The sequence below is a fragment of the Streptomyces sp. A18 genome, from assembly GCF_059026065.1.
The window spans coordinates 1-55,054 of record NZ_JBWLKL010000040.1; the positions used below are offsets into that span (position 1 = coordinate 1).

At 68.0% G+C, this 55,054-nt stretch carries 58 protein-coding genes, 4 tRNA genes and 1 pseudogene (1 of these 63 cut by a window edge); 51 read left to right on the forward strand and 12 right to left on the reverse strand.

Annotated features, from left to right (window positions below; all coding sequences use genetic code 11):
- From AC5P1C_RS36265 to AC5P1C_RS36280, 4 genes are all read right to left on the reverse strand, one after another.
- Positions 1-416 (reverse strand): 2-oxoacid:acceptor oxidoreductase family protein (locus AC5P1C_RS36265; protein WP_493870258.1); only part of this gene is annotated, 416 nt, incomplete at its 3' end.
- A 285-nt stretch (positions 417-701) separates the two neighbouring features.
- Positions 702-1,361 carry a response regulator transcription factor gene (locus AC5P1C_RS36270; protein ID WP_308429567.1) on the reverse strand — a complete coding sequence of 220 codons (660 nt, stop codon included), beginning with the start codon at positions 1,359-1,361 and terminating at the stop codon, positions 702-704.
- A gap of 240 nt (positions 1,362-1,601) precedes the next feature.
- On the reverse strand, positions 1,602-2,972 hold the full coding sequence (locus tag AC5P1C_RS36275; RefSeq protein ID WP_493870259.1) for a sensor histidine kinase: 1,371 nt from the start codon (positions 2,970-2,972) through the stop codon (positions 1,602-1,604).
- Between the two features lie 134 nt (positions 2,973-3,106).
- The gene (locus AC5P1C_RS36280; RefSeq protein ID WP_493870260.1) at positions 3,107-4,324 is read right to left on the reverse strand and encodes a sensor histidine kinase; all 1,218 of its coding nucleotides are present in this window, start codon (positions 4,322-4,324) and stop codon (positions 3,107-3,109) included.
- 220 nt (positions 4,325-4,544) lie between these two features.
- On the opposite strand from AC5P1C_RS36280, the gene AC5P1C_RS36285 reads away from it, so the two are divergent.
- From AC5P1C_RS36285 to AC5P1C_RS36345, 13 genes are all read left to right on the forward strand, one after another.
- A complete protein-coding gene (locus AC5P1C_RS36285) occupies positions 4,545-4,934 on the forward strand; it encodes an NADH-quinone oxidoreductase subunit A (RefSeq protein WP_266863289.1) in 390 nt (129 codons plus the stop codon).
- The gene (locus AC5P1C_RS36290) at positions 4,925-5,605 is read left to right on the forward strand and encodes an NADH-quinone oxidoreductase subunit B (protein ID WP_493870261.1); all 681 of its coding nucleotides are present in this window, start codon (positions 4,925-4,927) and stop codon (positions 5,603-5,605) included. Before AC5P1C_RS36285 ends, AC5P1C_RS36290 begins: the two co-directional genes overlap by 10 nt.
- Positions 5,602-6,825 carry an NADH-quinone oxidoreductase subunit C gene (locus tag AC5P1C_RS36295; protein ID WP_493870262.1) on the forward strand — a complete coding sequence of 408 codons (1,224 nt, stop codon included), beginning with the start codon at positions 5,602-5,604 and terminating at the stop codon, positions 6,823-6,825. The genes AC5P1C_RS36290 and AC5P1C_RS36295 overlap by 4 nt, the downstream gene beginning before the upstream one ends.
- Positions 6,822-7,790: a complex I subunit 1/NuoH family protein gene (locus AC5P1C_RS36300; protein WP_493870263.1), complete on the forward strand. Its 969-nt coding sequence runs from the start codon at positions 6,822-6,824 to the stop codon at positions 7,788-7,790. The genes AC5P1C_RS36295 and AC5P1C_RS36300 overlap by 4 nt, the downstream gene beginning before the upstream one ends.
- Entirely contained in the window at positions 7,791-8,366 is a 576-nt protein-coding gene (locus AC5P1C_RS36305) for a NuoI/complex I 23 kDa subunit family protein (RefSeq protein WP_493870264.1), read from the forward strand. It begins immediately after the preceding gene.
- Positions 8,363-8,962 carry an NADH-quinone oxidoreductase subunit J family protein gene (locus tag AC5P1C_RS36310; RefSeq protein ID WP_493870265.1) on the forward strand — a complete coding sequence of 200 codons (600 nt, stop codon included), beginning with the start codon at positions 8,363-8,365 and terminating at the stop codon, positions 8,960-8,962. Before AC5P1C_RS36305 ends, AC5P1C_RS36310 begins: the two co-directional genes overlap by 4 nt.
- Positions 8,962-9,366 (forward strand): NADH-quinone oxidoreductase subunit NuoK, encoded by a 405-nt coding sequence (gene nuoK / locus AC5P1C_RS36315; RefSeq protein WP_493870266.1) that lies wholly within the window; start codon positions 8,962-8,964, stop codon positions 9,364-9,366. The genes AC5P1C_RS36310 and nuoK overlap by 1 nt, the downstream gene beginning before the upstream one ends.
- Entirely contained in the window at positions 9,363-11,357 is a 1,995-nt protein-coding gene (locus tag AC5P1C_RS36320) for an NADH-quinone oxidoreductase subunit 5 family protein (RefSeq protein WP_493870267.1), read from the forward strand. The genes nuoK and AC5P1C_RS36320 overlap by 4 nt, the downstream gene beginning before the upstream one ends.
- 6 nt (positions 11,358-11,363) lie before the next feature.
- Entirely contained in the window at positions 11,364-12,971 is a 1,608-nt protein-coding gene (locus AC5P1C_RS36325) for an NADH-quinone oxidoreductase subunit M (RefSeq protein WP_493870268.1), read from the forward strand.
- Positions 12,968-14,506: an NADH-quinone oxidoreductase subunit N gene (locus AC5P1C_RS36330; protein WP_493870269.1), complete on the forward strand. Its 1,539-nt coding sequence runs from the start codon at positions 12,968-12,970 to the stop codon at positions 14,504-14,506. Before AC5P1C_RS36325 ends, AC5P1C_RS36330 begins: the two co-directional genes overlap by 4 nt.
- Positions 14,507-14,693: 187 nt before the next feature.
- Complete coding sequence (gene htpX / locus AC5P1C_RS36335; protein WP_249588360.1) at positions 14,694-15,557, forward strand: zinc metalloprotease HtpX; 864 nt, start codon at positions 14,694-14,696, stop codon at positions 15,555-15,557.
- Positions 15,554-15,946, forward strand: a complete 393-nt coding sequence (locus AC5P1C_RS36340) for a YccF domain-containing protein (RefSeq protein WP_493870270.1) — start codon at positions 15,554-15,556, stop codon at positions 15,944-15,946. Before htpX ends, AC5P1C_RS36340 begins: the two co-directional genes overlap by 4 nt.
- A 125-nt stretch (positions 15,947-16,071) precedes the next feature.
- Complete coding sequence (locus AC5P1C_RS36345) at positions 16,072-16,338, forward strand: GlsB/YeaQ/YmgE family stress response membrane protein (protein ID WP_493870271.1); 267 nt, start codon at positions 16,072-16,074, stop codon at positions 16,336-16,338.
- A gap of 143 nt (positions 16,339-16,481) precedes the next feature.
- On the opposite strand, the gene AC5P1C_RS36350 is transcribed toward AC5P1C_RS36345, so the two are convergent.
- Positions 16,482-16,970 (reverse strand): YajQ family cyclic di-GMP-binding protein, encoded by a 489-nt coding sequence (locus AC5P1C_RS36350; protein WP_393473025.1) that lies wholly within the window; start codon positions 16,968-16,970, stop codon positions 16,482-16,484.
- A gap of 202 nt (positions 16,971-17,172) precedes the next feature.
- Here AC5P1C_RS36350 and AC5P1C_RS36355 point away from each other — a divergent pair.
- Both AC5P1C_RS36355 and AC5P1C_RS36360 read left to right on the forward strand, forming a co-directional pair.
- A tRNA-Tyr gene (locus tag AC5P1C_RS36355) sits at positions 17,173-17,254 on the forward strand.
- A 68-nt stretch (positions 17,255-17,322) separates the two neighbouring features.
- Entirely contained in the window at positions 17,323-17,562 is a 240-nt protein-coding gene (locus AC5P1C_RS36360) for a hypothetical protein (protein ID WP_493870272.1), read from the forward strand.
- Positions 17,563-17,608: 46 nt separating this feature from the next.
- Here AC5P1C_RS36360 and AC5P1C_RS36365 read toward each other — a convergent pair whose 3' ends face one another.
- From AC5P1C_RS36365 to AC5P1C_RS36375, 3 genes are all read right to left on the reverse strand, one after another.
- Positions 17,609-17,986 (reverse strand): nuclear transport factor 2 family protein, encoded by a 378-nt coding sequence (locus AC5P1C_RS36365; protein WP_493870273.1) that lies wholly within the window; start codon positions 17,984-17,986, stop codon positions 17,609-17,611.
- Between the two features lie 143 nt (positions 17,987-18,129).
- Complete coding sequence (locus AC5P1C_RS36370; RefSeq protein ID WP_493870274.1) at positions 18,130-18,786, reverse strand: SDR family oxidoreductase; 657 nt, start codon at positions 18,784-18,786, stop codon at positions 18,130-18,132.
- A gap of 87 nt (positions 18,787-18,873) precedes the next feature.
- Positions 18,874-20,160 (reverse strand): amidohydrolase family protein, encoded by a 1,287-nt coding sequence (locus tag AC5P1C_RS36375; protein ID WP_493870275.1) that lies wholly within the window; start codon positions 20,158-20,160, stop codon positions 18,874-18,876.
- Between the two features lie 408 nt (positions 20,161-20,568).
- On the opposite strand from AC5P1C_RS36375, the gene AC5P1C_RS36380 reads away from it, so the two are divergent.
- The 8 genes from AC5P1C_RS36380 (at position 20,569) to AC5P1C_RS36415 (ending at position 25,389) form a co-directional block, all read left to right on the forward strand.
- Positions 20,569-20,641 (forward strand) — tRNA-Thr (locus tag AC5P1C_RS36380).
- Between the two features lie 48 nt (positions 20,642-20,689).
- Positions 20,690-20,762, forward strand: a tRNA-Met gene (locus AC5P1C_RS36385).
- A gap of 91 nt (positions 20,763-20,853) precedes the next feature.
- Positions 20,854-21,018 (forward strand): 50S ribosomal protein L33, encoded by a 165-nt coding sequence (gene rpmG / locus AC5P1C_RS36390; RefSeq protein WP_004571794.1) that lies wholly within the window; start codon positions 20,854-20,856, stop codon positions 21,016-21,018.
- A gap of 84 nt (positions 21,019-21,102) precedes the next feature.
- Positions 21,103-21,567 carry an FAS1-like dehydratase domain-containing protein gene (locus AC5P1C_RS36395; protein WP_493870276.1) on the forward strand — a complete coding sequence of 155 codons (465 nt, stop codon included), beginning with the start codon at positions 21,103-21,105 and terminating at the stop codon, positions 21,565-21,567.
- A 4-nt stretch (positions 21,568-21,571) separates the two neighbouring features.
- A complete protein-coding gene (locus AC5P1C_RS36400; RefSeq protein ID WP_493870277.1) occupies positions 21,572-22,000 on the forward strand; it encodes a MaoC family dehydratase in 429 nt (142 codons plus the stop codon).
- Between the two features lie 179 nt (positions 22,001-22,179).
- Positions 22,180-22,737 carry a TetR/AcrR family transcriptional regulator gene (locus tag AC5P1C_RS36405; RefSeq protein ID WP_493870278.1) on the forward strand — a complete coding sequence of 186 codons (558 nt, stop codon included), beginning with the start codon at positions 22,180-22,182 and terminating at the stop codon, positions 22,735-22,737.
- A gap of 76 nt (positions 22,738-22,813) precedes the next feature.
- The gene (locus AC5P1C_RS36410) at positions 22,814-24,256 is read left to right on the forward strand and encodes a DHA2 family efflux MFS transporter permease subunit (RefSeq protein WP_493870279.1); all 1,443 of its coding nucleotides are present in this window, start codon (positions 22,814-22,816) and stop codon (positions 24,254-24,256) included.
- 77 nt (positions 24,257-24,333) lie between these two features.
- Positions 24,334-25,389 carry a UDP-N-acetylmuramate dehydrogenase gene (locus AC5P1C_RS36415; RefSeq protein WP_493870280.1) on the forward strand — a complete coding sequence of 352 codons (1,056 nt, stop codon included), beginning with the start codon at positions 24,334-24,336 and terminating at the stop codon, positions 25,387-25,389.
- A 27-nt stretch (positions 25,390-25,416) separates the two neighbouring features.
- Here the strand turns inward: AC5P1C_RS36415 and AC5P1C_RS36420 are convergent, their stop codons facing one another.
- Entirely contained in the window at positions 25,417-26,049 is a 633-nt protein-coding gene (locus AC5P1C_RS36420) for an NAD(P)-dependent oxidoreductase (RefSeq protein ID WP_493870281.1), read from the reverse strand.
- An 87-nt stretch (positions 26,050-26,136) separates the two neighbouring features.
- On the opposite strand from AC5P1C_RS36420, the gene AC5P1C_RS36425 reads away from it, so the two are divergent.
- Positions 26,137-26,736 (forward strand): TetR/AcrR family transcriptional regulator, encoded by a 600-nt coding sequence (locus tag AC5P1C_RS36425; RefSeq protein WP_493870282.1) that lies wholly within the window; start codon positions 26,137-26,139, stop codon positions 26,734-26,736.
- Here AC5P1C_RS36425 and AC5P1C_RS36430 read toward each other — a convergent pair.
- Both AC5P1C_RS36430 and AC5P1C_RS36435 read right to left on the reverse strand, forming a co-directional pair.
- Positions 26,726-27,745 (reverse strand): adenosine deaminase, encoded by a 1,020-nt coding sequence (locus AC5P1C_RS36430; RefSeq protein WP_493870283.1) that lies wholly within the window; start codon positions 27,743-27,745, stop codon positions 26,726-26,728. The genes AC5P1C_RS36425 and AC5P1C_RS36430 overlap by 11 nt on opposite strands.
- A gap of 128 nt (positions 27,746-27,873) precedes the next feature.
- Complete coding sequence (locus AC5P1C_RS36435) at positions 27,874-29,100, reverse strand: pyridoxal phosphate-dependent aminotransferase (RefSeq protein WP_493870284.1); 1,227 nt, start codon at positions 29,098-29,100, stop codon at positions 27,874-27,876.
- Positions 29,101-29,292: 192 nt separating this feature from the next.
- Between AC5P1C_RS36435 and AC5P1C_RS36440 the strand changes: the two genes are divergently transcribed.
- From AC5P1C_RS36440 to tuf, 15 genes are all read left to right on the forward strand, one after another.
- Positions 29,293-29,365 (forward strand) — tRNA-Trp (locus AC5P1C_RS36440).
- 108 nt (positions 29,366-29,473) lie between these two features.
- Complete coding sequence (secE, locus tag AC5P1C_RS36445; RefSeq protein ID WP_493870285.1) at positions 29,474-29,761, forward strand: preprotein translocase subunit SecE; 288 nt, start codon at positions 29,474-29,476, stop codon at positions 29,759-29,761.
- A gap of 89 nt (positions 29,762-29,850) precedes the next feature.
- Complete coding sequence (nusG, locus tag AC5P1C_RS36450; RefSeq protein ID WP_493870286.1) at positions 29,851-30,783, forward strand: transcription termination/antitermination protein NusG; 933 nt, start codon at positions 29,851-29,853, stop codon at positions 30,781-30,783.
- A gap of 175 nt (positions 30,784-30,958) precedes the next feature.
- Positions 30,959-31,393, forward strand: coding sequence for a 50S ribosomal protein L11 (gene rplK / locus AC5P1C_RS36455; RefSeq protein ID WP_160506641.1), 435 nt, complete (start codon positions 30,959-30,961; stop codon positions 31,391-31,393).
- An 86-nt stretch (positions 31,394-31,479) separates the two neighbouring features.
- Positions 31,480-32,202, forward strand: a complete 723-nt coding sequence (rplA, locus tag AC5P1C_RS36460; protein WP_160506642.1) for a 50S ribosomal protein L1 — start codon at positions 31,480-31,482, stop codon at positions 32,200-32,202.
- 154 nt (positions 32,203-32,356) lie between these two features.
- Complete coding sequence (locus tag AC5P1C_RS36465) at positions 32,357-33,256, forward strand: SCO4651 family lipoprotein (protein WP_493870287.1); 900 nt, start codon at positions 32,357-32,359, stop codon at positions 33,254-33,256.
- Positions 33,257-33,321: 65 nt separating this feature from the next.
- Complete coding sequence (locus tag AC5P1C_RS36470; protein ID WP_493870288.1) at positions 33,322-34,260, forward strand: SCO4651 family lipoprotein; 939 nt, start codon at positions 33,322-33,324, stop codon at positions 34,258-34,260.
- Between the two features lie 272 nt (positions 34,261-34,532).
- Positions 34,533-35,063 carry a 50S ribosomal protein L10 gene (gene rplJ, locus AC5P1C_RS36475; protein WP_361182382.1) on the forward strand — a complete coding sequence of 177 codons (531 nt, stop codon included), beginning with the start codon at positions 34,533-34,535 and terminating at the stop codon, positions 35,061-35,063.
- Between the two features lie 113 nt (positions 35,064-35,176).
- A complete protein-coding gene (gene rplL, locus AC5P1C_RS36480; RefSeq protein WP_389904371.1) occupies positions 35,177-35,557 on the forward strand; it encodes a 50S ribosomal protein L7/L12 in 381 nt (126 codons plus the stop codon).
- Positions 35,558-36,117: 560 nt separating this feature from the next.
- Complete coding sequence (rpoB, locus tag AC5P1C_RS36485) at positions 36,118-39,603, forward strand: DNA-directed RNA polymerase subunit beta (RefSeq protein ID WP_493870289.1); 3,486 nt, start codon at positions 36,118-36,120, stop codon at positions 39,601-39,603.
- 98 nt (positions 39,604-39,701) lie between these two features.
- The gene (locus tag AC5P1C_RS36490; RefSeq protein WP_361837202.1) at positions 39,702-43,601 is read left to right on the forward strand and encodes a DNA-directed RNA polymerase subunit beta'; all 3,900 of its coding nucleotides are present in this window, start codon (positions 39,702-39,704) and stop codon (positions 43,599-43,601) included.
- Positions 43,602-44,103: 502 nt separating this feature from the next.
- Positions 44,104-44,475: a 30S ribosomal protein S12 gene (rpsL, locus tag AC5P1C_RS36495; protein WP_003948652.1), complete on the forward strand. Its 372-nt coding sequence runs from the start codon at positions 44,104-44,106 to the stop codon at positions 44,473-44,475.
- Between the two features lie 2 nt (positions 44,476-44,477).
- Entirely contained in the window at positions 44,478-44,948 is a 471-nt protein-coding gene (gene rpsG / locus AC5P1C_RS36500; RefSeq protein WP_003974303.1) for a 30S ribosomal protein S7, read from the forward strand.
- Between the two features lie 39 nt (positions 44,949-44,987).
- Positions 44,988-47,114: an elongation factor G gene (gene fusA / locus AC5P1C_RS36505; RefSeq protein WP_493870290.1), complete on the forward strand. Its 2,127-nt coding sequence runs from the start codon at positions 44,988-44,990 to the stop codon at positions 47,112-47,114.
- Between the two features lie 152 nt (positions 47,115-47,266).
- A complete protein-coding gene (tuf, locus tag AC5P1C_RS36510; protein ID WP_160506655.1) occupies positions 47,267-48,460 on the forward strand; it encodes an elongation factor Tu in 1,194 nt (397 codons plus the stop codon).
- Between the two features lie 247 nt (positions 48,461-48,707).
- On the opposite strand, the pseudogene AC5P1C_RS36515 reads toward tuf, so the two are convergent.
- Positions 48,708-48,928: pseudogene (locus AC5P1C_RS36515) on the reverse strand (hypothetical protein); the annotation flags it as partial.
- Positions 48,929-49,451: 523 nt separating this feature from the next.
- Between AC5P1C_RS36515 and rpsJ the strand changes: the two are divergent.
- From rpsJ to rplN, 12 genes are all read left to right on the forward strand, one after another.
- Positions 49,452-49,760 (forward strand): 30S ribosomal protein S10, encoded by a 309-nt coding sequence (gene rpsJ, locus AC5P1C_RS36520; protein WP_003948644.1) that lies wholly within the window; start codon positions 49,452-49,454, stop codon positions 49,758-49,760.
- Positions 49,761-49,773: 13 nt separating this feature from the next.
- Entirely contained in the window at positions 49,774-50,418 is a 645-nt protein-coding gene (rplC, locus tag AC5P1C_RS36525; RefSeq protein ID WP_160506658.1) for a 50S ribosomal protein L3, read from the forward strand.
- Between the two features lie 7 nt (positions 50,419-50,425).
- Positions 50,426-51,079, forward strand: coding sequence for a 50S ribosomal protein L4 (gene rplD, locus AC5P1C_RS36530; RefSeq protein ID WP_493870291.1), 654 nt, complete (start codon positions 50,426-50,428; stop codon positions 51,077-51,079).
- On the forward strand, positions 51,079-51,495 hold the full coding sequence (gene rplW / locus AC5P1C_RS36535) for a 50S ribosomal protein L23 (RefSeq protein WP_190084419.1): 417 nt from the start codon (positions 51,079-51,081) through the stop codon (positions 51,493-51,495). Before rplD ends, rplW begins: the two co-directional genes overlap by 1 nt.
- 39 nt (positions 51,496-51,534) lie before the next feature.
- The gene (rplB, locus tag AC5P1C_RS36540) at positions 51,535-52,371 is read left to right on the forward strand and encodes a 50S ribosomal protein L2 (RefSeq protein ID WP_493870292.1); all 837 of its coding nucleotides are present in this window, start codon (positions 51,535-51,537) and stop codon (positions 52,369-52,371) included.
- Positions 52,372-52,383: 12 nt separating this feature from the next.
- Positions 52,384-52,665: a 30S ribosomal protein S19 gene (gene rpsS, locus AC5P1C_RS36545; RefSeq protein WP_160506662.1), complete on the forward strand. Its 282-nt coding sequence runs from the start codon at positions 52,384-52,386 to the stop codon at positions 52,663-52,665.
- A 41-nt stretch (positions 52,666-52,706) separates the two neighbouring features.
- Positions 52,707-53,054, forward strand: coding sequence for a 50S ribosomal protein L22 (rplV, locus tag AC5P1C_RS36550; RefSeq protein WP_016645177.1), 348 nt, complete (start codon positions 52,707-52,709; stop codon positions 53,052-53,054).
- Positions 53,054-53,896 (forward strand): 30S ribosomal protein S3, encoded by an 843-nt coding sequence (gene rpsC / locus AC5P1C_RS36555; RefSeq protein WP_160506663.1) that lies wholly within the window; start codon positions 53,054-53,056, stop codon positions 53,894-53,896. The genes rplV and rpsC overlap by 1 nt, the downstream gene beginning before the upstream one ends.
- Before the next feature lie 5 nt (positions 53,897-53,901).
- Entirely contained in the window at positions 53,902-54,321 is a 420-nt protein-coding gene (gene rplP / locus AC5P1C_RS36560; protein WP_135332557.1) for a 50S ribosomal protein L16, read from the forward strand.
- A complete protein-coding gene (gene rpmC / locus AC5P1C_RS36565) occupies positions 54,321-54,545 on the forward strand; it encodes a 50S ribosomal protein L29 (RefSeq protein WP_003998824.1) in 225 nt (74 codons plus the stop codon). The genes rplP and rpmC overlap by 1 nt, the downstream gene beginning before the upstream one ends.
- Positions 54,545-54,829, forward strand: coding sequence for a 30S ribosomal protein S17 (gene rpsQ, locus AC5P1C_RS36570; RefSeq protein WP_055564830.1), 285 nt, complete (start codon positions 54,545-54,547; stop codon positions 54,827-54,829). The genes rpmC and rpsQ overlap by 1 nt, the downstream gene beginning before the upstream one ends.
- Positions 54,830-54,935: 106 nt before the next feature.
- On the forward strand, positions 54,936-55,054 hold the 5' portion of the coding sequence (rplN, locus tag AC5P1C_RS36575) for a 50S ribosomal protein L14 (RefSeq protein WP_073768975.1). Its footprint extends 250 nt past the window's final position; the window shows 119 of its 369 coding nt (coding positions 1-119); its start codon is at positions 54,936-54,938; its stop codon lies off the right edge, out of view.

The following is a 55,054-nucleotide window of genomic DNA, read 5'->3' on the forward strand; positions in this document are numbered from 1 at the left end:
GCCCGCTTGGAGAACTCATCCGTGTTCACGATGATCTCCGCACCCCGCGGCACATCGGCGATGTTCGCCTTCAACGCGGCCGGGTTCATTGCGACGAGGACGTTCGGCGCGTCCCCCGGCGTCAGGATGTCGTGATCCGCGAAATGCAGCTGAAAGGAGGAGACGCCCGGCAGCGTCCCGGCAGGCGCCCGGATCTCGGCGGGGAAGTTCGGCAGTGTCGAGAGGTCGTTCCCGAAGGACGCCGTCTCTGATGTGAATCGGTCACCGGTGAGTTGCATACCGTCACCGGAGTCACCCGCGAAACGGATGATCACCCGATCCAGACGGCGTACATCCTTCTCACCAGCAGGCTTGCGCTGCTCTCCGACGACTGCCCCATCGGCCTGCTCGGCTGGGCTACTGACCTGGCTGGTCACGGAACTGGACCTCCCTCGGGCGGCTGAGCGGGAAGGGCTGGGCGACCGGCCTTCCCAAGGCCCACCCTACGTCTGTAAGGGTCGCCTTCCTGGGGTAGATCGCATGACGGACGCGCTTTTGAGACGCGACAATGCCCCGTTTTGTCGAGATGTGCCCGGCCCCCCGGCCCGTCATGGAAGACGCCCCCACTCATCCTTTGGTTCTAGGACTGTTCTCCGTACTCATGCTGTTGCCGTTGCTCTTGACCATCGCGGACAACAGATAGCTGACGCAGTGTCAGATTGCTAGGAGTTGAGATAGGTGAGAACCGCCAGTACACGCCGGTGGTCCCCGTCGCTCTGGGAGAGCCCCAGCTTCAGGAAGATGTTGCTGACGTGCTTCTCGACGGCACCGTCGCTCACCACCAGCTGCCGGGCGACCGCTGAGTTCGTGCGCCCCTCGGCCATGAGACCGAGTACCTCGCGCTCGCGCGGTGTAAGCCCCGCGAGCACGTCCTGCTTGCGGCTGCGGCCGAGCAGCTGTGCCACGACCTCCGGGTCGAGCGCGGTGCCGCCCTGCGCGACGCGCACCACCGCGTCCACGAACTCGCGCACCTCGGCGACGCGGTCCTTGAGCAGGTAGCCGACGCCACGGCTGGACCCGGCGAGCAGCTCGGTGGCGTACTGCTCCTCGACGTACTGGGAGAGGACGAGGACCCCGAGCCCGGGAAACTGGTGGCGCAGATGCACCGCGGCCCGCACCCCCTCGTCGGTGTGCGTCGGCGGCATCCGCACGTCGGCGACGACCACATCGGGCAGCTCGCCCGCCGAGGAGAGCTCACCGATCGTCTTGATCAGGGCGTCCGCGTCGCCCACTCCCGCGACGACGTCGTGTCCGCGGTCGGTCAGCAAGCGGGTCAGGCCCTCCCTGAGAAGCACTGAATCCTCGGCGATGACGACCCGCACTTTGTCCTCCACGTCCACGGCCCCCCGGCATATTTGATTCTGGTGGTCGGTTGTCCCCCGGCACCTCAGTATCGCGCGTACGAAGGGGCGTTACGGCATTCGAGGACAGACCGGTTGTCCGTGTTCGCTCCTGGCGGGGTTCGCTTCTGGCGGGCACGGCACGGCACGACCCACCCGGTCGCCCCCTGCTGGGGGCGACCGGGTGGGTGAGCGGGTGGGCGCGCGGCGAGCGCTCCGCCGCTAGGCCCGCCAGGGCAACTCGGCCGTCACGGTCGTGGGCCCGCCCACCGGCGAGTCCACGACCAAGATCCCGTCGACCGCGTCGAGCCGCTCGGCGAGCCCGGCCAGACCGGAGCCCGCGGTCACATCCGCGCCCCCCGCCCCGTTGTCGGAGACCTGCAGCATCAGCCGGTCCTCGACCTGCCAGACGTCGACCGCGCCTCGGGTCGCCCGCGCGTGCTTGCTGATGTTCTGCAGGAGCTCGGAGACCGTGAAGTACGCGATGCCCTCGATCGCGGCGGCGGGACGCGCGGGCAGGTCCACCTCGACGTTCACCGGGACCGTGCACCGGGCGGCGAGCGCGGAGAGCGCCGCGTCCAGACCGCGGTCGGTCAGGACGGCCGGGTGGATGCCGCGGGCCAGGTCGCGCAGCTCCTGGAGGGCGACCTTCACCTCGCCGTGCGCCTCGCCCACCATGCGTGCGGCGGCCTCCGGGTCGTCCGTCAGCTTCTCCTTGGCCAGACCCAGGTCCATGGCGAGCGCCACCAGGCGGGCCTGCGCTCCGTCGTGCAGGTCGCGCTCGATGCGGCGCAGGTCGGCCGCCGCCGTGTCGACGACGACTCCGCGGTCCGACTCCAGCTCGACGACGCGCGTCGCCAGGCTGGAGGGGCCGAGCAGGCCGACGACCATGACGCGGTCGACGGTGGTCAGGGCCCGGATGATCCAGGGGGCGGCGAGCGTGATCAGCAGGCCGGTGAGGGCGGTGACGCCGATCTCGAAGGGGTTGTCCAGGTAGACGCGGTGGTTGTCGTCGCCGTAGAGCTGGATGCCGCCCTGGCCGCCGTAGAGCGGGTAGAGCCACTGCCACAGGGGGTACGTGAGCATCGCCCAGCCGTACGTCCAGAAGACCACCGACACGGTGAAGGAGAAGACCGCCCACGGCATGTGGAGGACGGAGTAGAGGACGTGCCGCCAGGAGACACCGCTCTTGAGTGCGGCGCCCATCCACGCCATCGGGCCGCCGCCGTTCTTGGGCCGCAGCGGCTCGGGGTTCGCCACCTCCACGTCGAGCAGCGCCCGCGCCCGCACCCGCTCCAGCGAGCCGAAGCCGCGGCAGGCCGCGAGCCCGGCGGCGAGCACCGGGATGCCGATGAACGTGACAAGGAGGCCGACGCCCAGCGACAGCATCGTGACGGCGAACGTGAACGTGACGATGCTGATCGGCAGGCTCAGGAGCACATAGCCGAACTCCTTCCAGGCACGGGCCTCGATCGGCGCGCGCAGCCCGGCGGGGAGGCGGCGCCGCCGCTCATCGAGGTCGGATCCCCGGAACTCCGAACGGTCCATGCGTCCGTACTCCTGTCCGTACTCCGGTCCGTACTCCGTGGCCATCGGTGTCGTCCGTTTCTGCTCGGTCGTGCGCTGCCTCTTGGGTCACGCGCTGGTTCGGCGCCGTATCTCAAGAGTGCTGGCCGCAGGTGATCCGGACCATGTGGTGCGTAGGTGTCTTCGATCGGGGGTTTTCCCTACCCCCGGGCATCGCGGTCCCAGTCGTGGCCCCGGTCGCGGTCCCGGTCCCGCCACGGCAGCTCCGCCGTGATCGTCGTGGGGCCGCCCTCCGGCGACTCGATCACGAACAGGCCGTCGACCGCGCCGAGCCGGTCCGCGAGCCCCGCCATCCCCGTGCCACCTTCCAGGCTCGCGCCGCCCCGCCCGTCGTCCCCCACCTGGATGAGAAGCCGCTGGTCGGCGCGCCACACGTCCACGGAGGCCGAGCGCGCCCCGCTGTGCTTGCTGACGTTCTGCAGGAGCTCGGAGACCGTGAAGTACGCGATGCCCTCGATCGCGGCGGCCGGGCGCGTCGGCAGATCGGCCGTCACCTTCACCGGCACCGTGCAGCGCGACGCCACCGAGGAGAGCGCCGCGTCCAGGCCGCGGTCGGTCAGGACCGCGGGGTGGATGCCGCGGGCGAGATCGCGCAGTTCCTGGAGGGCGAGCTTCACCTCGCCGTGCGCCTCGTCGACCATCGCCGCCGCGGTGTCGGGGTCCTCCAGGAGCTTCTCCTTGGCCAGGCCGAGCCCCATGGCGAGCGCCACCAGGCGGGCCTGCGCGCCGTCGTGCAGGTCGCGCTCGATGCGGCGCAGGTCGGCCGCCGCCGTGTCGACGACCACACCGCGGTCCGACTCCAACTCCACGATGCGCCGCTCCAGTTCGTCGGAGGGCGAGAGCAGCCCGCGCACCATCACGCGGTCGGCGTTGGTCAGGCCGCGCACGATGTAAGGAAGCACGGGCCAGAGCACGAAGAGCCCGAGCGTGGTGACGGTGAACGTCACCACGCCCCACGGCAGCCGCATGAACGCGTACAGCATCGTGCGCCAGCCGACCGGATCCTTCAGGCTCGACCACAGCCAGCTGAAGAAGCCGTACCCCTGCTGCTTCGGCATCGGGCTCGGCTCGTCGATCCGCAGCCCGAGCAGTCCCCGCGCCCGCGCCCGCTCAGCCCTGCCGATCAGCCGGGCGCCGAGCAGCGCGGCGGCGAGCAGCGGCAGGCCGATGACCGTCACGGCGAGAGCGCCGCCGGCGGCGAGCGTCACGACGACATAGACGAAACCGGCCACTCCCAGCGGGAGGTTGGCGAGGAGGTGCGCGATCTCCTTCCAGGTCTGCCGGTCGTACGCCGCGAAGCGAGCGGGGGGCGGCGAGGACGTGGCTGACGTGGCTGAGGACATGGCGCGTGCGGTCATAAGCGCTAGGGTGCACGGCTCGCCGCGGCGATGCCATGAGGAGGACCGCCCGGACACTCGGGGGATAACCCCACCTGTGGAGGGAACGCCATGGGGGGATCAGTCCTTGCCGATGCGTGACGCTCTGCTTACCTCGCCTTTAGCAGGCCCTAGACTCCCGTGCGTACAGATCGTCGAACAGTGATGAGTGTCAGAGGCGGTCAGGGAGTGAGGGGCTGACGTGCACGTGACGAATGTCGCGGCGAGCTACTACCAGTCGTACTCCGTCGTCGGACTGCTCGCCGTCGTCGGCGTGCTGTTCGTCGCCGTCGCCTTCGGCGCGGGGCGGTTGTTGCGTCCCGTCGTGCCGACACCCGAAAAGCTCCTGACGTACGAGTGCGGCGTCGACCCGGTCGGCGAAGGCTGGGCCCACACCCAGGTCCGCTACTACGTCTACGCGTTCCTCTACGTCATCTTCGCCGTCGACTCGATCTTCCTCTTTCCATGGGCGACGGTCTTCGCCGCGCCCGGCTACGGTGCGACGACGCTGGTGGAGATGTTCATCTTCCTCGGCTTCCTGACCGTGGGCCTGCTGTACGCATACAAGAAGGGCGTCCTCACATGGACGTGACCCCGGAGCGTCCTCGCACGGACGTCACCCCGGAGCCCGTGCTCCTGCCCGAGCCGACCGTGCTCCCCACGCCCGAACCGCAGAAGCTGGGCGTGCTGTCGCGCCTGGCCCCCGAGCCGATGAAGGTGGTCCTCAACTGGGGCCGCCGGTACTCGTTGTGGGTCTTCAACTTCGGCCTCGCCTGTTGCGCGATCGAGTTCATCGCCGCCTCCATGGCCCGGCACGACTTCATCCGGCTCGGCGTGATCCCGTTCGCGCCGGGCCCGCGCCAGGCCGACCTGATGGTGGTGTCGGGCACGGTCACGGACAAGATGGCCCCGGCAGTGAAGCGCCTGTACGAGCAGATGCCCGAGCCCAAGTACGTCATCTCCTTCGGCGCCTGCTCCAACTGCGGTGGCCCGTACTGGGATTCGTACGCGGTGACCAAGGGCGTCGACCAGATCATTCCGGTCGACGTGTACGTACCCGGCTGCCCTCCCCGCCCCGAAGCGCTGCTCCAGGGCATCCTCAAGCTCCAGGAGAAGATCGCGGCGGAGTCGCTGGGCGAGCGGTACGGCAACGGCAAGGGGAGTGGCAACCGGCCTTCTACGGCGGCTCTGCAGAGCGGACTGGTGAAGCCGCCGGAGGCAACGGGACCCTCAACCTCGGCTCCGGGGGAGGAGAAGGCATGACCGGCTGGCTGCCGAGCCCCGTCGAGGAGCTCTTCGGAGCGGAGGCCACGGCGGACGAGTCGTACGACCTCTTGACGGTCGACGTCCCGCCGGGCTCGTGGATCGCGGCGCTCGAAACCGCGCGCACGACCCTGACCTGCACCTACTTCGACTGGCTGAGCGCCGTCGACGAACCGGGCACGGGCTTTCACGTCTCGGCCCACGTCGTCGCGCTCTCTCCGGTACGTCGTCTCCTCATCCGTACGACCGTCCCGCACGACGCCCCGGTCCTGCCGACCGCGGTCGACGTCTACGCGGGCGCGGCGTGGCACGAGCGCGAGACGCACGAGATGTTCGGCGTAGTTTTCGAAGGCCACCCGCACCTGGTGCCGCTGCTCCTGCCGGACACCTTCGAAGGCCACCCCCTGCGCAAGGACTTCGTCCTGGCCGCCCGCGTCGCGAAGGCGTGGCCTGGCGCGAAGGAGCCGGGGGAGTCGGAGCACGGCGGTCCCAAGCGACGCCAGATGCTGCCCCCCGGCGTACCCGACCCGAACGAATGGGGCCCCCTGAAGGGCCAACTCCCCGCGGCCCCGGCCCGCCCGGCCCGCGGCGCCGCCCGCGCGGCAGGCGACCGCCCGGTCCGCCGGACACGCACAGCGGGGGAGGGCTCGGCGAGCCAGGCGCCTGGAACCGCTGGTCAGACAGCCGCCGACCAGCCCGAGGCTCCGGCAGCCCCGCGCCGGGCGCGCAGCGTGAGCCAGGGATCGGCGTCCCAGCGCTCGGCGCGGGAGACCCCACCGGCCGCCCCGGCCGCCCCGGCCACCCCGGCGGCACCGGCGGCACCGGCGGCCCCGGAGGCACCGGCCGCACCGGAGGCTCCCGCCGCTGTGAGCCCGGAGTCACCAGCGGCACCGGAGACCCCGGCGGCCCCGGAGTCACCAGCAGCCCCGGAGGCCCCGGAGGCCCCGGCGGCTCCTGCGGCCCCCGCCGCTCCTGCGGCCCCCGAGGCTCCTGCACCCGAAGCTGCCGCGTCCGGCCCCGAGCCGCAGCGCGAGAAGCCCGCGGCCAGTTCCGATGCGCCGTGGCACCGGGCCCGCCCGGCGTTCGAAGACACCGAGGCGCCCGAGCCCGCTCCCGCTGAGCCCCAGGCGCCCGAGCCCGCTCCCGCCGAGCCCGAGCAGTCCACCGACAGCGCCGACACCCCCCAGACCGACGACGAGCGCCCAGGAGGCTCGGAGTGACCGACGCGCTCGACGTCGCCCTGCGTCTCCTCATCGTCTTCGCCGTCTTCCTCGTCCTGCCCCTGGTCATCGGCCAGACCGAGCACAAGGTGATGGCCCACATGCAGGGCCGCCTCGGCCCCATGCACGCGGGCGGCTTCCACGGCTGGGCCCAGCTCGTCGCCGACGGAGTCAAGTTCGCGCAGAAGGAAGACGTCGTACCGGCCCAGGCCGACCGCCGCATCTTCCAGCTCGCCCCTGCCGTCGCCCTGCTGCCCTACCTCCTCGTCCTGGTGGCCATCCCCATCGGCCCGAGCGAAGGCGCCGTCGGTCAACTCGTCGACGCGGGCATCTTCTTCGTCCTCGCGGTCATGGGCATCGGCGTACTCGGCTCGCTCATGGCGGGCTGGGCGAGCGCCAACAAGTTCTCCCTCCTCGGCGGCCTGCGCACCGCCGCCCAGCTCCTCGCGTACGAACTCCCGATGCTGCTCGCCGCGGCCTCGGTCGCGATGGCCGCAGGGACGGTGTCACTCCCCGGCATCCTCAACGCCTTCGAGTGGTGGTGGCTGCCCTGGCAGATCGTCGGCGCCCTCGTCTTCTTCATCGCGGGCCTCGCCGAACTCCAGCGCCCGCCCTTCGACATGCCGGTCGCCGACTCGGAGATCATCTTCGGTGCGTACACCGAGTACACGGGCTTGCGTTTCGCCCTCTTCCTCCTCGCCGAGTACGCCGGAATCGTCGTCCTCTGCGGCCTCACCACAGTCCTCTTCCTCGGTGGCTGGCACGGTCCTTGGGGCGCCGACGGCCTCGGCTGGGTCTGGACCCTCCTGAAGACGGGTGTGCTCGCCTTTTTGGTGATCTGGCTGCGCGTCAGCTACCCCCGTCTCCGCGAGGACCAGCTCCAGAAGCTCTCCTGGACCTTCCTCGTCCCGCTCGCCCTCGCGCAGATCGCGCTCACCGGAATCGTGAAGGTGGCGATCAACTAAATGCCTCCGATCCCTGGCAGCGGCCTGGCCAAGGGCCTCGCCGTCACCCTCCGCACGATGACGAAGAAGACCGTCACCGAGCAGTACCCGGAGCACCAGCCCGAACTCCCGCCCCGCACTCGAGGCGTCATCGGGCTCTTCGAGGAGAACTGCACGGTCTGCATGCTCTGCGCCCGCGAGTGCCCGGACTGGTGCATCTACATCGACTCCCACAAGGAGACGGTCCCGGCGGCCGTCGAGGGCGGCCGGGAGCGCAGCCGCAATGTCCTCGACCGCTTCGCCATCGACTTCTCCCTCTGCATGTACTGCGGCATCTGCATCGAGGTCTGCCCCTTCGACGCACTGTTCTGGTCCCCGGAGTTCGAGTACGCCGAGACCGACATCCACGAACTCACCCACGAGCGCGACAAGCTCCGCGACTGGATGTGGACGGTCCCCGCCCCGCCGGCCCTTGACCCCGCGGCCGAGGACCCCAAGGAGATCGTCACCGCCCGCAAGGCGGCGGAGAAGCTGGCCGCCGCACAGGAAGCGGAAGCAGCCGCCTCGGAAGCAGCCGCCCCGGAGGGAGACGCGTGACCCTCGCAGCCGCCGCCACTTCTCTGGCGGCCGACGCCCCCCAAGGCTTCCTCTCCCCGACGGGAGTGGAGATCGCCTTCCTCCTGGTCGGCCTCGTCACCCTCGGCTCGGCCATCGTCACCGTCACCACCAAGCAGCTGGTGCACGCCGCCCTGTGGCTCGTGGCGACACTCGGCGGCCTGGCCGTCGAGTACCTCCTGCTCACCGCCGAGTTCATCGCGTGGGTGCAGGTCCTGATCTACGTCGGCTCCGTCGTCGTACTCCTCCTCTTCGGTCTGATGCTGACGCGCGCCCCCATCGGCCGCTCCCCGGACGCCGATTCGGGCAACCGCCCGGTCGCGCTCGCGGTGGCCGTCCTCGCCGCGGCCTCCCTGGTCTGGGTGGTCGTCGACGCCTTCCGCACCAAGTGGATCGACCTCGACCGCGCCGCCGACGAGGCGCAGGGCTCCACCGCAGTGACCGGCGAGTTCCTCTTCAAGCACTGGGTGCTGCCCTTCGAGGCCCTTTCGGTCCTGCTCCTCGCCGCCCTGGTCGGCGCGATCGTCCTCTCCCGCAGGAACGCCAAGAACGCCACCACCCCGGAGGGAGACCGCTGATGCACCTCGCCTATCCCGCCGTCCTGGCCGTCCTCCTCTTCTGCGTAGGCCTGTACGGAGTGCTCGCCCGCCGCAACGCGATCCTGGTCCTGATGTCCGTCGAGCTGATGCTCAACGCCGTCAACCTCAACCTGGTCGCCTTCGACGTCTGGCTCCGCGACGCCCTCCACTCCGGCCAGGCCCTGACCCTCTTCACCATCGCCATCGCCGCCGCGGAGATCGGCATCGGCCTCGCGATCGTCCTCGCGGTCTACCGCAACCGCGGCTCCTCCGCGGTCGACGACCTCCGTGACACCGCCGAGGGCCCTGAGGACGACCCCGGGGACGCCGGGGACGCCGCCGGTGAAGAGCCCGCCCCGGCCAAGTCCTCGCAGAAGTCGCAGAAGGCTGAGGCCACCGCGTGACCACGACCACCCTCGCCGTACTCGTCCCCCTCCTGCCGTTCCTCGGCGCGGTCGCCGGCCTGCTGCTCGGCCGCACCGTCCCGGGTCTCGTACGCCCCCTCGCGGTGCTGCCCACCCTGGCGGCGCTGGTCCTCGCCGTCGTGGTCGCGGCCCGCCACGGAGGCGGCGCCGACATCGACTCCGCCACCGAGCTCACCCCGACCGGCTCGGTCCCCATCGAACTCGCCCTGCACGTCGACGGCTTCGCCGCCCTGGTCGCCGTCCTGGTCGGCGTCGTCGCCTCCTGCGTGCAGATCTACTCGACGGGCTACCTGCGCGACGACCCGCGCTACCCCTCGTACGCCGCTCTCGTCTCCCTCTTCACCTCCGCGATGCTGCTCGTCGTCTACTCCGGCGACCTGATGGTGCTCCTGGTCGGCTGGGAGATCATGGGCATCTGCTCGTACTTCCTCGTCGGCCACTACTGGGAGACGCCCGAAGCCCGCGCCGCCTCCCTCAAGGCCTTCCTGGTCACCAAGCTCGGCGACGTCCCCTTCCTGATCGGCCTGTTCGCGCTCGCCGTCGACGCCGGTTCGTTCCGCATCACGACCGTCCTCGGAACGGTCGCGGGCGGCGGCCTCGACCACCCGACGCTGATCGCCCTGCTGCTCCTCGCCGGTGTGGCGGGCAAGTCCGCGCAGTTCCCGCTGCACACCTGGCTGCCCGACGCGATGGCGGGCCCCACGCCAGTCTCCGCGCTCATCCACGCCGCGACGATGGTCGCCGCCGGTGTCTACTTCGTGGCCCGGCTCCTCCCCGTCTTCGCCGAATCGGCAGCAGCCCTGGTCGTCCTCGCCGTCATGGCCGCCGTCACGATGGCAGGCTCGGCCCTCGCGGCGCTCGCCCAGGACGACATCAAGCGCGTCCTCGCCTACTCGACGATCGGCCAGCTCGGCTATCTGACCGGGGCCCTCGCCGTCGGCGACCGCGGCGCCGCCGTCTTCCACCTCCTCTCGCACGGCGCCTTCAAGGCGCTCCTCTTCCTTGGCGCCGGCGTGATCATCCACGCTGCCGGCACCAACTCCCTCGCCGCGATGTCCCGCATGAAGGGCCTGCGTGACCGGGTCCCCGACGCCTTCTGGACGATGACCGTGGCGCTCCTCGCGCTCGCCGCGATCCCGCCCTTCAGCGGCTTCTTCTCCAAGGAAGCCGTCCTGGGCGCCGCCGAGCACGCGGCCACAGGCCACTCCGAGATCGCGCCCACCGCGGCGGGCTGGATCGTGCTCGTCGCCGGTCTCGTCACCGCCCTCCTCACCGCCGCCTACGCGACTCGCTTGTGGCTGCTCGCCTTCAACGGCAGGGGCCCCGAAGCCCCGGATCACGGTCGCCAGCCCGTCACGATGACCGCCGTGCTGTGGGTGCTCGCCGTCCCCTCGCTCGCCTTCGGTCTCACCGTCGGTGTCCTGCCGGACTGGTTCGACGGCCACTCGCTCAACCCGACGCTCACCACGTCCGTCCTCGGCACCGGACTCGCCCTCGTCGGCGGGCTCGTCACGTACGGGGCGTGGCGCCACACCACGGCGCTGGCCGTCCGCCACCCGATGGGCGCGGTCGCCGCCGACACCGGGGCCGACGGAGGCCTGGTCGAAGCAGAGGCCATCGCCACGCACGCCCCCGCCTACGGAGACGTGGCCCAGGCCCACGACCCGGCCGACCCCGGCCGCCTCCTGCTCGGCCCGCTGCACCGGCACGCCGCCGTCGGTTTCCACCTCGACGCCGTCTACGCCGCCCTGTTCGTGCGCCCCGTCCAGGCAGCCGCGCGCCTCGTCCGGTTCCTCGACCGCGAGGTCGTCGACACGTACGTACGCGGTGCGGGCACCGCACCCCGCTGGCTCGGCGCGGCCGTCCGCCGCGCACAGACCGGCAATGTGCAGACCTACCTGAGCGCGCTGCTCGCAGGCACCGTCGTCCTGGCTGTCGCCGCCGTCCTCGTCGCCACCGCCGGAGCGTGAGCAGCCGTGATCGATATCAGTGAATCCGTGATGCAGCTTCTTCTGGCGTTGATCGTGGTCGGCCCGCTCATCGGCGCCGTGGCCGCCCTGCTCCCGGCCCCGCCCGGACTGAAGGGGAAGTCGCCCGACCAGGCCGTACTCCGCCACGGCGTGGTCGTGACCGGCGCGATCCTCATCGCCGCGATCGTCCTGGCACTCGGCTTCAACCATGACCAGCCGTCAAAAATGCAGGCCACGACCGATATCAGCTGGATCCCCGCACTCGACGTGCGTATCCACCTCGGCATCGACGGCATCTCGCTCCCCCTCCTGGTCCTGACCGCGCTCCTGACCTTCCTCTGCGCGCTGTACTCCTACTTCAAAATGCCTGCGGGCCCGTCTCCCAAGGCATTCGTCGCGCTGATCCTCGTACTCGAGTCCGGCACCCTCGCGACCTTCGCCGTCCTCGATCTGCTGCTGTTCTTCCTGGCGTTCGAGATGGTCCTCATCCCGATGTACTTCCTCATCGCACGCTGGGGCGGCGCCCAACGCACGCAGGCCGCCTGGAAGTTCATCCTCTACACACTGCTCGGCTCCGTCGTGATGCTGCTCGGCCTCCTCCTCATCGGCCTCGATTCCGGCACATTCGACATGGTGGCACTCGCCACTGACAACGGCCGGGGCCTGACCACATCCGTGCAGGTCATCGCCGTTCTGGCGGTCGGGATCGGCCTCGCGGTCAAGACGCCGATGTGGCCGCTGCACAGCTGGCTGCCGGACGCGCACACGGCCGCGCCCACCGTCGGCTCGGTCCTGCTGGCCGGGGTGTTGCTGAAGATGGGCACGTACGGCTTCGTGCGGATCCTGCTGCCGATCACGCCCGACGGAATGCAGACCTTCGCGCCGTACCTCGCGGCCTTCGCGGTCGTCGGGATCATCTACGGATCGCTGGCCTGCCTCGCGCTCGCCAAGCAGGGCGCGAAGGGTGACCTCAAACGCCTCATCGCGTACTCGTCCGTGGGCCACATGGGCTTCGTCCTGCTCGGTATCTCGACGATGAGCCCGACCGGCGTGAACGGCGCGCTCTTCGCCAACATCGCGCACGGCCTCATCACCGGTCTGCTGTTCTTCCTCGTCGGCGCGCTGAAGGACCGCACCGGCACCAGCGATCTCGACACCCTCGCGCAGGAATCGGGCGCCGCGCTCTACGGCAAGGCCCCCCGCCTCGGCGGACTCCTCGCCTTCGGCGCCGTGGCCTCGCTCGGCCTTCCGGGCCTCGCCGGGTTCTGGGGTGAAATGCTCGCCCTGTTCGGCGCGTTCAAGCCCGCCGACGAGCTGAGCCGCCCGGCCTTCCTCACCTTTATGGCGATCGCGGCCGTCGGCACCCTGCTCACTGCCGCGTACATGCTCATCGTCGTACGCCGTGTCTGCATGGGCCCGGTGCCCCAGGGACCCCAGGCGTCGCAGGGCGCCGCCAAGACCGACACCCCGGCGCTCGCCGACGTCCAGGGCTACGAGTTCGCCGCCTGGACCCCGCTCGTCGCCCTCACCGTCCTCGCCGGACTCTGGCCCGCCGCTCTGCTCGGCCTCACCGACCCGGCCGTGCAGCAGCTCCTCTCAGGAGGCAAGTCGTGACCGTGGCCGCCGAAAGCGCCGCCGGCGTCGTCCAGTCCGTCGACTGGCTCGCGATCGCTCCGCCCACCATCGCGGCGGTCGTCGGTCTCCTCGTGCTCGTCGCCGACCTCTTCGTGGGCGACCAGAAGAAGGCGCTGCTCGGCTGGATCTCCGTCGCGGGACTTGCCGCCGCCGCGCTCTCTCTCCTCCCGATCCTGGACGACGACCGGTCGACGTTCTGCCTCACCAGCGGCGCGGACGCCTGCAGCTACACCGCCGACCGCTTCACGCTCGTCATCCAACTGCTCGTCCTGGGCGGTGCCTTGCTGGCCGCGCTGCTGTCGATGAGCGCCCTCAAGGACGCGAACGGCACGAAGAGGGAACTCCCCGAAGGGGAGTTCTGGTTCCTGCTGCTCGCCTCCGCGGCGGGCGCCGCGCTGCTGCCCGCCTCCCGTGACCTCGCGACGCTCGTCGTCGCCCTGGAGGTCGCCTCGCTGCCCGCCTTCGCGCTCGTCGGCCTCAGGCACGGCGACAAGCGGTCCTCCGAAGCGGCCCTGAAGTTCTTCCTCTCCTCCGTCACCGCGACCGCCGTGACGCTGATGGGCGTCAGCTTCGTGTACGCCGCGACGGGCACCCTGCACCTCACGGAGATCGCCACCGAGCTCCAGCAGGTGGACGGGCAGTTGGACACGCTCGCCCAGACCGGCGTCGCCCTCACTCTCGTCGGCTTCGCCTTCAAGGTGGCCGCCGTGCCCTTCCACTTCTGGGTGCCCGACACCTACGTAGGCGCCCCGTTGCCGGTCGCGGCCTACCTCTCCGTGGTCGGCAAGGCGGTCGGCTTCACCGGCCTGATCCTCGTCACCGTCGTCGCCTTCCCCTCGTACGCGGACGTGTGGGGCCCGGCACTCGCCGTGCTCGCCGCCCTCACCATGACCGCGGGCAACGTGGCGGCGCTGCGCCAACAGGCCACGCGCGCGTACAGCGCGGTCCGCCTGCTCGCCTGGTCATCGGTCGGTCAGGCGGGATACCTCCTGGTGCCGATCGCCGCGGCCGGATACGCCGACAACCCCGCCGAGGCCGAGAAGGCCATCGGCTCCACCGTCGCGTACGCCCTGATGTACGCGGCGGTGAACCTGGGGGCCTTCGCCGTCGCCGCGCTGGTCGGCCGTACGCAGCGCCTGAACCGCGTCAGCGACTACCGGGGCCTGTACGCGCGCAGCCCCCTCGCCGCCCTGGTGCTCGGCTTCTTCCTGCTCTGCCTCGCGGGCCTGCCGCCGGGCATCATCGGCCTCTTCGCGAAGGTCACCGTCTTCTCGGCGGCGGTCGACGCGGGCCTCGGCTGGCTCGCCGTGGTGATGGCCGTGAACGTAGTGATCGCGCTCTTCTACTACCTCCAGTGGACCGCGCTGCTGTTCCGCGCCCCCGAGGGCGAGCCGGTCAAGCACAGCGTCCCGGCCCCCTTGACGGCCGCCATCGCCCTGACGGCGGTCCTCGGCATCGCGCTCTCCGGGGCGCCGCAACTCGTCCTGAGGTTCTCCGACACCGGCCTCTTCTGACGCGCCCCCCTTGTCGACAGGGCCGCTCGGACATCACCCGAGCGGCCCACACCACTCCTGCAGCGCTCCCGCGCGCACAAGGGAACTAGTGCTCCCCGCCTGGCGTTGACCAGTACGGGAGGGTCCACTGAAGAGTGGAAGCACCAGTAGACAGAGGGTTCCCCCAAGCACCACAGGAGGGCGTACCGTGCACCGCCGGCACAACGGGCTGAAGACCGCCGTACTCCTCGGGGGACTGTCCGCTCTCATCCTCGTCATCGGCAGTTTCTTCGGACGTACGGGCTTGATCGTCGCGCTCTTCGTGGCGCTCGGCACCAATGCGTACGCGTACTGGAACAGCGACAAGCTCGCCCTGCGCGCCATGCGCGCGCGTCCGGTGAGCGAATTCGAGGCGCCCGAGCTGTACCGCATGGTCCGCGAGCTCTCCACCCAGGCCCGCCAGCCCATGCCCCGCCTCTACATCTCGCCCACCGAGGCGCCGAACGCGTTTGCGACGGGCCGCAACCCGCGCAACGCGGCGGTGTGCTGCACCGACGGCATCCTGCGTCTCCTTGATGAGCGAGAGCTGCGGGGTGTCATCGGGCACGAGCTCAGTCACGTCTACAACCGCGACATCCTGATCTCGTCGGTCGCCGGCGCACTCGCTTCCGTCATCATGTTCCTGGTCAACTTCGCCTGGCTGATCCCGATCGGCAGGTCGAACGACAACGAAGGCCCCGGCATCTTCGGCATGCTCCTGATCATGCTCCTGGGTCCGCTGGCCGCCTCCGTCATCCAACTCGCGATCAGCCGTTCCAGGGAGTACGAGGCGGACGCGTCCGGCGCGCAACTCACGGGGGACCCGTTGGCCCTCGCCAGCGCCCTGCGTAAGCTCGACGCGGGCACCAAGCAGCTTCCGTTGCCGCCCGAGCCCCGCCTCGAGACCGCAAGCCACATGATGATCGCGAACCCTTTCCGTCCGGGGCAGGGCATGTCCAAGATGTTCTCCACGCATCCGCCGATGGCGGAGCGCATTGCCCGGCTCGAGCAGATGGCAGGTCGCCACCAGTGAAGACAATCCTGAACGTCATTTGGCTCGTCCTCTGCGGCTTCTGGATGTTCCTCGCCTACCTCCTGGCCGGCCTGGTCCTCTGCATCACGATCATCGGCATCCCGTTCGGCCTCGCCAGCTTCCGGATCGGCCGCTATGCCCTGTGGCCCTTCGGATACACGACAGTCGAGCGCCGCGACGCGGGCGCGCCGTCCTGCGTCGGCAACGTCCTGTGGTTGATCCTCGCGGGCTGGTGGCTCGCGCTCGGCCACATCGTCACCGGCTTCCTCCTGTGCGTCACGATCATCGGCATCCCGCTGGGCGTCGCCAACTTCAAGCTGATCCCGGTGTCGTTGATGCCGCTCGGCCGCGACATCGTGCGCACGGACCAGCCGTTCGCGGTGCGCTGAGGCGACCGCACGCCCCTGGAGCGGAGGTTGTGGCATACGCCGCACCCCGCCGATCACCGCAACCGCGCCCCGCTCTCGTGTCGTCCTACAGGGCGACAGCACGACAGAGGGGCAGGTTTCACCGCATGGGCATCATCAGCTGGATCGTTCTGGGGCTGCTCGCCGGTGCCGTGGCCAAGGTCCTGTTGCCCGGCCGCGACCCGGGCGGTTTCATCGGCACGACCGTCATCGGCATCGCAGGCGCCTTCATCGGCGGCTGGCTCTCCGCCCGCTATCTCGACCGCCCGATCACCAACGACTTCTACGACGGCGCGACGTGGGCGGCGGCGATCGGCGGCTCACTCGTCCTGCTCGTCGCCTACCGCATCTTCTTCGGCCACTCGCGCCGCTGAGTCACGTGCGCCCCTGGAGGCGTCGATCCCCCGATCTGCGGCCAGCAGCAAGGGCGGGCACCCGAGCCGGGTGCCCGCCCTTCGGCGTCGTACGAGAAATCACCCTTAGGTACTGGCAAGGGATCACCAGTACTTACTGGCGGCTACCGGTAGTTGACGAACTGCACCGCGAAGTCGAAGTCCTGCCCCTTGAGCAGCGCCTGTACGGCCTGCAGGTCGTCGCGGCTCTTCGAGCTGACCCGCAGCTCCTCGCCCTGGACCTGCGCCTTGACGCCCTTGGGGCCCTCATCGCGGATGATCTTGGCGACCTTCTTCGCGTTCTCCTGGGAGATGCCCTCTTCGATCGAGGCGAAGATCTTGTACTCCTTGCCGGACAGCTGCGGCTCGCCCGCGTCCAGCGACTTCAGTGAGATGCCGCGCTTGATCAGCTTGGACTGGAAGATGTCGAGGATCGCCTTGACCCGCTCCTCGCCGTTCGCCTCCATCAGGATCTTCTCGCCGGACCAGGCGATGGAGGCACCCGTGCCCTTGAAGTCGTAGCGCTGCGAGATCTCCTTGGCGGCCTGGTTGAGGGCGTTGTCGACCTCCTGCCGCTCGACCTTCGAGACGATGTCGAAACTGGAGTCGGCCATGTCCTGTGGCTCCTTGTATCGGGGTCTGCGTACTGAGCTGGTGCACGGCCTTCGCTCCCCGGCCGCACCCGCAAAGCCTAGCCACCGCCCCCGCGCCGGGTACTGATCAATCGGGTGGCGAAGCACCCCTGTGCATCAGGTATCGTTTACGTCGTTGCCACGGAGCGCCCGCGCAAAGCGATCGATTCCAGGCAGCGACCCAGGCGGTGTGCCCGAGCGGCCAAAGGGAGCAGACTGTAAATCTGCCGGCTCAGCCTTCCCAGGTTCGAATCCTGGCGCCGCCACACGAAGGAGACCCTCTCCGATCTTGCGGAAACGCAAGGCGGAGGGGGTCTTTTCGTACGCTGAGGCCATGTCGCCCATGCCGTCCACGCCGTCATCGTCATCGCGCCGCAGGAACTGCCCCGCGTGCCGTCGTGAAATCGCCGTCGTCGGGGGGCGGTTCGCCCGCCACGATCCGCCGGGTCGGCAGGGCAGCGGCGACCTCGTCTCCTGCCCCGGTTCCCGCAGGCAGGCCCTGCTGGGCGCCGCACAGCCCGCTCTGGACGGCTACACCGTCCCGGACTTCCCCGGCCAGCTCCCCCTGTTCTGAGGCGCTCTCACGGCCCTCCAGGGCGTCCTGGGGTCGCTTGGGGCGGTCACGGCTGGCGTACGTCCATCCGGGTCACCAGGCCGTCGTCCCGGAAGGTGTAGACGTGCTCGACCGTGGTCGGCGCCCAGTGGTCGCCCGTCTCGTCCCGCAGGCCCGGCCGCACGGTCGCCACGACCCGCCGCCCGTCGTCGTCGAGCCGCAGCCGCTCCAGGTGCACCAGTGGGTGCATCACCGCGAACTGCCGCGCCCAGTAGGCACGGACCGCCGGGATGCCGCGGGCCCGGGTGTTGTCCAGGAGGTTCGGCCAGTTCACGTCGGGTGCCAGGGAGCGGGGGATGAACGCGTCACGCTCTTCGGTGCCGAAGACGGCGTACATCTGCCGCAAGAGGGCTTCCTGCGCGGCGGGCACATCGGAGGCGGGCATGGCGTTCGTTCCTCACGTAGGCGGCACCTTCCAGCCAAGCACCGCCCCGCGCGTGGGACATCCCTCAGGAGACCGACTTCGCGTACGGACGTCAGTTCCCTGCTCAGAGAGTTCAGAGAGTGCGGAGAGTTCGGAGACGGACGTCAGTTCCCCGCAACGGACTTGACCGCCACGGACACCGGAGTGGACCCGCTGATCAGCTCCAGTGTCAGGCCCGCCGTCGCCGACGAGTCGACCAGCTCCGCGAGCACCGCTGCCACGTCGTCGCGCGGGATCGGCCCGCGGCCGGTCGACGCCTCCAGGCGCACGAGACCGGTGCCCGCGTCGTCCGTCAGCATGCCGGGGCGCAGGATCGTCCAGTCCAGGGCCTTGCGGCCGCGTACGGATGCGTCGGCCTCGCCCTTGGCCCGCAGATAGGCGTCGAAGATCTCGTCGCCCTTGTGCGCGGGGTCGGCGCCCATGGACGACACGACTACGTAGCGCCGCACTCCCGCGCGCTCCGCCGCGTCCGCGAAGAGCACGGCGGCGTCGCGGTCCACGGTGTTCTTGCGTTCGGCCCCGCTGCCGGGACCCGCGCCCGCTGCGAAGACGGCGGCGTCGGCGCCTTCCAGAAGCCCGGCCACCTCGTCCACGGACGCCGACTCCAGGTCGCACAGGGCCGCTTCGGCACCCGCGTCCCGCAGGTCGCCTTCCTGTCCCGCTCTGCGGACGAGCCCGACGACCTCGTCACCCCGCGCGGCGAGCAACCGCTCGAGCCGCAGCGCGATCTGACCATGACCTCCAGCGATGACAATGCGCATGTCTCCGACCGTACGGCAGCCCCCGCATGATCGCCCCGCGCACGCGGGAGCACGTTCAGGAGGTGTCGCCCGCCCTCAAGCCCGCCCTCAGGAGGGTTCCGCGCCCTTCGGCCGCCCCGGACCGCTCCCCTTCGAGCGGCCCTGCCGCGGCAGGTCGAGTGCCACGGCGGCAGCCGAGTCGCAGTACTCCCGCACCGCGCTCGTCCGTGCCACCACGCGCCCCCGGTGCACCACGATGCGGCTGTACGCGAGCGAGAGCGCCCCCGCGAGATGGTCGCCGCGCACCGCGAGCAGCTCGGCTGGGAAGCCCGCCTCCACCCGCACCTGGGAAAGCCCCATGGAGGCCCGTGCCGCCCCGCTCACCGTGCCGTACGCGTCCTCGGGGCGCAGCCCGCACCGCGAGGCCAGCAGATAGGCGGCCTCCAGCGGATCCCCGCGCCCCACGGGGTTCGACACGTCCCGCATGGCTCCGCTGCCCGCGGCCACCCGCACCCCGGCCGCCCGCAGCAGCCGTACCGGCGCCACGGCGCCCCGCCGGTCCACGCTTCCGCAGCCGCCCTGCGGCAGGCACACCACGGTCACTCCGGCCGCCGCCAGCTGCTCCGCGGTCCGCGCCGCCACGTCCGACGGCAGCCGCCCGAGCCCTCCGCACGGCCCGATCGTCACCCCGGGGCGCAGCCCGCCCGCCATCGCCGCGAGCCGCCCGAGCCGCGCCGGATCGCTGCCGTCCGTGTGCAGGTCCACGGGGCAGCCGTGCTCGGCGGCGACCTCAAGGACCGTCTCCACGTACCCCGTGGGATCGGGGTCCAGATCGGGGCAGCCGCCCACTACGGAGGCGCCCATTTTCACCGCGTCCCGCAGCATCGCGAGCCCGTCGGCGCCGGCCACCCCGGTGAGCAGCCGCGGCACGGCCACGGTCGTCAGGTCGACCAGGCCACGCAGTGAACGCCGCGCCTGCAGCACCGCCTCCATCGAGGTGAGCCCGGGGAGGTCGCCGATGCGCACGTGTGAGCGCAGCGCCGTCGCGCCGTGCCCGAGCTGCAGCAGGGCGGCCTCGGTGGTCCGGCGCTGGACGTCGGCGAGTTCGTACGAGACCGGGCCATCCGCGTCCGCGGACAGGGCCGTGTCGCTGTGCGCGTGCGGCTCGGCGGCGGCCGGCAGCAGGAGGTAGCCGCCGAGGTCCACGCGCGTGGCGTGTGCGGTCAGGCTGCCCGCCGTGCCGACCGCTTCGATGCGCCCGGAACCGAGCCGTACGTCCACGGTCCGGCCGTCGGTGAGCCGGGCGCCGCAGAGGAGCAGTGCGGTGGCGTCGGCGTCATCACCTGAGGAGCCGGAAGAGCCGGAGGAGTGGGGCTGCGGCTGGCTGTCGGGCATCGCGCTCCTGAGGTTCGGGGGCGGCTGCGGGGCGTGGCGTCGTCCGGCACCGGGCGTCCGGAATCAAGCGCCGGGGCGTCCGGGGTCAAGACGTCCAAGATCACGCAGCGTGGGTCGAGCCTAGGGTGACGACCGGCCCTCTTCGAGGAAGAGCGAAATAGTCGTACCGGCGTGGTGCGCGGCTCTGAAGAGGCATCGTGCCCGGCTCCGAAGAGGCGTGCTGCGCGGTTCTGAAGAGGCGCGGTGCGTGGGGCCGAACGGAGTGGCGCGAGGGCCCGAACCGGTGTGGCGCGAGGCGTCGAAGTGACGTGGTGAGGCGGCCGTGACGGCCGCCGGGATGCCCCTGGACAGCCCCGACGAAACGGATTTGGGCGATCGGCGACCGACCGTGTAATGTCTTCATCGCTCGCCCCAATAGCTCAGTCGGTAGAGCGTCTCCATGGTAAGGAGAAGGTCTACGGTTCGATTCCGTATTGGGGCTCTGATGTCGAGTGATCCTCGCCTTCGGGCGGGGGGATCCGGCATCTACAGCGGTGTAGCTCAGTCGGTAGAGCAAGCGGCTCATAATCGCTGTGTCACCGGTTCAAGTCCGGTCACCGCTACTCAATTGGTAGCCGATTGTGGGGTCGGACCTTCGATCGGCTACTCTTTTTTTGCGTTCATCCGTCCATCCGTCCGTCAAGGAGCACTCACGTGGCTGCCACAGACGTCCGCCCGAAGATCACGCTGGCCTGCGTGGAGTGCAAGGAGCGGAACTACATCACCAAGAAGAACCGGCGTAACGACCCGGACCGTCTTGAGATGAAGAAGCACTGCCCGCGCTGCAACGCGCACACTGCGCACCGCGAAACGCGCTAGACACAGGCTCGTACACGAGGCCGTCCCCGTTTTCTGGGGGCGGCCTCGCGTCGTTCACCCATACCTGCAGGAGGTACCGAGTCCATGGCGCTCGACCAGTCCTTCGTAGGGCGGTCCTACCCGCCCACCGATCCCTATGAGGTCGGCCGGGAGAAGATCCGTGAGTTCGCCGAAGCGGTGGGCGACACCAATCCCGCGTACATCGACGCGGAGGCCGCCAAGGCGCTCGGGCACCCGGATGTGATCGCCCCGCCGACCTTTGTGTTCGCCATCTCGTTCAAGGCCGCGGGCCTGGTCATCGAGGACCCGCAGCTGGGGCTCGACTACAGCCGCGTCGTGCACGGGGACCAGAAGTTCGCCTACACCCGCCCGGTGCGGGCGGGGGACCGGCTCACGGTCACCTCGACCATCGAGGCCATCAAGTCGCTGGCGGGCAACGACATCCTGGACATTCGCGGCGAGGTCCACGACGAGGCCGGCGAGCACGTCGTGACCGCCTGGACCAAGCTCGTCGCGCGCGCGGCGGCGCCTGCGGCAGAGGGAGCGTGACGCGATGACCGCCAAGATTTCGTACGACAGCGTCGAGGTCGGTACCGAGCTGACGGCCCAGAGCTTTCCTGTGACGCGTGACACGCTCGTGCGGTACGCGGGAGCCTCCGGTGACTTCAACCCGATCCACTGGAACGAGAAGTTCGCGGTCGAGGTCGGCCTTCCCGACGTCATCGCGCACGGCATGTTCACCATGGCCGAGGCGATCCGCGTGGTGACGGACTGGGTGGGCGACCCGGCCGCCGTCGTCGAGTACGGCGTGCGCTTCACCAAGCCCGTCGTGGTCCCGAACGACGACAAGGGGGCGCTGATCGAGGTCAGCGCCAAGGTCGCCCAGAAGCTCGACGACGACCGGGTCCGGGTGGACCTGGTGGCGAAGAGCGGGGACCAGAAGGTCCTTGGGATGTCGCGCGCGGTGGTTCAGCTCGCCTGATCTTCGTAGGCAAGGCACTGGTGACAGGCGGCACTAGTGACAGGCGGCGCCAGTAAGGGGCATCCACCATGGGCGGATGCCCCTTACTCACGCCCTTCGCACGCCCCTTACTCACTGCTCGCGGCGCATCGCTCGTGCGGGCCTTGACTTAGGTAGTGATTGACCACTAACTTAGCCACATGGTCAGGATGAGTGCAGAGGAGCGGCGCGAGAGCGTCATCCGCGCGGCGATGATCGAGTTCGCCCGCGGTGGCTACAACGGGACGTCCACCGAGGTGATCGCCAAGCGCGTGGGTGTCTCGCAGCCGTATCTCTTCCGCCTCTTCCCGGGGAAGCAGGCCATCTTCCTTGCCGCGTCCGGACGCTGCTGCCAGGAGATCACCGAGGTCTTCCGGAAGGCGTCCGAGGGGCTCGAGGGGGAGGGGGCCCTGCGTGCCATGGGCGAGGCCTATCAGGCGCTCATCGCCGACGACCCGGACAAGCTGCTCATGCAGATGCAGATGTACGTCGCCGTGGCCTCCGCGGAGGCGTCCGGTGACCGGGAGTTCGGTGAGGCGCTGCGGGCCGGCTGGATGGAGATGTACGACACGGTCCGCCTCGCGCTGGGGGCGGACGTCCGTGAGGCGACGCAATTCCTGGCGGACGGGATGCTGATCAACGTCCTGGTGTCGATGGGGTTCCAGCCCGATCACCGGGTGTGGACCGGTTTCGACGACTCGGGGCAGCCCAAGGCGTGAGGTGCGTGTGCCGGGGGGGGTGCGCATGTGTGTACCCAAGAAAGTTAGTCATCAATAACTAACCACAGGGGAAGCAATGTCACAGCAGACAGCACGGCGCGGGCAAGCGGCCTGGGCCCTCGCCATCACCAGCGTCGCCGGATTCATGGCGGCCCTCGACAACCTCGTCGTCACCACTGCCCTGCCCGCCATCCGCGAGGACTTCGGGGGAGCGCTGCACGACCTCGAATGGACGGTGAGCGCCTACACCCTCACCTTCGCCGTGTTGCTGATGTTCGGCGCGGCCCTCGGCGACCGCTTCGGGCGCCGCAAGCTCTTCATGGCGGGACTCGCGGTCTTCACCGGAGCCTCAGCCGCCGCGGCCCTCGCGCCCGGCATCGAGGCGCTGGTCGCCGCCCGCGCGGTCCAGGGCGTCGGCGCCGCGATCATGATGCCGCTGACGCTGACCCTGCTGACGGCGGCCGTGCCGGTGGCCAAGCGCGGGATGGTCTACGGGATATGGGGCGCCGTCAACGGCCTCGCGGTCGCCAGCGGTCCGCTCGTCGGCGGCAGCCTCACCGAGCACGTGTCCTGGCAGTGGATCTTCTGGCTGAACGTTCCGCTCGGCGTCGCGCTGCTGCCGCTGGCCCGCCTTCGGCTCTCCGAGTCGCATGGCACCGGAGCGCCGCTCGACATCACCGGGACGCTGCTGGCCAGCGGCGGGCTCTTCGGCATCGTGTACGCCCTGATCCGCGGCAACATAGACGGCTGGACCAGCGCGACCGTCCTCGTCGGTCTGATCGGCGGTGGCGCGCTCCTGGCCCTCTTCGTGCGCCACGGCATGCGCGCCGAGAACCCGATGCTGCCGATGCGGCTCTTCCGTAGCCGCGCGTTCTCGGCGATCAACGCCGCGAGCTTGCTGATGTTCGTCGGGATGTTCGGCTCGATCTTCCTGCTCAGCCAGTTCCTGCAGATCGTCCTCGGATATTCGCCCACCGAGGCGGGCCTGCGGATGCTCCCCTGGACCGGCATGCCGATGATCGTCGCGCCCATCGCGGGCTATCTCTCGGACCGGATCGGCGGTCGCCCCGTCGTGACCGCGGGCCTCGTGCTGCAGGCCGTCGGCCTCGCCTGGTTCGCGGCCGTCGTGGAGCCCGATGTGTCGTACGCCGCCCAACTGCCCGCCCTGATCATCAGCGGGGTCGGCATGGCGCTGTACTTCGCACCGGCCGCGAACCTGGTGATGTCCAGCGTCCGCCCGTCCGAGCAGGGCATCGCGTCCGGCGCCAACAACGCCCTGCGGGAGGTCGGCGGCGCCCTCGGCATCGCGATCCTCGCCTCGGTCTTCTCCGCCCAGGGCGGCTACGGGCCCGCCCAGTACTTCGTGGACGGCCTCGTGCCCGCACTGTGGGTCGGCGCCGCACTTGTCGGCGTGGGCGCGGTGGCCGCCGCGCTGCTCCCGGGGCGGACGGCCGCGACCGGGAAGGCGGTCGGTGCCGTACCGGCCGCCGCCGACGAGCGCACACCTGCGGGCGTCTGAACCGGTTCCGCCCGGCCTCACCCCACGGTCCGTGGCCCCGCCCGAGCGGCGGCGCCACGGACCGTACCCTTGTGCACGTGCAGGAACTCCACGATGCCCCCCTCGCCCCGCTGACCACCTTCCGGCTCGGCGGTCCCGCGGCCCGTCTGATCACCGCGACGACCGACGCCGAGGTGATCGCCGCCGTCCGCGAAGCCGACGACTCCGGGACCCCGCTGCTGCTCATCGGCGGCGGATCGAACCTCGTCATCGGCGACAAGGGCTTCGACGGCACCGCTCTGCGCATCGCCACGAAGGGCTTCGAACTCGACGGCACGAAGCTCGAGTTGGCGGCCGGTGAGGTGTGGACCGACGCGGTGACCCGCGTCGTGGAGGCCGGCCTCGCGGGCATCGAGTGCCTCGCCGGGATCCCCGGCTCCGCGGGCGCCACGCCGATCCAGAACGTGGGGGCGTACGGCCAGGAGGTCTCGTCGACCATCACCGAAGTGATCGCGTACGACAGGAAGACGCACGAGACGGTCACCGTCTCGAACGCCGAGTGCGAGTTCTCGTACCGCCACAGCCGCTTCAAGGCCGACCCCGACCGCTTCGTGGTCCTGCGCGTCCGCTTCGAGCTGGAGGACGCCCAGGGAATGAGCGCCCCCCTCAAGTACCCGGAGACGGCCCGCACCCTCGGCGTGAACGCGGGTGACCGGGTCCCGGCGGCCGTCGCCCGTGAGACCGTCCTGAAGCTGCGGGCGGGCAAGGGCATGGTGCTCGACCCCGAGGACCACGACAGCTGGTCGGCGGGGTCCTTCTTCACCAACCCGATCCTCACGGAGGACGAGTTCGCCGCCTTCCACGCGCGCGTGGTGGACCGCCTCGGCCCGGACGTGGCGCCCCCCGCCTTCCCGACGGACGACGGACGCGTGAAGACCTCCGCCGCCTGGCTCATCGACAAGGCGGGCTTCACCAAGGGCTACGGAGAGGGCCGGGCCCGCATCTCCACCAAGCACACCCTCGCCCTCACCAACCGCGGCGGCGCGACCACGGAGGACCTGCTTGCCCTCGCCCGTGAGGTCGTCGCCGGAGTGCGGGACGCCTTCGGGGTCACGCTGGTCAATGAGCCGGTGACGGTGGGCGTCAGCCTCTGAGCCGCTGGTGGGGCCCCTGGTGGGCGGCTAGTAGGCCACGCCCACGCCCTGCTTCACCGTCGACAGATCGTCGATCACCGCCAGCATCGCGTGCGCCACATCGGCCCTTCCGATGAACCGCCCGCTGGTCGGCGTGCCACCCACGACCTTGCGGTAGACCCCCGTCACCGGCTTGTCCTGGAGCCTCGGCGGGCGCACGGACGTCCAGTCCGTCGCGCTGCTCGCGAGGTCGGCCTCCATGACCCGCAGGTCGTCGTACACGGGCTTCAGGATCTTGCTGACCAGCGATCCCACTAGCCGGTCGGTCAGCGGCTGACGCTCGGCCCGAGGGCCGACCGGGGCCGCGCTCACGACCACCAGCCTGCGTACCCCCTCGGCCTCCAGCGCGCGCACCACCGACCGCGTGAGCACGGTCGTGATCCCCGCGTCCGCCTTCTTGCGCGCCCCGAGCCCCGAGAGGACCGCGTCCCGCCCGGACACCGCCGCTCGCACGGCCTCCGGGTCGGTCGGATCCGCCCGGAACACCTCAAGGCCCTCTCCCGTCGCGCTCAGCCGCGCGGGGTCACGCACGACGGCCGTGACCTCATGGCCCGCCGCGAGTGCCTGCCGGACGATCTCCCCGCCGACACCGCCGGTCGCACCGAACACCGTGAGCTTCATTGCGCACCCTCCCCAAGTGGGTAAGTATTCACTCACCCCTAGAGTGAGTATTCGCTCACCCTCACGTCAAGCTTGGTTGGACGGCACATGCAGCAGAAGCCCACCCGGGCCCGCATCCTCGACGCGGCGCACGACCTCATGCTCACCATCGGCCTCGCCCGTGCCACCACCAAGGAGATCGCCAAGGCGGCGGGCTGCTCCGAAGCGGCCCTCTACAAGCACTTCGCGAGCAAGGAGGAGCTCTTCGTGGCCGTCCTCCAGGAGCGGCTGCCCCGGCTCGGCCCGCTCCTGCGCCGCCTCGTCGAGGACCCGGGGGAGCGCCCCGTGGAGGAGAACCTCACCGAGATCGCCCGCCTGGCCAGCCACTTCTACGCCCAGAGCTTCCCGATCGCGGCTTCCCTCTACGCCGAGACCAAGCTCAAGCGCCGCCACGAGGACTCCATGCGGGAGATGGGCACGGGCCCGCACGTGCCCATCGAGGCCCTCGACGCCTACCTGCGTGCCGAACGCGACGCCGGCCGCATCGACCCCGGAGCCGACACCTTCGCGGCCGCCTCGCTCCTCCTGGGCGCCTGCGCCCAGCGTGCCTTCGCCTACGACGCCACGGTCGGCAAGCAACCCCCGCAGCCCGTCGACGAGTTCGCCGCGGCCCTCGCCCGGACCCTCCTCGCGGGCATCAGCCGCTGAGCCACTCCTCGATCCCCGCCAGGAGCTTCTCCTGTATGCCGACGGGGGCGGCCGAGCCGCGGACCGACTGCCGGGCGAGCTCGGCGAGGTCAGCGTCGTCGAAGGCGTGGTGCTTGCGCGCGATCTCGTACTGCGCCGCGAGCCGCGACCCGAAGAGCAGCGGATCGTCGGCCCCCAGAGCCATCGGCACCCCGGCGTCGTACAAGGTCCGCAGCGGCACGTCCTCGGGCTTCTCGTAGACGCCGAGCGCCACGTTGGACGCCGGGCACACCTCGCAGGTCACGCCGCGCTCGGCGAGCCGCTTCAGGAGCCGCGGGTCCTCGGCCGCCCGCACCCCGTGCCCGATGCGCCCCGCGTGCAGGTCGTCCAGGCAGTCCCGCACCGAAGCGGGCCCGCTGAGCTCACCGCCGTGCGGCGCCGCGAGCAGGCCGCCGTCCCGTGCGATCGCGAAGGCTCGGTCGAAGTCACGTGCGAAGCCCCGGCGTTCGTCGTTGGAGAGCCCGAAGCCGACGACGCCGCGATCGGCGTACCGCACGGCGAGCCGGGCCAGCGTGCGGGCGTCCAGAGGGTGCTTCATGCGGTTCGCGGCGACGAGTACGCGCATTCCGAGGCCGGTGTCCCGCGAGGCGCTCTCGACGGCGTCCAGGATGATTTCCAGGGCCGGGATGAGCCCGCCCAGCCGCGGCGCGTACGACGTCGGATCGACCTGGATCTCCAGCCACCCCGACCCGTCCCGCAGATCCTCCTCCGCGGCCTCCCGCACCAGGCGCTGGATGTCCTCCGGCTCCCGCAGGCAGGACCGCGCCATGTCGTAGAGCCGCTGGAAGCGGAACCACCCGCGCTCATCGGTCGCCCGCAGCTGCGGAGGCTCGCCGCCGGTCAGCGCCGGGGGCAGCCGCACCCCGTACTTGTCGGCGAGTTCCAGCAGGGTCGTGGGCCGCATCGACCCGGTGAAGTGCAGGTGTAGATGGGCCTTCGGAAGCTCTCTTACGTCACGTACACGCTCCATTCCAGGATCTTGCCGTACGCACACGGCGTCCCGGAAGCCACTTTCCCCATCGGGGTCTTCCCCGAACGAAGAAGCGGGCGGCCTCCCCGAAGAGGGGAGGCCGCCCGCATACCAAAATTGGTAGGTGCTCAGTCGCGGGCCTCGGCCAGCAGCTTCTGGATCCGCGAGACGCCCTCGACGAGGTCCTCGTCACCCAGGGCGTACGAAAGACGCAGGTAACCCGGCGTCCCGAAAGCCTCGCCCGGAACGACCGCGACCTCGGCCTCCTCCAGGATCAGCGCGGCGAGCTCCACGGAGTCCTGCGGGCGCTTGCCCCGGATCTCCTTGCCGATGAGGGCCTTCACCGAGGGGTACGCGTAGAAGGCGCCCTCGGGCTCGGGGCAGAGCACGCCGTCGATCTCGTTCAGCATCCGCACGATCGTCTTGCGGCGCCGGTCGAAGGCCTCGCGCATCTTCTCGACGGCGGTCAGATCGCCGGACACGGCCGCGATGGCCGCGACCTGCGCGACGTTGGAGACGTTCGACGTGGCGTGCGACTGGAGGTTCGTCGCGGCCTTCACCACGTCCTTCGGGCCGATGATCCACCCCACGCGCCAGCCGGTCATCGCGTACGTCTTGGCGACTCCGTTGACCACGATGCACTTGTCGCGCAGCTCGGGCAGGATCGCGGGGAGCGAGGTGAACTTCGCGTCTCCGTAGACGAGGTGTTCGTAGATCTCGTCCGTCATCACCCACAGGCCGTGCTCGACGGCCCAGCGGCCGATCGCCTCGGCGTCGGCCTCGCTGTAGACGGCACCCGTCGGGTTGGACGGCGACACGAAGAGGACGACCTTCGTGCGCTCCGTGCGCGCGGCCTCCAGCTGCTCCACCGAGACGCGGTATCCCGTGGTCTCGTCGGCGACGACCTCGACCGGCACGCCGCCCGCGAGACGGATCGACTCCGGGTACGTCGTCCAGTAGGGAGCCGGGACGATGACCTCGTCGCCCGGGTCGAGGATCGCGGCGAACGCCTGGTAAATGGCCTGCTTGCCGCCGTTCGTCACCAGGATCTGCGAGGCGTCGACCTCGTACCCGGAGTCGCGCAGCGTCTTCGCGGCGATCGCGGCCTTGAGCTCGGGGAGCCCGCCCGCGGGGGTGTAGCGGTGGTACTTCGGGTTCTTGCAGGCCTCGACGGCGGCTTCGACGATGTAGTCGGGCGTCGGGAAATCGGGCTCACCCGCGCCGAACCCGATCACCGGCCGCCCGGCGGCCTTGAGGGCCTTCGCCTTGGCGTCGACGGCGAGGGTCGCGGACTCGGAGATCGCGCCGATGCGGGCGGAGACCCGGCGCTCGGTGGGAGAAGTGGAAGCGCTCATCACCCCATCGTTCCAGACCCGAAAGACCCCCGGCACACGGGTTTCGGTGTTTGCCGGGGGGCCGCCGAAACTGTTTCTGTTCGACGGAGGGCCGTGGAGCACGTACACTCACTGCTCGTTGGCCCTCACCGGCCGCGCCCTCTCATCGCACTCAGTGCAGTCGGGTGGATGCGGTAGGTTGGGGGAAATCAAAGGGTCGTAGCTCAATTGGTAGAGCACTGGTCTCCAAAACCAGCGGTTGGGGGTTCAAGTCCCTCCGGCCCTGCTACACACTCCTCTCGCCAGGATGTGTGCGCATGTACGTACTGCATTGCACCGCCGTGCGGCTCAACCGGGCGCGGCACGGCCACGACCCGGAATCAGGTGAGGACGAGTGACGGACGCCGTGGGCTCCATCGACATGCCTGATGCCCAGGACGAGGCGCCGGAGTCCAAGAAGAAGGGCCGCAAGGGCGGCAAGCGCGGCAAGAAGGGCCCGTTCGGCCGTCTCGCGCTCTTCTACCGCCAGATCGTCGCGGAGCTCCGCAAGGTCGTCTGGCCGACTCGCAGTCAGCTCACGACGTACACCTCCGTGGTGATTGTCTTCGTCGTCATCATGATCGGTCTGGTGACCGTGATTGACTATGGGTTCAACCAGGCCGTCAAGTACGTCTTCGGCTGAGCCGATGGCTGAGCCGAGAGCGAAGGGCGCCGTACCCGGCGCCCGTTTCGCGCGTTCCACCCCTCTGTATCCAGGAAGAAGCAGCCACCGTGTCTGACCCGAACCTGAACGACGCCGTTGAGCCGCGCGTGGATTCCGCGGAGTCCGTGGAGGACCAGCTCGACATCGTCGAGGCGGCGGACGCCGAGGACCCGGACCAGGCCGAGGCTGCTGACGCCGCCGCGGGCGCACCCGCCGAAGAAGCGGCCCTGCACTTCGAGGCCGACGCCGAGTCCGTGGACGACGCCGAGGCCGGCGATGAAGCCGCCGAGTCCGACGAGGCCGTCGCCGAGGACGAGTCCGAAGAGGCCGCCGAGTCCGAAGAGGCCGCCGAGTCCGCAGAGGACGAGGAGGAGGCCGAGCCGGTCGACCCGATCGTGGCCCTGCGCGAAGAGCTCCGCACCCTCCCCGGCGAGTGGTACGTCATCCACACGTACGCCGGTTACGAGAACCGCGTGAAGACCAACCTCGAGCAGCGTGCCGTCTCGCTGAACGTCGAGGACTTCATCTTCCAGGCCGAGGTGCCGCAGGAAGAGGTCGCGCAGATCAAGAACGGCGAGCGCAAGACCGTCCGTCAGAACAAGCTCCCCGGGTACGTCCTGGTGCGCATGGACCTGACGAACGAGTCCTGGGGCGTCGTCCGCAACACCCCCGGCGTCACCGGCTTCGTGGGCAACGCCTACGACCCGTACCCGCTGACCCTGGACGAGATCGTCAAGATGCTCGCTCCGGAGGCCGAGGAGAAGGCCGCTCGCGAGGCCGCCGAGGCCGAGGGCAAGCCGGCTCCGTCCCGCAAGGTCGAGGTCCAGGTTCTGGACTTCGAGGTCGGCGACTCGGTCACGGTCACCGATGGCCCGTTCGCGACGCTGCAGGCGACGATCAACGAGATCAACGCCGACTCGAAGAAGGTCAAGGGCCTCGTCGAGATCTTCGGCCGCGAGACCCCGGTCGAGCTCAGCTTCGACCAGATCCAGAAGAACTAGCCTTCGCGGCTCCCTCTGGAACATACGCTTCCGAACAGGTCAGACGGGCTCTCAAAGCCTGTCTGACCTGCTCGGTTTTTGGCCGCGCGACTATACCCGTTATCGTTGTGCGGTATGCCTCCATCCGGATGACTGGATGGTGGCTGGAAACTCTCACTAGGACCCGGAGAGAGCAATGCCTCCCAAGAAGAAGAAGGTCACGGGGCTTATCAAGCTCCAGATCCAGGCCGGCGCAGCCAACCCGGCCCCGCCGGTCGGCCCCGCGCTGGGCCAGCACGGCGTCAACATCATGGAGTTCTGCAAGGCCTACAACGCCGCGACCGAGTCGCAGCGTGGCTGGGTCATCCCGGTGGAGATCACGGTCTACGAAGACCGCTCCTTCACCTTCGTGACCAAGACTCCGCCGGCCGCCAAGATGATCCTCAAGGCCGCGGGTGTCGAGAAGGGCTCCGGCGAGCCGCACAAGACCAAGGTCGCCAAGATCACCGAGGCGCAGGTCCGCGAGATCGCCACCACCAAGATGGAAGACCTCAACGCCAACGACCTGGACGCCGCGTCGAAGATCATCGCCGGCACCGCCCGTTCCATGGGCATCACGGTCGAGGGCTGAGAGCTTTCCCCGTCTGACCTTTCTCAGTGGTAGGGCCACGCGCCGGCCCGCACCACGACTCCACACCTGAAACCACAGGAGCAGAAGTGAAGCGCAGCAAGACTCTCCGCGCTGCGGACGCCAAGATCGACCGGGACAAGCTCTACGCCCCGCTCGAGGCCGTCCGTCTCGCCAAGGAGACCTCCGCGACCAAGTTCGACGGCACCGTCGAGGTCGCCTTCCGCCTGGGTGTCGACCCGCGCAAGGCCGACCAGATGGTCCGTGGCACCGTGAACCTCCCGCACGGCACCGGCAAGACCGCCCGGGTCCTGGTCTTCGCGACCGGTGACCGTGCTGCGGCCGCGGAAGCCGCTGGGGCCGACATCGTCGGCGCCGACGAGCTCATCGACGAGGTCGCCAAGGGTCGCCTGGACTTCGACGCCGTCGTCGCCACCCCGGACCTCATGGGCAAGGTCGGCCGTCTCGGCCGCGTGCTCGGTCCGCGTGGTCTGATGCCGAACCCGAAGACCGGCACCGTGACCCCCGACGTCGTGAAGGCTGTCAACGACATCAAGGGCGGCAAGATCGAGTTCCGCGTCGACAAGCACTCGAACCTGCACTTCATCATCGGCAAGGTGTCCTTCGACGACACCAAGCTGGTGGAGAACTACGCCGCGGCGCTGGAGGAGATCCTCCGTCTGAAGCCGTCGGCCGCCAAGGGTCGCTACATCAAGAAGGCCGCGCTCACCACCACGATGGGCCCCGGCATTCCGCTGGACAGCAACCGCACCCGTAACCTCCTCGTCGAGGAGGACCCGGCCGCCGTCTGAATCTGACGGCAGCCGCGTCGCGTACGCGTTTGTGATGACGGGCCCCGCAACCTTTCGAGGTGCGGGGCCCGTCCTCGTATGCGTGCATGTCCGTCAGGTCGTCGGGGGACTGCGCTAGCGTGCGGGATTCACACGATGCAAGGGGTGGGATGTCATGAACAGCACGACCATGCGACGCGCGGGCCTTTCGATCGCGGTGGCCGCCGCGCTGACCGGGGTCGCGGCCTGTGGCTCCTCCGGCGGCGAGGGCGGCGAGGGCGGCGGGAAGGGCAAGGGGAAGGGCTCCGTGGCCCTCAGCCCGATAGCCGCCCTGCGCACCATCGAGAACAAGACCGACGACGCCGACTCGGCCAAGGTCGAGGGCAAGACGGTCATGGGCAGCAAGATGTCGATGGACATGACGGGCGCCATGGAGTGGTCGGACGGCATCACCGGCAACATGACGGCGACCCTCACGGGCGGCACCCAGGCCGAGCAGATGGAGCAGATGGGGCAGTCGAAGATCGACTACCGCTATCTGAAGCACGGGTTCTACGCGAACATGGGCGAAAAGTTCGCGGAGCAGGCGGGCGGCGGCAAGCACTGGATCGAGTACGACTACGCCACGCTGGCCGAGATCAGCGGCGCTGCCGGTGATGCCTTCAAGGACCAGATGCAGAACTCCACCCCGAACCAGTCGATCAAGATGCTGCTCGCCTCCGGTGACGTGAAGCGCGTGGGCGAGGAGACCGTGCGGGGGACGAAGGCGACCCACTACTCCGGGACGGTCGACGCCGCGGACTTCACCGGCAAGCACTCGGATCTCGACGCCGAGCAGATGACCGAGCTGCGGAAGCAGTTCAAGCAGCTTGGTCTGAGCAAGCAGACGATCGACATCTGGGTCGACGGCGACGACCTGCTGGTCAAGAAGGCCGAGAAGGGCGAGATGGCGGACGGTGCCTTCTCCCAGACCGCCTACTACAGCGACTACGGCACCCCGGTGTCCGTGGAGAAGCCCCCGGCCGCGGACACCATGAGCTTCAAGGACCTCATGAACCAGCAGCCGAAGGCCTGACCTCGGAGGTCGGGTATTCTCGCCAGACCGAAATGTGTCGATCATGTGTTCCTAGGGGTGGGGTCATGACTGGAAAGAGAGTGGCGGGCGCCGTGCTTGCCACCGCGCTGCTGTGCACGGGCGCGGTGGCCTGCGGAGGCTCCGACGACGGCAAGGCCAAGGGGGCGGGCTCGGGGGAGACGCAGTCCCGCTCGCAGGTGACCGAGGTCATCACGGCCGCGTACGAGAAGACCGCGAAGGCCAAGTCGGCCAAGGTCGAGATGACGATGACGGCGCCCAAGTCGATGGGCGGCGGCTCCGGTGACATGAAGATGTCCGGCGTCATGGGCTGGGACCCGACCGTCATGGATATGACGATGTCGGGCTCGGCGCTCACGGACAACGACCCCGAGGCTCCGGAGAAGGTCCGGATGCTCTGGCTCGACAACGTGATGTACATGGACATGGGGGCTGTCGCCGCCAGGGACATGGACGGCAAGCAGTGGGTCAAGATGGACCTGAACACCATCGCGGAGCAGGTCGGCGACGAGAAGGCCGCCAAGCAGCTCACCGGCGGCCTGGACAGCATGAACCAGGACCCTGCGCAGCAGCTCGCGATGCTCCTGGACTCACCGAACCTCAAGCACGTCGGCTCGGCCGAGGTCGACGGCGTGGAGACCCAGCGTTACAAGGGCAGGCTCTCCGTCAAGGAAATGATGGAGTCCAACAAGGGCCTCGACGAGATGCTCGGCAAGAGCGAGCGCGAGGAACTGCTCAAGGGCATCGAGAAGTCGGGGATCAAGGGGTACGACACCGAGGTCTGGGTCAACGAGGACGACTACCCCGTCCGCATGGACATCGACATCAAGTCCCCCGAGGGCACGATGAAGACGTCCCAGAAGTTCACCGACTACGGCGCCGCCGCCGAGGTGACACCGCCGCCGGCCGGAAAGACCTTCGACCTGATGGACATGTTCAAGGAGCTGGAGGGTCTCGGGAAGCCGGGCTCCGACAGCGACGTCTGACAGCGGCTCCGGACCGATTTGCCTGACGCGAACCCGTTCGCGTACTCTTCCACAGAAGCCAAAGACCGCTGGTCGTTGCCGTGTCCTCGTAAGAGGGTGCGGTGGCCGAAGGATCCGCTGAAACTGCGGACGACCCGCGTAGGTGACTGTGGAAGTGCTCCCGGACGGGATTCCGTCGGGTCGAGCCCATGCCCTGGCGCCTGCGCCGGGGCGTTTTGTTTTGTCAGCCCCTTTTGAGCGGTCCTCATCACCCGGAAGGAGGCCGACGCTCTATGCCGACGCCCGACAAGGCTGCCGCGGTAGCCGAGCTCACGGACAAGTTCCGCAGCTCGAACGCCGCCGTGCTGACCGAGTACCGGGGTCTCACCGTGGCCCAGCTCAAGCAGCTGCGCCGCTCCCTCGGTGAGAACTCCGAGTACGCCGTGGTGAAGAACACGCTGACCAAGATCGCGGCCAACGAGGCCGGGATCAACACGCTGGACGACCTGTTCTCGGGTCCGACGGCGGTTGCCTTCGTCACCGGTGACCCGGTGGAGTCGGCGAAGGGTCTTCGTGACTTCGCCAAGGACAACCCCAACCTCATCATCAAGGGCGGTGTCCTTGACGGTAAGGCGCTGTCCGCCGATGAGTTCAAGAAGCTCGCGGACCTCGAGTCCCGCGAGGTTCTGCTCGCCAAGCTGGCCGGTGCGCTGAAGGGCAAGCAGACGCAGACTGCGCAGCTCTTCCAGGCTCTGCCGTCGAAGTTCGTCCGCACCGCGGAAGCGCTTCGCGCCAAGAAGGCCGAGCAGGGCGGTGCCGAGTAATTCGGCTCGCGCATTGATCGCCGCCCGCTAGGGCGACGGTCGCAGCGGGCCAAACGTACGCCCGCCTTCATGTACACCCGGCACCAGCCGAATTAGTGGAAGGATCGCCCATCATGGCGAAGCTCAGCCAGGAAGACCTGCTTGCTCAGTTCGAGGAGCTCACCCTCATCGAGCTCTCCGAGTTCGTGAAGGCCTTCGAGGAGAAGTTCGACGTCACCGCCGCCGCCGCGGTCGCCGCTGCCCCGGTCGGCCCGGGTGCCGTTGCCGAGGCCGTCGAGGAGCAGGACGAGTTCGACGTCGTCCTCACCGGCGCCGGCGAGAAGAAGATCCAGGTCATCAAGGTCGTGCGTGAGCTGACCTCCCTGGGCCTGAAGGAGGCCAAGGACCTCGTCGACGGCACCCCGAAGCCGGTCCTCGAGAAGGTCGCCAAGGAGGCCGCCGAGAAGGCTGCCGAGTCCCTCAAGGCTGCCGGCGCCTCGGTCGAGGTCAAGTAACCTCGCGAGTCCGCTGACTCCTTTTGAGCGTCGTTCAGGCGACGCCTCGCCAAGGGCGATCACCCATCTGGGTGGTCGCCCTTCGGCGTTCTCCGGCGCACCCCGACGGCTGCCTTGCGTAGCCCGCCCCGACGAGTATGGTGATCTTCGTTGTGCCTCGGAACGGCCGTGACGGTGACGCCCCGAGAGCCAAGTCGGGGCAGGGGGGCCTTGACGAACCGCACGCAGCGCGCAATTCTCAGGACGCGTCGTCACAACGATCCGCATCCGAGGCATGGATCGACGGCGAAGAGGGCAGTATCGATGTGCATCGAGGGCGTGGCTTGCAGCAGGGGTTGAGAACAACGAGGGTCTTCAAAAACCCGCACTGGACATCAGTGGGCCTAGTGGCTACACTGACCCTTTGCGCTGCCTGTTAGCTGCCTCCTGCCCGTCACCAGGGGCATGCCCATGCTTGAGCACTGTGGAACGAATCTTCCCTGACCGGGGAATTCTGTCTCTGTGTCCAGCCTGGGACCGGTACGCGCGTAGTGAGTCCGAGCCCTCGGAAGGACCCCCTCTTGGCCGCCTCGCGCACTGCCTCGACCGCGAATACGAACAACGGCGCCAGCACCGCCCCGCTGCGCATCTCCTTTGCAAAGATCAGGGAGCCCCTCGAGGTTCCGAACCTTCTTGCGCTGCAGACCGAGAGCTTTGACTGGCTGCTCGGGAATGAAGCGTGGAAGGCTCGTGTCGAGGCGGCTCTCGACAGTGGACAGGACGTCCCCACCAAGTCCGGTCTGGAAGAGATCTTCGAGGAGATCTCTCCGATCGAGGACTTCTCCGGGTCGATGTCCTTGACGTTCCGCGACCACCGTTTTGAGCCTCCGAAGAACTCCATCGACGAGTGCAAGGAGCGCGACTTCACGTTCGCCGCCCCGCTCTTCGTCACCGCGGAGTTCACCAACAACGAGACCGGCGAGATCAAGTCCCAGACGGTCTTCATGGGCGATTTCCCGCTCATGACGAACAAGGGCACCTTCGTCATCAACGGCACCGAGCGTGTCGTCGTGTCGCAGCTGGTCCGTTCGCCGGGTGTCTACTTCGATTCCTCGATCGACAAGACGTCCGACAAGGACATCTTCTCCGCCAAGATCATCCCGTCCCGGGGTGCCTGGCTGGAGATGGAGATCGACAAGCGCGACATGGTCGGTGTGCGCATCGACCGCAAGCGCAAGCAGTCGGTCACCGTTCTGCTCAAGGCTCTCGGTTGGACGACCGAGCAGATCCTCGAGGAGTTCGGCGAGTACGAGTCCATGCGCGCCACCCTGGAGAAGGACCACACCCAGGGCCAGGACGACGCGCTGCTCGACATCTACCGCAAGCTCCGTCCGGGCGAGCCGCCGACGCGCGAGGCTGCTCAGACGCTGCTTGAGAACCTCTACTTCAACCCCAAGCGCTACGACCTCGCGAAGGTCGGCCGCTACAAGGTCAACAAGAAGCTGGGTGCGGACGCTCCGCTCGACGCGGGCATCCTCACGGTCGAGGACATCATCGCCTCGATCAAGTACCTGGTGAAGCTGCACGCCGGTGAGGTCGAGACCGTTGGTGACAGCGGTACGTCGATCGTCGTCGAGACCGACGACATCGACCACTTCGGCAACCGTCGTCTGCGTAACGTCGGCGAGCTCATCCAGAACCAGGTCCGCACGGGTCTGGCTCGTATGGAGCGCGTCGTCCGCGAGCGCATGACGACTCAGGACGTCGAGGCGATCACGCCGCAGACCCTGATCAACATCCGGCCGGTCGTCGCCTCCATCAAGGAGTTCTTCGGCACCAGCCAGCTGTCGCAGTTCATGGACCAGAACAACCCGCTGTCGGGTCTCACCCACAAGCGCCGTCTGTCGGCGCTTGGCCCGGGTGGTCTCTCCCGTGAGCGGGCCGGCTTCGAGGTCCGTGACGTGCACCCGTCTCACTACGGCCGCATGTGCCCGATTGAGACCCCTGAAGGCCCGAACATCGGTCTGATCGGTTCGCTCGCCTCGTACGGCCGCGTCAACGCGTTCGGCTTCGTCGAGACGCCGTACCGCAAGGTCGTCGAGGGCGTCGTCACCGACGACGTCGACTACCTCACGGCCGACGAAGAAGACCGCTTCGTGATCGCCCAGGCCAACGCCGTGCTCGGCGAGGACATGCGCTTCACCGAGTCGCGCGTCCTGGTCCGCCGTCGTGGCGGCGAGATCGACTACATCCCCGGCGACGACGTCGACTACATGGACGTCTCGCCGCGCCAGATGGTGTCGGTCGCGACCGCGATGATCCCGTTCCTCGAGCACGATGACGCCAACCGTGCCCTCATGGGCGCGAACATGATGCGTCAGGCCGTGCCGCTGATCACCGCCGAGGCTCCCCTCGTCGGCACCGGCATGGAGTACCGCTGTGCGGTCGACGCCGGTGACGTGATCAAGGCCGAGAAGCCGGGTGTGGTCCAGGAGGTCTCCGCGGACTACGTCACGGTCACGAACGACGACGGCACGTACACCACGTACCGCATCGCCAAGTTCTCCCGGTCGAACCAGGGCACCTCGGTCAACCAGAAGGTTGTCGTCGACGAGGGCGCCCGCGTGATCGAGGGCCAGGTCCTGGCCGACGGTCCCGCGACCGAAGAGGGCGAGATGGCCCTCGGCAAGAACCTGCTCGTGGCGTTCATGCCCTGGGAGGGTCACAACTACGAGGACGCGATCATCCTGTCGCAGCGCCTCGTACAGGACGACGTCCTCTCCTCGATCCACATCGAGGAGCACGAGGTCGACGCCCGTGACACCAAGCTGGGCCCGGAGGAGATCACCCGGGACATCCCGAACGTCTCCGAAGAGGTCCTCGCCGACCTCGACGAGCGCGGCATCATCCGTATCGGTGCCGAGGTCGTCGCCGGCGACATCCTCGTCGGCAAGGTCACGCCCAAGGGTGAGACCGAGCTGACCCCCGAGGAGCGTCTGCTCCGCGCGATCTTCGGTGAGAAGGCGCGCGAGGTGCGCGACACCTCGCTGAAGGTGCCGCACGGTGAGATCGGCAAGGTCATCGGCGTACGCGTCTTCGACCGTGAAGAGGGCGACGAGCTGCCGCCGGGCGTGAACCAGCTGGTTCGTGTCTACGTGGCGCAGAAGCGCAAGATCACGGACGGTGACAAGCTCGCCGGTCGTCACGGAAACAAGGGCGTCATCTCCAAGATCCTTCCGATCGAGGACATGCCCTTCCTCGAGGACGGCACGCCCGTCGACATCATCCTCAACCCGCTGGGTGTCCCGTCCCGAATGAACCCGGGTCAGGTCCTGGAGATCCACCTCGGCTGGCTCGCCAGCCAGGGCTGGGACGTCTCCGGTCTCAGCGAGGAGTGGGCGCAGAGCCTGCAGCGCATCGGCGCCGACCAGGTCGCCCCGCGGACGAACGTCGCGACTCCGGTCTTCGACGGCGCCCGCGAGGACGAGCTGACCGGCCTCCTCGAGCACACCGTCCCGAACCGCGACGGCGACCGCATGGTCCTCCCGTCCGGCAAGGCGCGGCTGTTCGACGGTCGCTCCGGCGAGCCGTTCCCGGACCCGATCTCGATCGGGTACATGTACATCCTCAAGCTGCACCACCTGGTCGACGACAAGCTCCACGCCCGTTCGACCGGTCCGTACTCCATGATCACCCAGCAGCCGCTGGGTGGTAAGGCTCAGTTCGGTGGTCAGCGCTTCGGTGAGATGGAGGTGTGGGCGCTCGAGGCTTATGGCGCCGCGTACGCACTCCAGGAGCTCCTGACGATCAAGTCCGACGACGTGACCGGCCGCGTGAAGGTCTACGAGGCCATCGTCAAGGGCGAGAACATCCCCGAGCCCGGCATTCCCGAGTCCTTCAAGGTGCTCATCAAGGAAATGCAGTCGCTCTGCCTCAACGTGGAGGTGCTGTCCTCGGACGGCATGTCCATCGAGATGCGCGACACCGACGAGGACGTCTTCCGCGCGGCGGAGGAGCTCGGCATCGACCTGTCCCGGCGCGAGCCGAGCAGCGTCGAAGAGGTCTGACGGGTCTGGCCGGGACCTCCTCGTGAGGTCCCGGCCCCGCCCCGGACCCGTACAGACCATGATTGAGACTCGACCCCGAAAGAGGGATTGACGACAAAGTGCTCGACGTCAACTTCTTCGACGAGCTGCGGATCGGCCTTGCCACCGCGGACGACATCCGACAGTGGTCCCACGGCGAGGTCAAGAAGCCGGAGACCATCAACTACCGCACGCTCAAGCCCGAAAAGGACGGACTCTTCTGCGAGAAGATCTTCGGTCCGACCCGGGACTGGGAGTGCTACTGCGGTAAGTACAAGCGTGTCCGCTTCAAGGGCATCATCTGCGAGCGCTGCGGCGTCGAGGTCACTCGCGCCAAGGTGCGTCGTGAGCGGATGGGCCACATTGAGCTGGCCGCCCCTGTCACGCACATCTGGTACTTCAAGGGCGTCCCGTCGCGCCTCGGCTACCTGCTTGATCTCGCCCCGAAGGACCTCGAGAAGGTCATCTACTTCGCGGCGTACATGATCACGTTCGTGGACGAGGAGCGCCGTACGCGTGACCTGCCCTCCCTGGAGGCGCACGTCTCCGTGGAGCGTCAGCAGGTCGAGAACCGTCGCGACTCCGACCTGGAGGCCCGCGCCAAGAAGCTCGAGACCGACCTGGCCGAGCTCGAGGCCGAGGGCGCCAAGGCCGACGTACGCCGCAAGGTGCGCGAAGGTGCCGAGCGTGAGATGAAGCAGCTGCGTGACCGTGCGCAGCGCGAGATCGACCGTCTCGACGAGGTCTGGAACCGCTTCAAGAACCTCAAGGTCCAGGACCTGGAGGGTGACGAGCTGCTCTACCGCGAGCTGCGTGACCGCTTCGGCACGTACTTCGACGGTTCGATGGGTGCCGCTGCACTGCAGAAGCGCCTTGAGTCGTTCGACCTGGATGAGGAAGCCGAGCGGCTTCGCGAGATCATCCGTACCGGCAAGGGCCAGAAGAAGACCCGTGCGCTCAAGCGCCTCAAGGTCGTCTCCGCGTTCCTGCAGACCAGCAACAGCCCCAAGGGCATGGTGCTCGACTGCGTGCCGGTCATCCCGCCGGACCTGCGTCCGATGGTGCAGCTGGACGGTGGCCGCTTCGCGACCTCCGACCTGAACGACCTGTACCGCCGCGTCATCAACCGCAACAACCGCCTGAAGCGGCTTCTCGACCTCGGTGCTCCCGAGATCATCGTGAACAACGAGAAGCGCATGCTCCAGGAGGCCGTGGACGCCCTCTTCGACAACGGTCGTCGTGGTCGCCCGGTCACCGGTCCCGGTAACCGCCCGCTGAAGTCCCTGAGCGACATGCTCAAGGGCAAGCAGGGTCGTTTCCGTCAGAACCTTCTCGGTAAGCGTGTGGACTACTCCGCGCGTTCCGTGATCGTCGTCGGCCCGCAGCTGAAGCTGCACCAGTGTGGTCTGCCGAAGGCCATGGCACTGGAGCTCTTCAAGCCGTTCGTGATGAAGCGCCTGGTTGACCTCAACCACGCGCAGAACATCAAGTCGGCGAAGCGCATGGTCGAGCGCGGCCGCACGGTCGTGTACGACGTCCTGGAAGAGGTCATCGCCGAGCACCCGGTTCTCCTGAACCGTGCGCCGACGCTGCACCGCCTCGGCATCCAGGCCTTCGAGCCGCAGCTGGTCGAGGGCAAGGCCATTCAGATCCACCCGCTCGTCTGCACCGCGTTCAACGCGGACTTCGACGGTGACCAGATGGCCGTGCACCTGCCGCTCTCCGCGGAGGCGCAGGCCGAGGCCCGCATCCTGATGCTGTCCTCGAACAACATCCTGAAGCCGGCAGACGGCCGTCCCGTCACCATGCCGACCCAGGACATGGTTCTCGGTCTCTTCTTCCTCACGACGGACGAGGAAGAGCGCAAGGTCATCGGTGAGGGCCGTTCGTTCGGTTCCTCCGCCGAGGCGACCATGGCGTTCGACGCCAAGGAGCTCTCGCTCCAGGCGAAGGTCGACATCCGCTTCCCGGTGGGCACCATCCCGCCGCGCGGCTGGACCCCGCCGGCCGTCGAAGAGGGCGAGCAGGAGTACCAGCAGGGCGACAGCTTCCGGCTGCGTACGACCCTGGGCCGCGCGCTCTTCAACGAGCTGCTGCCCGAGGACTACCCGTTCGTCGACTACTCGGTGGGCAAGAAGCAGCTCTCCGAGATCGTCAACGACCTGGCCGAGCGCTACCCCAAGGTCATCGTGGCGGCGACGCTCGACAACCTGAAGGCGGCGGGCTTCTTCTGGGCGACCCGTTCCGGTGTCACCGTGGCCATCTCCGACGTCGTGGTCCCCGAGGCCAAGAAGGCGATCGTCGCGGGCTACGAGGCGCAGGACGAGAAGGTCCAGAAGCAGTACGAGCGCGGTCTGATCACCAAGGACGAGCGCACGCAGGAGCTCATCGCGATCTGGACCAAGGCGACCAACGAGGTTGCCGAGGCGATGAACGCGAACTTCCCCAAGACGAACCCCATCTTCATGATGGTTGACTCGGGTGCCCGAGGAAACATGATGCAGATGCGTCAGATCGCCGGTATGCGTGGTCTGGTGTCGAACGCCAAGAACGAGACGATCCCGCGTCCGATTAAGGCCTCCTTCCGTGAAGGCCTGTCGGTGCTCGAGTACTTCATCTCGACTCACGGTGCTCGTAAGGGTCTTGCGGACACGGCTCTCCGTACCGCTGACTCCGGTTACCTCACCCGTCGTCTGGTCGACGTCTCGCAGGACGTCATCATTCGCGAGGAGGACTGTGGCACCGAGCGCGGTCTGAAGCTGAAGATCGCGGTCAAGGGCGAGGACGGTGTGCTCCGCAAGACGGAGAACGTCGAGACCTCGGTGTACGCCCGCATGCTGGCCGAGGACGTCGTCATCGACGGCAAGGTCATCGCGCCGGCGAATGTCGACCTCGGTGACGTGCTCATCGACGCCCTGGTCGCCAACGGCGTCGAGGAGGTCAAGACCCGTTCGGTCCTGACCTGTGAGTCCGCGGTCGGCACCTGTGCCTTCTGCTACGGCCGTTCGCTCGCCACCGGCAAGCTGGTCGACATCGGTGAGGCGGTCGGCATCATCGCCGCCCAGTCCATCGGTGAGCCCGGCACGCAGCTGACGATGCGTACGTTCCACACCGGTGGTGTGGCCGGTGACGACATCACCCAGGGTCTGCCCCGTGTCGTCGAGCTCTTCGAGGCTCGTACGCCCAAGGGTGTCGCCCCGATCTCGGAGGCGGCAGGCCGCATCCGTATCGAGGAGACCGAGAAGACCAAGAAGATCGTCGTCACGCCGGACGACGGCAGCGACGAGACTCCCTTCCCGATCTCGAAGCGCGCCAAGGTCCTCGTGCGTGAGGGTGACCACGTCGAGGTGGGCCAGAAGCTCACCTTCGGTGCCACCAACCCGCACGACGTGCTGCGGATCCTCGGTCAGCGCGCGGTCCAGGTCCACCTGGTCGGCGAAGTCCAGAAGGTCTACAACAGCCAGGGCGTGTCGATCCACGACAAGCACATCGAGATCATCATCCGGCAGATGCTGCGCCGCGTGACGATCATCGAGTCCGGCGACGCCGAGCTGCTGCCGGGCGAGCTCGTCGAGCGCTCGAAGTTCGAGACCGAGAACCGTCGTGTGGTCACGGAAGGCGGCCACCCGGCCTCCGGCCGTCCGCAGCTGATGGGTATCACCAAGGCCTCGCTGGCGACGGAGTCGTGGCTGTCCGCGGCTTCCTTCCAGGAGACGACCAGGGTCCTGACGGACGCGGCGATCAACGCCAAGTCCGACTCCCTGATCGGCCTCAAGGAGAACGTCATCATCGGTAAGCTCATCCCGGCCGGTACGGGTCTCTCCCGCTACCGCAACATCCGGGTGGAGCCGACCGAAGAGGCCAAGGCAGCGATGTACTCGGCCGTCGGCTACGACGACATCGACTACTCGCCCTTCGGGACGGGGTCGGGTCAGGCTGTGCCGCTGGAGGACTACGACTACGGGCCTTACAACCAGTAAGACCTACGTCTGTTGAAGGGCGGTCACCCCGAGGGGGGTGGCCGCCCTTCGGCGTTTGCCCGCGGGCGTTGCCCGGCGGCCGGACGGCATGACGTACGGCACAGTCGCGGGGGAGTAGCTGCCGTGGGCCTGAGGCGCCGTTGCCAGAGCCAGAAGCCGCTGCCACTCAGTCCGGACCCCCGGGCGCCGTAGTGGCCGTGAGGGCCGCTGTCAAGGCTTTCCGGGGGCTTCCCTGATCCGGCGAGATGCCCGGCGTGTCGGGGCGCATCGCATTTGTTTTGACCAACCCCGATGAGGTAGGTACGCTCAGACCTTGTGCCTGGGGTGTGCCTGGGCTCGCGCGCGTGTCTTCAGCCGCAGCGTGAGTCCGAGAACGGCCACCGTAATCTGCGCCTCTTTCCGCCTTGCGGCGGGAGTCTGCAGTATTCGACACACCCGACCGCGTGGGTCGGCGACGTTCCAGGTTAGCTTTACTATTCGGCACACAGAAACCGGAGAAGTAGTGCCTACGATCCAGCAGCTGGTCCGGAAGGGCCGGCAGGACAAGGTCGAGAAGAACAAGACGCCCGCACTCGAGGGTTCGCCCCAGCGCCGCGGCGTCTGCACGCGTGTGTTCACGACCACCCCGAAGAAGCCGAACTCGGCCCTCCGTAAGGTCGCGCGTGTGCGTCTGACCTCCGGGATCGAGGTTACGGCCTACATTCCGGGTGAGGGACACAACCTGCAGGAGCACTCCATCGTGCTCGTGCGTGGTGGCCGTGTGAAGGACCTGCCGGGTGTTCGTTACAAGATCATCCGCGGCTCCCTTGACACCCAGGGTGTCAAGAACCGCAAGCAGGCCCGCAGCCGCTACGGCGCCAAGAAGGAGAAGTAGAAATGCCTCGTAAGGGCCCCGCCCCGAAGCGCCCGGTCATCATCGACCCGGTCTATGGTTCTCCTCTGGTGACCTCCCTCATCAACAAGGTGCTGCTGAACGGCAAGCGCTCCACCGCCGAGCGCATCGTGTACGGCGCCATGGAGGGCCTTCGCGAGAAGACCGGCAACGACCCGGTCATCACGCTCAAGCGCGCGCTCGAGAACATCAAGCCGACCCTCGAGGTCAAGTCCCGCCGCGTCGGCGGTGCGACCTACCAGGTTCCGATCGAGGTCAAGCCCGGTCGCGCCAACACGCTGGCCCTGCGCTGGCTGGTCGGCTACTCCCGCGCCCGTCGCGAGAAGACGATGACCGAGCGTCTCCTCAACGAGCTCCTCGACGCCTCCAACGGCCTTGGTGCCGCTGTGAAGAAGCGTGAGGACACCCACAAGATGGCCGAGTCCAACAAGGCCTTCGCGCACTACCGCTGGTAGTCGCTACCCACATCGAGACCGAGAGAAGACTGAGCCGATATGGCTACCACTTCACTTGACCTGGCCAAGGTGCGCAACATCGGCATCATGGCCCACATCGACGCGGGCAAGACGACGACCACCGAGCGGATCCTGTTCTACACCGGTGTCTCGTACAAGATCGGTGAGGTTCACGACGGCGCCGCGACGATGGACTGGATGGAGCAGGAGCAGGAGCGTGGCATCACGATCACCTCTGCTGCCACCACCTGTCACTGGCCGCTGAACGACGTCGACCACACCATCAACATCATCGACACCCCGGGCCACGTCGACTTCACCGTCGAGGTGGAGCGTTCGCTCCGCGTGCTCGACGGTGCCGTGACGGTGTTCGACGGCGTCGCCGGTGTTGAGCCCCAGTCCGAGACCGTGTGGCGTCAGGCGGACCGCTACGGCGTCCCGCGCATCTGCTTCGTCAACAAGCTCGACCGTACGGGTGCCGAGTTCCACCGCTGCGTCGACATGATCGTCGACCGCCTCGGTGCGACCCCGATCGTCATGCAGCTGCCCATCGGCGCAGAGGCTGACTTCAAGGGTGTCGTCGACCTCGTCACGATGAAGGCGTTCGTCTGGTCCGCAGAGACCAAGCTGGGCGAGGCGTACGACATCGTCGACATCCCCGCGACGCACACCGAGGCCGCCGATGAGTGGCGCGGGAAGCTCCTCGAGGCTGTCGCCGAGAACGACGAGCAGATGATGGAGCTGTACCTCGAGGGCCAGGAGCCCACCGAGGAGCAGCTGTACGAGGCGATCCGCCGCGTCACCATCGCCTCCGGCAAGGGCGGCGACACCACCGTCACCCCCGTGTTCTGTGGCACCGCGTTCAAGAACAAGGGCGTCCAGCCCCTGCTCGACGCGGTCGTGCGTTACCTGCCTTCCCCCCTGGACGTCGAGGCCATCGAGGGCCACGACGTCAAGGACCCCGAGGTCGTCGTCAAGCGCAAGCCTTCTGACGAGGAGCCGCTCTCGGCTCTCGCGTTCAAGATCGCGAGCGACCCGCACCTCGGAAAGCTCACCTTCGTCCGGATCTACTCCGGTCGCCTCCAGGCCGGCACCGCGGTGCTGAACTCGGTCAAGGGCAAGAAGGAGCGCATCGGCAAGATCTACCGCATGCACGCGAACAAGCGTGAGGAGATCGAGTCGGTGGGCGCCGGCGACATCGTCGCCGTCATGGGCCTGAAGCAGACCACCACCGGTGAGACGCTGTGTGACGACAAGAAGCCGGTCATCCTGGAGTCCATGGACTTCCCGGCGCCGGTCATTCAGGTCGCCATCGAGCCCAAGTCCAAGGGTGACCAGGAGAAGCTGGGTGTAGCCATCCAGCGTCTCTCGGAGGAGGACCCCTCCTTCCAGGTTCACTCGGACGAGGAGACCGGCCAGACCATCATCGGTGGTATGGGCGAGCTTCACCTCGAGGTGCTCGTCGACCGCATGAAGCGCGAATTCCGCGTCGAGGCGAACGTCGGCAAGCCCCAGGTCGCGTACCGCGAGACGATCCGTCGGGCCGTCGAGCGCGTGGACTACACCCACAAGAAGCAGACCGGTGGTACCGGTCAGTTCGCCAAGGTGCAGATCGCGATCGAGCCCATCGAGGGCGGCGAGGCGTCGTACGAGTTCGTGAACAAGGTCACCGGTGGCCGTATCCCGAGGGAGTACATCCCGTCGGTGGACGCCGGTGCGCAGGAGGCCATGCAGTTCGGCATCCTCGCGGGCTACGAGATGACTGGTGTTCGCATCACGCTTCTCGACGGCGCCTACCACGAGGTCGACTCCTCCGAGCTCGCCTTCAAGATCGCCGGTTCGCAGGCCTTCAAGGAGGCCGCGCGCCAGGCCAAGCCCGTGCTGCTCGAGCCGATGATGGCCGTCGAGGTCACCACGCCCGAGGACTACATGGGTGATGTCATCGGTGACATCAACTCCCGCCGTGGCCAGATCCAGGCCATGGAGGAGCGCAGCGGCGCTCGCGTCGTGAAGGGCCTCGTGCCCCTCTCGGAGATGTTCGGCTACGTCGGAGACCTCCGCAGCAAGACGTCGGGTCGCGCAAGCTACTCAATGCAGTTCGACTCCTACGCCGAGGTTCCGCGGAACGTCGCCGAGGAGATCATCGCGAAGGCCAAGGGCGAGTAACTCACCCGAGTTGACGCTTTAGGCTTGACTCCGGAGCCTCCGGGGCATTCCGGCCCTCTTCGGGCCGGGTGCCCCGGGCCCCGGGTATCCCAGCAAAGATCACCTGGCGCCGATGAAGCAAGGCGTACAGAACCACTCCGCAGGAGGATTCAGTGGCGAAGGCAAAGTTCGAGCGGACTAAGCCGCACGTCAACATCGGCACCATCGGTCACATTGACCACGGTAAGACGACCCTCACGGCCGCCATTACCAAGGTGCTGCACGACGCGTACCCCGAGCTGAACGAGGCCTCGGCCTTCGACCAGATCGACAAGGCTCCCGAGGAGCGCCAGCGCGGTATCACGATCTCGATCGCGCACGTCGAGTACCAGACGGAGACGCGTCACTACGCGCACGTCGACTGCCCGGGTCACGCGGACTACATCAAGAACATGATCACGGGTGCCGCGCAGATGGACGGCGCCATCCTCGTGGTCGCCGCCACCGACGGCCCGATGCCGCAGACCAAGGAGCACGTGCTCCTGGCCCGCCAGGTCGGCGTTCCGTACATCGTCGTCGCCCTGAACAAGGCCGACATGGTGGACGACGAGGAGATCCTGGAGCTCGTCGAGCTCGAGGTCCGTGAGCTCCTCTCCGAGTACGAGTTCCCGGGCGACGACCTGCCGGTCGTCAAGGTCTCGGCGCTCAAGGCGCTCGAGGGCGACAAGGAGTGGGGTGAGTCCGTCCTCAACCTGATGAAGGCTGTCGACGAGTCCATCCCGGAGCCCGAGCGTGACGTCGACAAGCCGTTCCTGATGCCGATCGAGGACGTCTTCACGATCACCGGTCGTGGCACCGTCGTCACCGGTCGTATCGAGCGCGGCATCCTCAAGGTCAACGAGACCGTCGACATCATCGGCATCAAGACCGAGAAGACCACCACCACGGTCACCGGCATCGAGATGTTCCGCAAGCTGCTCGACGAGGGCCAGGCCGGTGAGAACGTCGGTCTGCTCCTCCGTGGCATCAAGCGCGAGGACGTCGAGCGCGGCCAGGTCATCATCAAGCCCGGTTCGGTCACGCCGCACACCGAGTTCGAGGCCCAGGCCTACATCCTGTCGAAGGACGAGGGTGGCCGTCACACCCCCTTCTTCAACAACTACCGCCCGCAGTTCTACTTCCGCACCACGGACGTGACCGGCGTCGTGACCCTCCCCGAGGGCACCGAGATGGTCATGCCGGGCGACAACACTGAGATGACCGTTGAGCTCATCCAGCCCGTCGCGATGGAAGAGGGCCTGAAGTTCGCCATCCGTGAGGGTGGCCGGACCGTCGGCGCCGGCCAGGTCACCAAGATCAACAAGTAAGCATTTCGCTTGCGCGTTGATCGGGGAGACCCGGTTGCTCTGAACTGAGAGCATCGCAGTACAGGTAGTACACGCGGTATCGGAAGGGCCCGTACGACTTCGGTCGTGCGGGCCCTTTCGTGTGTCACCTTCCAGGGCGTCGCCTGGCGCGGCGGCAAGGACTCGGGCCGTCAGGGGGCATCGGGCGAGGAGGCGGACGACTCAGGAGGTGTCCGGACCGCCTTCATGGCGCCGTCCAGGACTGCGCTCAGCTCGCGCGATGCTTCGTCGGCGACAGCCGCGTCTTCATGTTGGGGACGGGTTCCGGTGGCGTGAGGCTCAGTTCGGCCCGGACGGTTTGAGCGGGAAGCGGCCTTCGGTCGTCACTCCCCAGCGGTGCGCCCGTGCTTCTACGAGGAGCAGGCCGCGCCCCGACTCGGCTTCGGGGGACGGGAGTTGGGGAGGCGCTGGGAGCCGTTCGGGTCGGGTGCCGCTGATCCGCTCCGTGATCGAGTACTCACCGTGCGGGATCAGCGGCCGGGCGGCTCGGTGTGCCATAGGCCGGCATACTCGCGCGCCGGGATTTGGAGACCGGGCCCCAGGGTTGGACCGCCGTCGCTCGCGAGGTACTCTCTCAAGCTTCGATTGGCCAGGCCCATGCCCCGTATGGCAGACTGTCGGGGTTGCTCGGTTGAGTGCCGATGCTGCGCGCCTCCCGCCGGGAGGACCGGAAGCGAGTCCCACAGTACTCGTCGCCCCATCTGTCGAAAGGCAGCTCTGGAGCGGACGTACGGGAATCTTCTGGGAAGTGCGGTGCGGAGACTCAACCAGGCGCCCGGTGGGTTTCTTCCCCCGGACCCGCGGTCATCTGGGCCGCAGCCCTAGCAGGGAAATCCTTCGGGAAATCTCCGTGAGCGGGACTGCGACACGCCCGACCGCGTGGGTCGGAGGAGGTAGAAAAAAGGGCCTCCCGGGAGCCAGAGCGTTCGAGACAAAGGACTACCAAGTAGCCATGGCGGGACAGAAGATCCGCATCCGGCTCAAGGCCTACGACCACGAGGTCATCGACTCTTCGGCGAAGAAGATCGTCGAGACGGTGACTCGCACTGGTGCGTCGGTCGCAGGCCCGGTGCCGCTGCCCACTGAGAAGAACGTGTACTGCGTCATCAAGTCGCCGCACAAGTACAAGGACTCGCGCGAGCACTTCGAGATGCGCACGCACAAGCGCCTGATCGACATCCTCGACCCGACGCCCAAGACCGTTGACTCGTTGATGCGCCTGGACCTTCCGGCCGGCGTCGACATCGAGATCAAGCTCTGAGAGGCGCGGACAGATGACTAAGCAGATCAAGGGCGTCCTGGGCGAGAAGCTCGGCATGACCCAGGTCTGGGACGAGAACAACCGTGTCGTCCCGGTCACCGTCGTCAAGGCCGGGCCCTGCGTCGTTACCCAGGTCCGTACGAATGACTCCGACGGCTACGAGTCGGTCCAGATCGCCTTCGGCGAGATCGACCCTCGCAAGGTGAACAAGCCCCTCAAGGGTCACTTCGCCAAGGCCGACGTGACCCCCCGCCGCCACCTGGTGGAGATCCGCACCCCCGACGCCAGCGAGTACACGCTTGGCCAGGAGGTGACTGCCGAGGTGTTCGAGTCCGGCGTCAAGGTTGACGTCACGGGCAAGAGCAAGGGCAAGGGCTTCGCCGGTGTCATGAAGCGTCACAACTTCAAGGGACTCGGCGCCGGTCACGGCACCCAGCGCAAGCACCGCTCTCCCGGTTCCATCGGTGGCTGTGCCACCCCGGGCCGTGTGTTCAAGGGGCTCCGCATGGCGGGCCGTATGGGCAACGAGCGGGTCACCACCCAGAACCTGACCGTTCACGCCGTTGACGCGGAGAAGGGCCTGCTCCTGATCAAGGGCGCAGTTCCCGGTCCGAACGGTGGCCTCGTCCTGGTCCGTACCGCGGCCAAGGGGGTTTGAGGAACCGATGAGCACCATTGACATCCTTTCGCCGGCAGGCGACAAGGCCGGGACGGTCGAGCTCCCCGCGGAGATCTTCGACGTAGAGAAGATCAGCATCCCGCTTCTCCACCAGGTCGTCGTCGCTCAGCTGGCTGCTGCCCGTCAGGGCACGCACAAGACCAAGCGCCGCGGTGAAGTCCGCGGTGGTGGCAAGAAGCCGTACCGCCAGAAGGGCACCGGCCGCGCCCGCCAGGGTTCGACCCGTGCGCCGCAGTTCGCCGGCGGTGGCGTCGTCCACGGCCCGCAGCCGCGTGACTACTCGCAGCGGACCCCGAAGAAGATGAAGGCCGCGGCCCTGCGCCACGCCCTCACCGACCGGGCCCGCAACGCTCGTATCCACGTTGTCACCAACGTGGTCGAGGGCGACATCTCGACGAAGGCCGCGAAGACGCTGCTCGGCAAGGTCAGCGAGCGCAAGAACGTGCTCCTGGTCATCGACCGTGCGGACGAGACTTCGCTGCTCTCCGCCCGCAACCTGCCCCAGGTGCACATCCTGGAGCCGGGCCAGCTGAACACGTACGACGTGCTCGTCTCGGACGACGTGGTCTTCACCAAGGCCGCCTTCGAGTCCTTCGTGTCTGGCCCCAAGGCCGCTGAGACCGAAGGGAGCGAAGCCTGATGGCTACGCGTCACCCGAGCATCGCCCCCAAGGCGGCCAAGGCCGCCAAGGCCGCGCGCCTCGCCAAGGCGAAGCGCCACGCCACCGAGGGCAAGAACACCGTTGAGACGCCGCTGAGCAAGAGCTTCACGGACCCCCGTGACGTCCTCGTCAAGCCGGTCGTCTCTGAGAAGAGCTACGCGCTCCTCGACGAGGGCAAGTACACCTTCGTCGTTGCGCCCGGCGCCAACAAGACCCAGATCAAGCAGGCCGTCGAGGCGGTCTTCTCGGTCAAGGTCACTGGGGTCAACACGATCAACCGCCAGGGCAAGCGCAAGCGCACCCGCACGGGGTTCGGTAAGCGCGCTGACACCAAGCGCGCGATCGTGACCCTTGCTGAGGGCGACCGTATCGACATCTTCGGCCAGGCCTCCTAACGGAGCGCCCTGGTCCGAATATCGGACGAGGACTGAGAAATGGGAATCCGCAAGTACAAGCCGACTACGCCGGGCCGTCGTGGCTCCAGCGTCGCCGACTTCGTCGAGGTAACGCGGTCCACGCCGGAGAAGTCGCTGGTCCGCCCGCTGCACAGCAAGGGCGGCCGTAACAACGCCGGTCGTGTGACCGTTCGCCACCAGGGTGGCGGACACAAGCGCGCCTACCGAGTGATCGACTTCCGTCGTCACGACAAGGACGGCGTGCCGGCGAAGGTCGCGCACATCGAGTACGACCCGAACCGCACCGCGCGCATCGCGCTCCTGCACTACGCGGACGGCGAGAAGCGCTACATCCTGGCCCCCCGCAACCTGTCGCAGGGTGACCGGGTCGAGAACGGACCGGGTTCGGACATCAAGCCGGGCAACAACCTGGCCCTCCGCAACATCCCGGTCGGTACGACCATCCACGCCATCGAGCTGCGGCCCGGCGGCGGCGCGAAGTTCGCCCGCTCCGCGGGTGCCTCCGTGCAGCTGCTTGCGAAGGAGGGCCAGATGGCCCACCTGCGCATGCCGTCCGGTGAGATCCGCCTGGTCGACATCCGCTGCCGCGCCACTGTCGGCGAGGTCGGCAATGCCGAGCAGTCGAACATCAACTGGGGCAAGGCCGGCCGTAAGCGCTGGCTTGGCGTTCGCCCGACCGTTCGCGGTGTGGCGATGAACCCGGTCGACCACCCGCACGGTGGTGGTGAGGGCAAGACCTCCGGTGGTCGCCACCCGGTCTCGCCCTGGGGTCAGAAGGAGGGTCGTACTCGTTCGCCGAAGAAGGCGAGCAACAAGTACATCGTCCGCCGCCGCAAGACGAACAAGAAGCGCTAGGAGCGGGTTTAGATGCCGCGCAGTCTCAAGAAGGGGCCCTTCGTCGACGGACACCTCATCAAGAAGGTGGATGTCCAGAACGAAGCAGGTTCCAAGAACGTCATCAAGACCTGGTCCCGTCGCTCGATGATCGTCCCGGCCATGCTGGGCCACACGATCGCGGTGCACAACGGCAAGACCCACATCCCGGTGTTCGTCACCGAGGCGATGGTCGGCCACAAGCTCGGCGAGTTCTCGCCGACTCGCACCTTCCGCGGCCACGTCAAGGACGACCGGAAGTCGAAGCGCCGCTAGCGCGGGGTGGAACGACTATGACTTACACCGAAGGGACAACCATGGAAGCCAGGGCCCAGGCGCGGTACATCCGCGTCACGCCCATGAAGGCCCGCCGAGTGGTGGACCTCATCCGTGGCATGGATGCCACGGAGGCTCAGGCGGTCCTGCGTTTCGCCCCGCAGGCCGCGAGCGTGCCGGTAGGCAAGGTGCTTGACAGCGCCATTGCCAATGCCGCGCACAACTACGACCACAGTGACGCCTCTTCGCTGGTCATCAGCGAGGCGTACGTGGATGAGGGCCCGACCCTGAAGCGGTTCCGTCCGCGTGCTCAGGGCCGTGCCTACCGGATCCGTAAGCGGACCAGCCACATCACCGTGGTCGTCAGCAGCAAGGAAGGAACCCGGTAATGGGCCAGAAGGTAAACCCGCACGGGTTCCGGCTCGGCATTACCACCGACTTCAAGTCGCGTTGGTACGCCGACAAGCTGTACAAGGACTACGTCAAGGAAGACGTCGCCATCCGTCGGATGATGACGTCCGGCATGGAGCGCGCCGGCATCTCGAAGGTTGAGATCGAGCGCACCCGTGACCGCGTGCGGGTGGACATCCACACCGCGCGTCCCGGCATCGTCATCGGCCGCCGTGGCGCCGAGGCCGACCGCATCCGCGGCGACCTCGAGAAGCTCACGGGCAAGCAGGTCCAGCTGAACATCCTCGAGGTCAAGAACCCCGAGGTCGACGCTCAGCTCGTGGCCCAGGCCGTTGCGGAGCAGCTGTCCTCCCGCGTCTCCTTCCGTCGCGCCATGCGTAAGAGCATGCAGTCGACGATGAAGGCCGGCGCCAAGGGCATCAAGATCCAGTGTGGCGGCCGTCTCGGCGGCGCCGAGATGTCTCGCTCGGAGTTCTACCGCGAGGGCCGCGTGCCCCTGCACACCCTCCGTGCGAACGTCGACTACGGCTTCTTCGAGGCCAAGACGACCTTCGGCCGCATCGGCGTGAAGGTCTGGATCTACAAGGGCGACGTCAAGAACATCGCCGAGGTCCGCGCCGAGAACGCCGCGGCCCGTGCGGGTAACCGCCCGGCCCGTGGTGGCGGCAACGACCGCCCGGCCCGTGGTGGCCGTGGTGGCGAGCGTGGCGGCCGCGGCCGCAAGCCGCAGCAGCAGTCCGCGCCGGCTGCCGAGGCCCCCAAGGCCGACGCTCCCGCCGCAGCTGCCGCTCCGGCTGAGAGCACCGGAACGGAGGCCTGACCGACATGCTGATCCCTCGTAGGGTCAAGCACCGCAAGCAGCACCACCCCAAGCGCAGCGGTATGTCCAAGGGTGGTACGCAGGTTGCGTTCGGCGAGTACGGGATTCAGGCCCTCACTCCGGCGTACGTGACCAACCGCCAGATCGAGGCGGCTCGTATCGCGATGACCCGCCACATCAAGCGTGGCGGCAAGGTCTGGATCAACATCTACCCGGACCGCCCGCTGACGAAGAAGCCCGCCGAGACCCGCATGGGTTCCGGTAAGGGTTCCCCCGAGTGGTGGGTCGCGAACGTCAAGCCCGGACGGGTGATGTTCGAGCTGTCCTACCCGAATGAGAAGACTGCGCGTGAGGCGCTTACCCGCGCTGCTCACAAGCTTCCGATGAAGTGCCGGATTGTTCGGCGCGAGGCAGGTGAGTCGTGATGTCGGCCGGTACCAAGGCGTCCGAGCTGCGCGAACTGGGTGACGAGGAGCTTCTCGCGAAGCTCCGCGAAGCCAAGGAAGAGCTGTTCAACCTCCGCTTCCAGGCGGCGACCGGTCAGCTCGAGAACCACGGCCGGCTCAAGGCCGTCCGTAAGGACATCGCGCGGATCTACACCCTGATGCGTGAGCGCGAGCTGGGCATCGAGACGGTGGAGAGCGCCTGATGAGCGAGAGCAACGTGACTGAGACCAAGACTGACCGCGGATTCCGCAAGACCCGTGAGGGTCTGGTCGTCAGCGACAAGATGGACAAGACCGTCGTCGTCGCTGTCGAGGACCGCGTGAAGCACGCGCTGTACGGCAAGGTCATCCGCCGTACGAACAAGCTCAAGGCGCACGACGAGCAGAACGCTGCCGGCGTCGGCGACCGCGTCCTCCTGATGGAGACGCGTCCGCTGTCGGCGACCAAGCGTTGGCGCATCGTCGAGATCCTCGAGAAGGCCAAGTAATTCTCTGAGGGATTTTCCTCAGAGTTCGTTCCGCCAGGCTCGGTGGGGCCGTGTCCCGTAAGGGATTCGTCCCCGCCGGGAACCGGCAGACAATCAGGAGATAGACGTGATCCAGCAGGAGTCGCGACTTCGGATCGCCGACAACACGGGTGCGAAGGAAATTCTCACCATCCGTGTTCTCGGTGGCTCGGGTCGCCGCTACGCGGGCATCGGTGACGTCATCGT

Bases quoted from the DNA above. Each gene is read 5' to 3' on its own strand.
- AC5P1C_RS36275 (WP_493870259.1), bottom strand. From the start codon at position 2,972: ATGGCCACGGAGTACGGACCGGAGTACGGACAGGAGTACGGACGCATG.
- AC5P1C_RS36280 (WP_493870260.1), bottom strand. From the start codon at position 4,324: ATGACCGCACGCGCCATGTCCTCAGCCACGTCAGCCACGTCCTCGCCG.
- AC5P1C_RS36290 (WP_493870261.1), top strand. From the start codon at position 4,925: ATGGACGTGACCCCGGAGCGTCCTCGCACGGACGTCACCCCGGAGCCC.
- AC5P1C_RS36295 (WP_493870262.1), top strand. From the start codon at position 5,602: ATGACCGGCTGGCTGCCGAGCCCCGTCGAGGAGCTCTTCGGAGCGGAG.
- AC5P1C_RS36305 (WP_493870264.1), top strand. From the start codon at position 7,791: ATGCCTCCGATCCCTGGCAGCGGCCTGGCCAAGGGCCTCGCCGTCACC.
- nuoK (WP_493870266.1), top strand. From the start codon at position 8,962: ATGCACCTCGCCTATCCCGCCGTCCTGGCCGTCCTCCTCTTCTGCGTA.
- AC5P1C_RS36345 (WP_493870271.1), top strand. From the start codon at position 16,072: ATGGGCATCATCAGCTGGATCGTTCTGGGGCTGCTCGCCGGTGCCGTG.
- AC5P1C_RS36350 (WP_393473025.1), bottom strand. From the start codon at position 16,970: ATGGCCGACTCCAGTTTCGACATCGTCTCGAAGGTCGAGCGGCAGGAG.
- AC5P1C_RS36360 (WP_493870272.1), top strand. From the start codon at position 17,323: ATGTCGCCCATGCCGTCCACGCCGTCATCGTCATCGCGCCGCAGGAAC.
- AC5P1C_RS36365 (WP_493870273.1), bottom strand. From the start codon at position 17,986: ATGCCCGCCTCCGATGTGCCCGCCGCGCAGGAAGCCCTCTTGCGGCAG.
- AC5P1C_RS36370 (WP_493870274.1), bottom strand. From the start codon at position 18,786: ATGCGCATTGTCATCGCTGGAGGTCATGGTCAGATCGCGCTGCGGCTC.
- AC5P1C_RS36375 (WP_493870275.1), bottom strand. From the start codon at position 20,160: ATGCCCGACAGCCAGCCGCAGCCCCACTCCTCCGGCTCTTCCGGCTCC.
- AC5P1C_RS36395 (WP_493870276.1), top strand. From the start codon at position 21,103: ATGGCGCTCGACCAGTCCTTCGTAGGGCGGTCCTACCCGCCCACCGAT.
- AC5P1C_RS36400 (WP_493870277.1), top strand. From the start codon at position 21,572: ATGACCGCCAAGATTTCGTACGACAGCGTCGAGGTCGGTACCGAGCTG.
- AC5P1C_RS36405 (WP_493870278.1), top strand. From the start codon at position 22,180: ATGGTCAGGATGAGTGCAGAGGAGCGGCGCGAGAGCGTCATCCGCGCG.
- AC5P1C_RS36410 (WP_493870279.1), top strand. From the start codon at position 22,814: ATGTCACAGCAGACAGCACGGCGCGGGCAAGCGGCCTGGGCCCTCGCC.
- AC5P1C_RS36420 (WP_493870281.1), bottom strand. From the start codon at position 26,049: ATGAAGCTCACGGTGTTCGGTGCGACCGGCGGTGTCGGCGGGGAGATC.
- AC5P1C_RS36425 (WP_493870282.1), top strand. From the start codon at position 26,137: ATGCAGCAGAAGCCCACCCGGGCCCGCATCCTCGACGCGGCGCACGAC.
- AC5P1C_RS36430 (WP_493870283.1), bottom strand. From the start codon at position 27,745: ATGGAGCGTGTACGTGACGTAAGAGAGCTTCCGAAGGCCCATCTACAC.
- AC5P1C_RS36435 (WP_493870284.1), bottom strand. From the start codon at position 29,100: ATGAGCGCTTCCACTTCTCCCACCGAGCGCCGGGTCTCCGCCCGCATC.
- rplK (WP_160506641.1), top strand. From the start codon at position 30,959: ATGCCTCCCAAGAAGAAGAAGGTCACGGGGCTTATCAAGCTCCAGATC.
- AC5P1C_RS36465 (WP_493870287.1), top strand. From the start codon at position 32,357: ATGAACAGCACGACCATGCGACGCGCGGGCCTTTCGATCGCGGTGGCC.
- AC5P1C_RS36470 (WP_493870288.1), top strand. From the start codon at position 33,322: ATGACTGGAAAGAGAGTGGCGGGCGCCGTGCTTGCCACCGCGCTGCTG.
- rplJ (WP_361182382.1), top strand. From the start codon at position 34,533: ATGCCGACGCCCGACAAGGCTGCCGCGGTAGCCGAGCTCACGGACAAG.
- rplL (WP_389904371.1), top strand. From the start codon at position 35,177: ATGGCGAAGCTCAGCCAGGAAGACCTGCTTGCTCAGTTCGAGGAGCTC.
- rpsG (WP_003974303.1), top strand. From the start codon at position 44,478: ATGCCTCGTAAGGGCCCCGCCCCGAAGCGCCCGGTCATCATCGACCCG.
- fusA (WP_493870290.1), top strand. From the start codon at position 44,988: ATGGCTACCACTTCACTTGACCTGGCCAAGGTGCGCAACATCGGCATC.
- rpsJ (WP_003948644.1), top strand. From the start codon at position 49,452: ATGGCGGGACAGAAGATCCGCATCCGGCTCAAGGCCTACGACCACGAG.
- rplC (WP_160506658.1), top strand. From the start codon at position 49,774: ATGACTAAGCAGATCAAGGGCGTCCTGGGCGAGAAGCTCGGCATGACC.
- rplD (WP_493870291.1), top strand. From the start codon at position 50,426: ATGAGCACCATTGACATCCTTTCGCCGGCAGGCGACAAGGCCGGGACG.
- rplW (WP_190084419.1), top strand. From the start codon at position 51,079: ATGGCTACGCGTCACCCGAGCATCGCCCCCAAGGCGGCCAAGGCCGCC.
- rplB (WP_493870292.1), top strand. From the start codon at position 51,535: ATGGGAATCCGCAAGTACAAGCCGACTACGCCGGGCCGTCGTGGCTCC.
- rpsS (WP_160506662.1), top strand. From the start codon at position 52,384: ATGCCGCGCAGTCTCAAGAAGGGGCCCTTCGTCGACGGACACCTCATC.
- rplV (WP_016645177.1), top strand. From the start codon at position 52,707: ATGGAAGCCAGGGCCCAGGCGCGGTACATCCGCGTCACGCCCATGAAG.
- rpsC (WP_160506663.1), top strand. From the start codon at position 53,054: ATGGGCCAGAAGGTAAACCCGCACGGGTTCCGGCTCGGCATTACCACC.
- rplP (WP_135332557.1), top strand. From the start codon at position 53,902: ATGCTGATCCCTCGTAGGGTCAAGCACCGCAAGCAGCACCACCCCAAG.
- rpmC (WP_003998824.1), top strand. From the start codon at position 54,321: ATGTCGGCCGGTACCAAGGCGTCCGAGCTGCGCGAACTGGGTGACGAG.
- rpsQ (WP_055564830.1), top strand. From the start codon at position 54,545: ATGAGCGAGAGCAACGTGACTGAGACCAAGACTGACCGCGGATTCCGC.